The sequence below is a fragment of the Streptacidiphilus anmyonensis genome (assembly GCF_000787855.1).
Taxonomy (GTDB): domain Bacteria; phylum Actinomycetota; class Actinomycetes; order Streptomycetales; family Streptomycetaceae; genus Streptacidiphilus; species Streptacidiphilus anmyonensis.
Genome location: NZ_BBPQ01000020.1, coordinates 1 through 57568, shown reverse-complemented (window position 1 = coordinate 57568; position 57568 = coordinate 1). Strand labels below are relative to the sequence as shown.

Annotated in this window: 9 protein-coding genes; 6 read left to right on the top strand and 3 right to left on the bottom strand. The window is 74.7% G+C overall.

Annotated elements, in window-relative coordinates; all coding sequences use genetic code 11:
- Positions 1–13420 (top strand): type I polyketide synthase (locus TR50_RS19255; RefSeq protein WP_236654483.1); only part of this gene is annotated, 13420 nt, incomplete at its 5' end.
- A gap of 398 nt (positions 13421–13818) precedes the next feature.
- Here TR50_RS19255 and TR50_RS19245 read toward each other — a convergent pair.
- The 3 genes from TR50_RS19245 to TR50_RS19235 are packed head-to-tail and all read right to left on the bottom strand — an operon-like array spanning position 13819 to position 17303.
- A complete protein-coding gene (locus TR50_RS19245; RefSeq protein WP_201776844.1) occupies positions 13819–15384 on the bottom strand; it encodes an ArnT family glycosyltransferase in 1566 nt (521 codons plus the stop codon).
- Positions 15385–15408: 24 nt separating this feature from the next.
- Positions 15409–16251, bottom strand: coding sequence for an ABC transporter permease (locus TR50_RS19240; protein WP_236654482.1), 843 nt, complete (start codon positions 16249–16251; stop codon positions 15409–15411).
- Positions 16248–17303, bottom strand: a complete 1056-nt coding sequence (locus TR50_RS19235) for an ABC transporter ATP-binding protein (RefSeq protein ID WP_201776843.1) — start codon at positions 17301–17303, stop codon at positions 16248–16250. The genes TR50_RS19240 and TR50_RS19235 overlap by 4 nt, the downstream gene beginning before the upstream one ends.
- Before the next feature lie 429 nt (positions 17304–17732).
- On the opposite strand from TR50_RS19235, the gene TR50_RS19230 reads away from it, so the two are divergent.
- The 5 genes from TR50_RS19230 to TR50_RS19210 form a co-directional block, all read left to right on the top strand.
- Complete coding sequence (locus tag TR50_RS19230; RefSeq protein WP_042422617.1) at positions 17733–28394, top strand: type I polyketide synthase; 10662 nt, start codon at positions 17733–17735, stop codon at positions 28392–28394.
- 59 nt (positions 28395–28453) lie between these two features.
- Positions 28454–38089, top strand: coding sequence for a type I polyketide synthase (locus tag TR50_RS19225; RefSeq protein WP_042422615.1), 9636 nt, complete (start codon positions 28454–28456; stop codon positions 38087–38089).
- A 60-nt stretch (positions 38090–38149) separates the two neighbouring features.
- Positions 38150–49990, top strand: coding sequence for a type I polyketide synthase (locus TR50_RS19220; RefSeq protein ID WP_042422613.1), 11841 nt, complete (start codon positions 38150–38152; stop codon positions 49988–49990).
- A 217-nt stretch (positions 49991–50207) separates the two neighbouring features.
- The gene (locus TR50_RS19215) at positions 50208–53204 is read left to right on the top strand and encodes an amino acid adenylation domain-containing protein (RefSeq protein WP_042422611.1); all 2997 of its coding nucleotides are present in this window, start codon (positions 50208–50210) and stop codon (positions 53202–53204) included.
- A 313-nt stretch (positions 53205–53517) separates the two neighbouring features.
- Positions 53518–57568, top strand: a 4051-nt coding sequence (locus tag TR50_RS19210) for a type I polyketide synthase (RefSeq protein WP_042422608.1), incomplete at its 3' end; no start/stop codon positions are given.

The window sequence follows — 57568 nt, the reverse complement described above, 5'->3', positions numbered from 1 at the left end:
TGGTCGGTTGATGCAGGCGTTGCCGTCGGGTGGTGCGATGGTGGCGGTGCAGGCGTCCGAGGACGAGGTGCTGCCGCTGCTCACCGACGAGGTGGGGATCGCGGCGGTCAACGGCCCGACGTCCGTGGTGGTTTCGGGTGCCGAGCAGGCCGTGCTGGAGGTCACGGACCGACTGGCCGCCGAGGGACGCAAGACGAAGCGGCTGACGGTCAGTCACGCGTTCCATTCGCCGCTGATGGACCCGATGCTGGACGAGTTCCGTGCGGTGGTCGAGGGGCTGGAGTTCCACGAGCCCCAGGTTCCGATCGTCTCGACGCTGGACCGGTCCGCCGACCTGACCTCGCCCGCGTACTGGGTGCGCCACGTCCGCGAGGCGGTGCGCTTCGCCGACGCCGTGCAGACCCTGGAGCGCGAGGGCGTCCGCACCTTCCTGGAGCTCGGCCCGGACGGCACGCTCTCCGCGCTCGGCCAGGCGTGCGTGACCGAGGACGCGGTGTTCGCGCCCGTGCTGCGCCGTGACCGTCCCGAGGCCCGTACGGTCACCACCGCCCTCGCCCAGGCCCAGGTGCGCGGCGTGGCCGTCGACTGGCGGGCGTTCTACGCAGGTCGTGGCGCCCGCCGGGTGGACCTGCCCAGCTACGCGTTCCAGCATCGCCGCTACTGGCCGACCGCTGCCGCCTGGGCCGAGACGGCGGCAGCCGGTCCGGCCGGCGCCGACGCGGTGGACGCGCAGTTCTGGGCGGCCGTCGAGAGCGGCGACTTGCAGGCCCTCACCGCCACCCTGGACCTGGACGGCGACCAGCCGCTGAGCTCGGTGCTGCCGGCACTGACCGCCTGGCGTCGGCAGAGCCGCGACCGCTCCACCGTGGACGGCTGGCGCTACCGCATCGGCTGGCGGCCGACCACGGAGGCACCTCGCGCAGCGGTCAGTGGCCACTGGCTGCTGGTGGTTCCGGCCGGACAGCTGGACCACGAGTGGTCCACTGCCGCCGACCGGGCCCTGTTGCAGCGAGGCGTGACCGTCCACCGGGTCGAGTTCGACGCGCCGACGACCGCCGACCGTGCCGTGCTGGCCGAACGGCTGCGCGCCGCGCTGCCCGAGGGCGGCGAGCCGGTCGACGGAGTGCTCTCGCTGATCGCGCTGGACGACCGCCCGCACCCCGGGCTTCCGTCGGTGCCCGCCGCCCTCTCCGGAACCCTCGCGCTGGTCCAGGCGCTCGGGGACGCGGGCGTCGAGGCGCCGCTGTGGTGCGCGACGCGTGGGGCGGTCTCGACCGGCCGCTCCGACCGGCTGGAGCATCCGAGTCAGGCCCAGGTCTGGGGCCTCGGCCGGGTCGTGGCGCAGGAGTACCCGGAGCGCTGGGGCGGTCTGGTCGACCTGCCCGAGACGGCCGACGAGCGCGCGCTCGCCCGGCTGGCCGCCGTGCTCGGCGGTCTCGGCGACGAGGACCACCTGGCGATCCGTCCCTCCGGCGTGCTGGCCCGCCGCCTGCTGCGCGCACAGGGCGGCGAGACCCCGGCGGCGGGCTGGACCCCGCGCGGTAGCGCCCTGGTCACCGGTGGCACCGGCGCGCTCGGCGCGCACGTCGCCCGGTGGCTGGCCCGAGCCGGCGCGGAGCACCTGGTGCTGACCAGCCGGCGCGGCCGGAACGCCGCGGGTGTGGCCGAGCTCGAAGCCGAACTGACCGCGCTGGGCGCACGGGTGACCGTCGCCGCCTGTGACGTCTCCGACCGGGCGGCGCTGGCCGAGCTGCTGGCGGCGCTGCCCGCCGAGTACCCGCTGAGCACGGTCGTGCACGCGGCCGGTGTGCTGGACGACGGCGTGCTGGACGCGCTGACCCCGGAGCGGCTGGCCGGTGTGCTGCGGCCCAAGGTCGACGCGGCCGTCAACCTGGACGAGCTGACGCGCGGGCTTGACCTGTCGGCGTTCGTGATGTTCTCCTCCTTCGCCGGCACCTTCGGCGGCCCCGGCCAGGCCAACTACGCAGCCGCCAACGCGTTCCTGGACGCGCTCGCCGAGCAGCGCCGGGCCGCCGGTCTGCCCGCCACCACGATGGCGTGGGGCGCCTGGGCCGAGGGCGGCATGGCGGTGGACGACGTGGTCACCGAGCGCCTGCGCCGTGGCGGCGTGCCGGCGCTGGCACCGGACCTGGCCGTCGCCGCGATGCAGCACGCGCTGGACCACGACGAGACCTTCTCGCTGGTGGTGGACATCCTGTGGGACCGCTTCGCGCCCCAGTACACCGCGATCAGGCCCAGCACCCTCTTCGCCGAACTGCCCGAGGCGGTCAAGGCGTTGGCCGACGCGGAGGCGGAGTACGGCGAGGAGGCCGACAGCTCCTCGCTGCGGCAGCGCCTGGCCGCCGCCACCGAGGGCGAACGCGGCCGCCTCGCCCTGGACTTCGTGCGCGCCCAGGTGGCCGCCGTGCTCGGCTACCCGGACTCGGACGCCGTCGAACCGGCCCGCGCCTTCCGCGAGTTGGGCTTCGACTCGCTGACCGCCGTCGAGCTGCGCAACCTGCTCGCCGCGCTCACCGGTCTGCGCCTGCCCGCGACCCTGGTCTTCGACTACCCCAACGCCACCGCGCTCGCCGAGCTGCTCTGCGGCGAACTCCTCGGGTCCGCACCTGAGATCACCCCGGCCGCGGCGGCCCCCGCCCGCGCGGACGACGACGACCCGATCGCCATCGTCGGCATGGCCTGCCGCTTCCCCGGCGGGGTCTCCTCGCCCGAGGAGCTCTGGCGGCTGCTGGCCGCCGGTGCCGACGCCCTTGCCGGATTCCCGGACGACCGCGGCTGGGACCTGGACGCCCTGTACGACCCCGACCCCGAGCACCCCGGCACCTCGTACGTCCGCGAGGGCGGCTTCCTGGCCGAAGCCGGCGCCTTCGACCCCGGCTTCTTCGGGATCTCGCCGCGCGAGGCGCTGGCGATGGACCCGCAGCAGCGACTGCTGCTGGAGACGTCCTGGGAGGCGTTCGAGCGGGCCGGTATCGACCCGGCCGGCCTGCGCGGCAGCCGGACGGGCGTCTTCACCGGCACGAACGGCCAGGACTACCTGCCGCTCATCCTGAGCGCGCCGGACGGTTCCGAGGGATTCCTCGGCACCGGCAACGCGGCGAGCGTGATGTCCGGACGCGTCGCGTACTGCCTGGGCCTGGAGGGCCCGGCGGTGACGGTGGACACCGCGTGCTCGTCGTCGCTGGTCGCGCTGCACTGGGCGATCCAGGCGCTGCGGGCCGGTGAGTGCTCGCTGGCTCTGGCCGGCGGTGTCACCGTGATGTCCACGCCGGGCGCGTTCGTCGACTTCAGTCGTCAGCGCGGCCTCGCCGCCGACGGCCGGTGCAAGGCGTTCGCCGAGGCGGCGGACGGCACCGGCTGGGGTGAGGGCGTCGGTATGCTGCTCGTCGAGCGGCTCTCCGACGCGCGGCGCAACGGGCACCCGGTGCTGGCGGTCGTGCGCGGCAGTGCCGTGAACCAGGACGGCGCCAGCAACGGTCTGACCGCGCCGAACGGTCCGTCGCAGCAGCGGGTGATCCGGCAGGCGCTGGCCTCGGCCGGGCTGACGGCCGCCGAGGTCGACGCGGTCGAGGCGCACGGCACGGGCACCTCGCTGGGCGACCCGATCGAGGCCCAGGCGCTGCTGGCCACCTACGGCCAGGACCGTGAACACCCCCTGTGGCTGGGGTCGGTGAAGTCCAACATCGGGCACACCCAGGCCGCGGCCGGTGTCGCGGGCGTCATCAAGATGGTGCTGGCGATGCAGCACGGCGTGCTGCCGCAGACCCTGCACGTGGACCAGCCGTCGACGCACATCGACTGGTCGGCGGGCGCGGTCGAGCTGCTGACCGAGGCACGCGAGTGGCCCGCGACCGGGCGTCCGCGCCGGGCGGCGGTGTCGTCGTTCGGCGTCAGCGGGACCAACGCGCACGTGATCGTCGAGCAGCAGCCGGAGGCCGCCGAAGAACCGGTCGTCGAGGCCACCGTGACGGCGCCCGTCGTGCCGTGGCCGCTCTCCGCGCGTGACGCGGCAGCGCTCCGGGCACAGGCGCAGCGGCTGCGTGACCGGCTGGCGGAGCAGCCCGAGGCGCGCCCCGTCGACGTCGGTTTCTCGCTGGCGACCACCCGCGCCGCGCTGGAGCACCGGGCCGTCGTGGTGGCCGACGACCTCGCGGGCCACCTGCGGGCGCTGACCGCGCTGGCCGCGGGGGAGGAGGCGCCGGAGCTGGTCGAGGGCGCCGCCGGGCTGGGTCGGACGGCTTTCCTCTTCACCGGCCAGGGCAGCCAGCGTCTCGGCATGGGCGCGGAGCTCTACGGGATCCACCCCGTTTTCGCGGACGCGCTGGACGAGGTCCTCGCGCACCTGGACCAGCACCTGGACCGCCCGCTGCGGGACGTCGTCTTCGCGTCCGAGGGCGATCTGATCCACCGGACGGGCTACGCGCAGCCCGCGCTGTTCGCGGTCGAGGTGGCGCTGTTCCGTCTGGTCGAGTCGTGGGGCCTGCGTCCGGACGTGCTGGCCGGGCACTCGATCGGCGAGCTGGCCGCCGCGCATGTCGCGGGTGTGCTGTCGCTCGCCGATGCGGCGAAGCTGGTGGCGGCGCGTGGTCGGTTGATGCAGCAACTGCCCTCGGGCGGTGTGATGGTGGCGGTGCAGGCGTCCGAGGACGAGGTGCTGCCGCTGCTCACCGACCAGGTGGGGATCGCGGCCGTCAACGGGCCGTCGTCGGTGGTGCTCTCGGGCGCCGAGGCGGCGGTGCTGGAGGTGACCGCGCAGCTCGCCGAGCAGGGACGGAAGACCAAGCGGCTGACCGTCAGCCACGCCTTCCACTCGCCGCTGATGGACCCGATGCTGGCCGAGTTCCGCGCGGTCGCGCAGGAGCTGGAGTTCCACCCGCCGCGGATTCCGATCGTCTCGACGCTGGACCAGGCGGCGGCCCCGACCGACCCCGAGTACTGGGTGCGACACGTCAGGGAAGCCGTGCGCTTCCTCGACGCCGTGCGCACGATGGAGCGCCAAGGCGTCACCACCTTCCTGGAGTTGGGACCGGACGGGGTGCTGTCGGCGCTCGGGCCGGAGTGCGTGGCCGAGCCGGGGGCGGTGTTCGCGGCGGCGCTGCGCGCGGGTCGTCCCGAGGCGCGGACGCTGACCGGCGCGCTCGCCCAGGCGTACGTCCAGGGCGTGCCCGTGGACTGGCGCGCGGTCTTCGCCGGTCAGGGCGCCCGCCGGGTCGACCTGCCCACCTACGCCTTCCAGCGGGAGCACTACTGGCCCGACGTCCCGGCGCTCGGCGCCGGAGACGTCACCATGGCCGGCCTCGGCACCACCGACCACCCGCTGCTCGGCGCTGCGGCCGAACTGCCGGACTCCGGCGGCTACGTGTTCACCGGCCGACTCGCCCTCTCCACTCATCCGTGGCTGGCCGACCACGCCGTGATGGGCTCGGTGCTGCTGCCGGGGACGGCCTTCGTCGAGCTGGCCGTGCGCGCGGGCGAGCAGGTCGGCTGCGACCTGCTGGAGGAGCTCACGCTCGCCGCGCCGCTGGTCCTGCCCGAGCAGGGTGGGGTGCAGCTGCGCCTCACCGTCGCGGCGGCGGACCCGAGCGGTCGCCGTGCGCTCAGCCTGCACTCGCGTCGGGAGGACGTCCCGGCCGAAGAGCTGTGGACCCGGCACGCGACCGGTCTGCTCGCCTCCGGTGCGCGACCGGCCGGGTTCGACCTCGGCTCGGAGCTGTGGCCGCCGTCCGGCGCGACGGAGGTCGACCTCAACGGCCGCTATCAGGAGCTGATCGAGCTCGGCTTCGACTACGGCCCCGTCTTCCAGGGCCTGCGCCGGGCCTGGCGGCGCGACGGCGAGGTCTTCGCCGAGGTGCGCCTGCCGCAGCAGGCCGAGGCCGACGCGGGCCAGTTCGGGCTGCACCCGGCGCTGCTCGACTCCGCCCTGCACGCGCTCGGCCTGGCCGGCGCCGGCGACACCGACTGGCAGGGCAGGCTGCCGTTCTCCTGGACGGGCGTGTCGCTGTACGCGGTCGGCGCGTCGGCCCTTCGGGTGCGGTTGACGCCGGCGGGAGCGGACGGTGTCTCGCTGGAGCTGGCGGACGAGGCCGGTCGTCCGGTCGCGTCCGTGGACGCGCTGGTGCTGCGGGCGGTCTCGGCCGAGCAGGTGCGCGCCGCGCGGGCCGCGTTCCACGAGTCGCTGTTCCGTCCGGAGTGGGTGGCCCTGCCCACCGCCGTCGCGGCGGCGACCGGACGTTGGGCGGTGCTGGGCGGCGACGCCGAGGTCCTGGGCGCGTTCGGCGGCGAGGTCGTGGCGTACCCCGACCTCGACGCGCTGCTGGCGGACGGGGCGCTGCCCGAGGCGGTCGTCGTTCCCTGCTTCGCGGAGGACCTCGGGCCGGACGTGCCCGACGCGGTGCGCGCGACGGTGAACCGGGTGCTCGCACTCGCCCAGGCATGGCTGGCCGAGGACCGGCTCGCCGACACCCCGCTCGTGGTGCTCACCCGCGGCGCGGTGGCCACCGCCGCGGACGCGGACGTCACCGACCTGCCCCACGCCGCGGCCTGGGGGCTGCTGCGCTCGGCGCAGACCGAGAACCCGGGGCGGATCGTCCTGGTCGACGCCGATGCGGATGCGGACTCGCAGCGGGCCCTGACCGTCGCCCTGACGGCGGAGGAGCCGCAGCTGGCGGTCCGTGAGGGCGTGGCGTACGCGCTGCGACTGGCCAGGGTGGAGGACACGGCGGCCGAGGCCCCCGTCCTCGATCCGGAAGGGACGGTCCTGGTCACCGGCGGCACCGGCGCGCTCGGCGCGCTGCTCGCCCGGCACCTGGTGACCGAGCACGGCGTCCGGCACCTGCTGCTCACCAGCCGGCGCGGCGTCGACGCCCCCGGCGCGGCCGAACTCCGCACCGAGCTGGCCGCGCTGGGCGCCGAGGTGGAGATCGCGGCCTGCGACGCGGCCGACCGCGAGGCGCTGGCCGGGCTGCTGGGCTCGCTGCGGCGTCCGCTGACGGCCGTGGTGCACACCGCGGGCGTCACCGACGACGGCGTGCTCTCCGCGCTCACCCCCGAGCGGGTCGAAGGGGTGCTCCGGCCCAAGGCCGACGGCGCCTGGAACCTGCACGAGCTGACCGCCGGGCTGGACCTGTCGGCGTTCGTGCTCTTCTCCTCGGCCGCCGGTCTCTTCGGCGGTCCCGGGCAGGGCAACTACGCCGCGGCCAACGCCTTCCTGGACGCGCTCGCCCGGCACCGCCGCGCCGCGGGCCAGGCGGCCACGTCGCTGGACTGGGGCCTCTGGGCCCAGAGCAGCGGAGTCAGCGGTCACCTGGACGACAACGACCGCGCCCGGATGGAGCGTTCGGGCCTCGGCGCACTCAGCTCGGCCGAGGGCCTGGCCCTCTTCGACGCCGCCCTGCGAGACGGCGGCGAGGACGCCGTCCTGGTGCCGATGCACGTGCGGACCGCCACCCTGCGGGAGCAGGCGGCAGCCGGATCGGGGGTTCCCCCGCTGTTGCGGGGCCTGGTCCGCGTCCCGCTGCGCCGGGCCGTGGAGTCGGCGGGCGCCGGCGCTGCCTCCGGCGAGTCCGAGCTCGTCGCCCGCGTGGCCCCGCTGGCCGTCGGCGAGCAGCGGCAGGCGCTGCTCGACCTGGTCCGCCGGCAGATCGCCGCGGTCCTCGGCTACGCCGGAGCCGAAGCCGTCGACGCCGAACGCGCCTTCAAGGAGCTGGGCTTCGACTCGCTGACCGCGGTCGAACTGCGCAACCGGCTGGCCACCGCCACCGGTCTGCGGCTGCCCGCCACGCTGGTCTTCGACTACCCCAACCCGACCGCGCTCAGCAGCCATCTGCGCGACGAACTGCTCGGCGCGCCGGCCGAGACCGCCCGGGCGCAGACCACCGCACGGGCGGCCGGTGAGGCCGACGACCCGATCGCCATCGTCGCGATGGCCTGCCGCTACCCGGGCGGGGTGAGCTCGCCCGAGGAGCTGTGGCGGCTGATCGCCGAGGAACGCGACGGGATCTCGACCTTCCCCACCGACCGCGGCTGGGACCTGGACGCGCTGTACGACCCGGACCCGGACCACCCCGGCACCTCGTACACCCGCGAGGGCGGCTTCCTGCACGACTCCAGCTACTTCGACCCGGCCTTCTTCGGCATCAGCCCGCGCGAGGCGCTGGCCATGGACCCGCAGCAGCGGCTGCTGCTGGAGACCACCTGGGAGGCCTTCGAGCGGGCCGGCATCGACCCGGCCGCCATGCGCGGCAGCTCCGTCGGCGTCTTCGCGGGCGTGATGTACCACGACTACGGCACCCGGCTGCGGGCTGCTCCCGACGAGGTCGAGGGCTACCTCGGCACCGGCAGCTCCAGCAGCGTCGTCTCCGGACGCGTCGCCTACACCTTCGGCCTCGAAGGCCCGGCGGTGACCGTGGACACGGCCTGTTCGTCCTCGCTGGTGGCCCTGCACCTGGCGGTCCAGGCGCTGCGCAGCGGCGAGTGCACGATGGCGCTGGCCGGTGGCGTCACCGTGATGTTCACCCCCGGCACGTTCGTCGAGTTCAGCCGCCAGCGCGGCCTGGCCCGCGACGGCCGCTGCAAGTCCTTCGCGGCCGCGGCGGACGGCACCGGCTGGGGCGAGGGCGCGGGCATGCTGCTGGTGGAGCGGCTGTCGGACGCGCGCCGCAACGGTCACCCGGTGCTGGCGGTCGTGCGTGGCTCGGCCGTGAACCAGGACGGCGCGAGCAACGGCCTGACGGCTCCCAACGGTCCGTCGCAGCAGCGGGTGATCCGCGCCGCGCTGGCCAACGCGGGCGTGACGGCCGACGAGGTCGACGCGGTCGAGGCGCACGGCACGGGCACCTCGCTGGGCGACCCGATCGAGGCGCAGGCGCTGCTGGCCACCTACGGGCGCGAGCACGCCGCCGACCGGCCGCTGTGGCTGGGCTCGGTGAAGTCGAACCTGGGCCACACCCAGGCGGCCTCGGGCGTCGCCGGTGTGATCAAGATGGTCATGGCGATGCGCCACGGCGTGCTGCCGAAGACGCTGCACGTGGACGAGCCGTCGGCGCAGGTGGACTGGGCGGCCGGTGCGGTGGAGCTGCTCACCGAGGCGCGGAGCTGGCCGGAGACCGGGCGGCCGCGCCGGGTCGCGGTCTCCTCCTTCGGGATCAGCGGCACCAACGCGCACACGGTGCTGGAACAGGCGCCGGAAGTCGCGGACCCTGTCGCCGCACCGACCGGGCCGGCCGCACCGGCGGCGCTGGTTCCCTGGGTGCTGTCGGCGAAGGGGGAGCCCGCGCTGCGGGCGCAGGCGGCGCGGCTGCACGCGCTGGTCGCGGACCGGCCCGAGCTGCGGCCGGCCGACGTCGGCTACTCGCTGGCGACCACGCGTGCCGCGCTGGAGCAGCGGGCGGTCCTGGTGGCCGCCGACCGGGAGGAGTTCCTGCTCCGACTGGAGGCGCTGGCGGCCGGCGACGCGCCCGGGGCCGGCCTGGTCCAGGGGTCCGTCACCGGTGGGCGGACAGCGTTCCTGTTCACCGGTCAGGGGAGCCAGCGGGCCGGGATGGGCCGTGAGCTGTACGAGGCGTTCCCGGTGTTCGCGGCGGCGTTCGACGCGGTGGGCGAGGCGCTGGACGGGCAGCTGGGCCTGCCGCTGCGGGAGGTCGTCTTCGGCGGGGAGCGGATCGACGAGACGGCGGGCACGCAGCCGGCGTTGTTCGCTCTTGAGGTGGCGCTGTTCCGGCTCGTGGAGTCGTGGGGCGTGCGGCCGGACTTCCTCGCGGGTCATTCGATCGGTGAGATCGCGGCCGCCCATGTGGCCGGGGTGTTGTCGCTCGCGGACGCTGCCAAGTTGGTGGCGGCGCGCGGTCGGTTGATGCAGGCGCTGCCCGACGGTGGCGTGATGGTGGCGGTCCAAGCCGCCGAGGGCGAGGTGCTGCCGCTGCTCACCGACGAGGTCGGGATCGCCGCTGTCAACGGCCCGACCTCGGTGGTGATCTCGGGCGCCGAGGCGGCAGTGCTGGCTGTGGCCGAGCGGTTGGCGGCCGACGGGCGGAAGACCAAGCAGCTGACGGTCAGTCATGCCTTCCACTCGCCCTTGATGGACCCGATGCTGGACGAGTTCCGTGCGGTGGTCGAGGGCCTGGCCTTCCACGAGCCCCAGGTGCCGATCGTCTCGACGCTGGACCGGTCCGCCGACCTGACCTCGCCCGCGTACTGGGTGCGCCACGTGCGCGAGGCCGTCCGCTTCCGCGACGCCGTCGAGGCACTGGAGCGCGAGGGCGTCCGCACCTTCCTGGAGCTCGGCCCGGACGGCACGCTCTCCGCGCTCGGCCAGGACTGCGTGACCGAGGACGGCACCGCGTTCGCGCCGGTGCTGCGCCGCGACCGCGCCGAGGCGGAGACCTTCACCACCGCCCTCGCCCACCTGCACACCCGCGGTGCCAAGCTGGACTGGGAGGCGGTCTTCGCGGGGGCGGACGCCCGGCGCGTCGACCTGCCCACCTACGCCTTCCAGAAGGACCGCTACTGGCTGGACATGGGCATCTCCGTCGGCGACCTGGCCACGGTCGGCGTCGAGCCGACCGGCCACCCGCTGCTCGGTGCGGCGGTCGAGCTGCCGGACGCCTCCGGGTTCGTGTTCACCGGTCGGCTCGCGCTCTCCACGCAGCCGTGGCTGGCCGACCACGCCGTCATGGGCTCGGTGCTGCTGCCGGGGACGGCCTTCGTCGAGCTGGCCGTGCGGGCCGGTGAGCAGGTCGGTTGCGACCTGCTGGAGGAGCTGACCCTGGCCGCGCCGCTGGTCCTGCCCGAGCGCGGTGGCGTCCAGCTGCGGGTGACGGTCGGTGCGCCGGACGCGTCGGGCTGCCGTCCGCTGAGCCTGTACTCGCGGCTGGAGGACGCGCCGGACGCGGAACCGTGGATCCGGCACGCGACCGGCCTGCTCGCCTCCGGGGCGCAGCCCGCCGGTTTCGACTTCGCCGAGTGGCCGCCGGCCGACGCCGAGCCGGTCGACACCAGCGGTCTCTACGAGGGTGCGGCAGCGGCCGGACTGGAGTACGGCCCGCTCTTCCGAGGGCTCCGCCGGGCCTGGCGACGCGACGGCGAGGTCTTCGTCGAGATCCAGCCCGCGCCGACAGGGCCGGGCCGTGGCGCGCAGGAGCTGGACGGGCAGCGGCTGGACGGTTCGGCGTTCGGTCTGCATCCGGCGCTGCTCGACGCCGCCCTGCACGGCGTGGGCCTGGGTGGCGTCGTGGCTCAGGCCGACCAGGACGCCGGGCGGGCCAGGCTGCCGTTCTCCTGGAACGGGGTCCGGCTGCACGCGGTCGGCGCTTCGGCGCTGCGCGTGAGGTTGACCTCCGCAGGGGCGGACGGGGTGTCGCTGGAGCTGGCGGACGAGACTGGTCGTCCGGTGGCGTCGGTGGACGCTCTGGTGCTGCGCGCGGTGTCGGCGGAGCAGCTCCAGGCCGCACAGGCCGCGTTCCACGAGTCGCTGTTCCGCCCCGAGTGGGTGACGCTGCCGGCTGTTGCCGGTGCGCCGACCGGGCATTGGGCGGTGCTGGGCGAGCACCCCGAGGCCGTGGGCATTCCGATGCACCGCGATCTCGACGCGTTGTTGGCGGCGGGGGACCTGCCCGAGGCGGTGGTCGTCCCGTGTCTCGCACCGGAGGTCGCCGCGACGGATGTGCCCGAGGCGACGAGGGCGGCCGTCCGGGGCGTCCTGGAACTCGCCCAGGCCTGGCTGGCCGAGGACCGGCTCGCCGACACGCCGCTGGTGGTCGTCACCCGGGGTGCGGTCGCGACCGACGAGGGCGCGGACGTCACCGACCTGGTGCACGCCGCGGCCTGGGGGTTGCTGCGTTCGGCGCAGAGCGAGAACCCCGGCCGGATCGTCCTGGTCGACCTGGACGCCGACGCCGACCCCTGGCGTGTCCTGCCGGCGGCCCTCGCCTCCGGCGAGCCGCAGGTCGCCGTCCGGGCGGGTGAGCTGTACGGCTTCCGGCTGGGCCGGGTGCCGGCCGCGCCGACCGAGCGGGCGACGCTGCTCGACCCGTTCGGCACCGTCCTGATCACCGGCGGCACCGGCGCGCTGGGCGCGCTGGTGGCCCGGCACCTGGTGGTCGAGCACGGTGCCCGGCACCTGCTGCTCACCAGCCGGCGCGGCGCCGACGCACCCGGTGTGGCGGAACTGCTGTCCGAGCTCGCCGAGTCGGGCGCCGGGGTCGAGGTCGAGGTCGCCGCGTGCGACGCGGCCGACCGGGAGGCGCTCGCGGCGCTGCTGGCCACGGTGCCGGCCGACCGTCCGCTGACCGCCGTGGTCCACACCGCGGGCGTGCTCGACGACGGAGTGCTCTCCGCGCTGTCTCCGGAGCGCCTGGAAGCCGTCCTGCGTCCCAAGGTGGACGCGGCCTGGAACCTCCACGAGCTGACCCAGCACCAGGAACTCTCCTCCTTCGTCCTGTTCTCCTCGTCCGCAGGAGTCTTCGGCGGGTCGGGGCAGGCCAACTACGCCGCCGCCAACGCCTTCCTGGACGCACTGGCCCAGCACCGCACGGCGCGGGGCCTGGCGGCCGGTTCGCTTGCCTGGGGCCTGTGGGAGACGAGCGGCGGCATGGCCGGAGGCCTGGGCGAGGCGGACGTGGCCCGGCTGGTCCGGGCCGGGTTCGCTCCGCTGCCGCCGAAGGAGGGGCTGGAACTCTTCGACCTGGCCGTCGGGTCGGCGGATCCGGTGCTGGTCCCGATGCGCCTGGACGCGGCGGTGCTGCGCGCCCACGGCGATCCCGACCTGGTGCCGCACCTGCTGCGCGGCCTGGTCCGGATCCCGGCCCGCCGCCCGGCCGCCACGGCCGGTGCCGGTTCACGCGGTGCGGCGACGGCCGAAGAGCGTTCCCTGGTCGAGCAGTTGCGCGGCCTGCCGGACGCCGAGCGGGACCGCCTGCTGCTGGACCTGGTGCGCGGGCAGGTGGCCGCGGTGCTGGGCTACGGCAACGCGGGGGCGATCGAGCCGGAACGCGGCTTCGTCGAGCTGGGCTTCGACTCGCTGACCGCCGTCGACCTTCGCAACCGCCTGGGCACGCTGGCCGGGCTGAGGCTGCCGGTCACGCTGATCTTCGACTACCCGACACCGGTGGCCCTGGCCGGCTACCTGCGCGAGGAGACCCGCCAGGACGAGCCGACCAGCGCTCCGGCCCTCCCGATCGGGGCGGAGCTGGACCGCCTCGAGTCGATCCTCTCCACCCTCGACGCCGACGACGAGGAGCGCCGGACCGTCACCACCCGCCTGCGCACCCTGCTGTCGATGTGGACCGAATCCGGCAGCCAGCAGTCCGCGTCGGCCTCCGACCCGGCGGCTGAGGCCGAGCTCGAGTCGGCCACGGCCGACGAGCTCTTCAGCCTGCTGGACGAGGAGCTGGGCCTGTCCTGACCCTCCCGGGTCGGGGCGTCCAGGCGCCCGAAAGACCGACCGTCCCCTTGGACCGAAGCACCGTCCCGGTCCAAGGGGACGGTTGTTTCTCCGCTGCGGCCGACTGGTGAAGTGTCGGTGTGGCACCACGGGGCGATCGACTTCCCCGAGGGGAGGGTTGACCCCGACGGGGCGACGTACCTGTTCGAGCTCCTGGTCGACCGCTCGCTGGAAGCGTTCCAACGGTTCGCCGAGGACTACTACGAGGTCTCGGTAGACCCGGGGCGGTGGCCTACGTGTACGCCCCGCGCCCGCTGAGCCATCCTTCTGAAGCGAAGCCGCCCCTGTCGCACCCGTCCCCGGAACGCACTGCGGCCCGCCGGCGGGTGCCGGCGGGCCGCAGTGAGGAGGGGCTGGGGTCAGGCGAGTTCGCGTAGGGAGGGCCAGAGCTTGGACCACGGCGTGTGCGGTCCCTGGCAGAGCCAGAGCGGCTTGCCCTGCTGGCTGTTCTTCACCCCGTAGCCGTTGTCGACGGTGCCCACCCGGCGCACGGAGGTGAACTCGGCGCGCAGTTTGGACTCGTCGCCGCCGACGTACAGCACGACGCCGGCGGTGTCCGGCGGGGGCCCGAAGTACCAGGCGCCGCGCTGCGGGCTGTAGGCCTTCGGCAGGCGGAGGGTCGGACCGTAGTGTTCCAGCGCGCCCTCGGCCCAGAACGTGTCGGTGACGACGACGGCCTGTCGCCGCTCGTCAGCGGGAAGCGCGCGGTACGCGGCGGCGACCGTGCGGGACAGCTGCGGCCAGCCGATGGTGTCGGCGGCGGCGAAGTTGACGGCCTGCAGGGCGCCGGTGGCCGAGCCGAGCGGGTAGAGCGGCAACTCGGCCACGGCGACCAGCGCGGAGATCACGAAGGCGACCCGGCTGAACGCCCAGCGCCAGCCGCGCGCGGCCGGCCGGTACTGGAGCGAGACCGCGCCCGCGGCCCAGAGGACCGGGAACAGCCCCGCGACGTAGTACTGCCGGCCATCGGTCACGAGGAAGAACGCCGTCGTGCCGACGGCGGCCCAGCCGAGGAAGCGGTAGGCGCGCAGTTCCTCCATCCGCAGCAGCCGCCACAGACCCGCGCACAGCAGAATCAGCAGCGGGAAGCCGGCGAAGGCCAACGCGAGCGGCAGGAAGAGCGCCTGGCCGCCGAAGAGGCGGTCGTCCTCGGCGGCGATCACGCTGGTCATCTGCGACTGCGGCCAGCCGTGCTGGGCCTGCCACAGAAGGCTCGGCGTCGTCGCCAGCACCGTGAAAGCGCCGGCCACCCACAGCGCGGGCCGGGTGAGCAGCTCACGCGGGCCCACGGCGGCCACCGCGACCAGCAGGGCCAGCAGGAAGACGCCGACCAGGTACTTGTTCTGCAGGCCCAGCGCCGCGGCGAGGCCGAGCCAGAGCAGCAGCCTGTCGTCGCGCAGCCGGATCCAGCGCACCAGCAGCCAGCTGATCAGCGTCCAGAAGAAGACGTCCAGGGTCGGGGTGATCAGCAGGTGGCCGAAGACCACCACGATCGGCGACACGGCGAACGCGCCCGCGGCGAGCAGTTGGGCGCGCCGCTGTCCGCCCAACTCCCGGGCTGTCAGGGCGCAGAGCACCACGCCCAGCCCGCTCAGCAGGGTGGCGGGCAGTCGCAGGACGACCAGGTTGCCCGGGGCGAGCCCGTCCAGGGCGTGCGAGAGCAGCGGCACCAGCGGCGGCTGGTCGACGTATCCCCAGGACAGGTGCTTTCCGGCGGCGAGGAAGTACAACTCGTCGCCGTAGTAGCCGTATCGGGCGCTGGTCGCCAGCAGGGCCAGGGTCAGGACGCCGGCGATGATCGCCACCGGCCGCAGGGCGAACGGTTCGCAGCCGTTCGGCGGCCGTCCGGACGCCGACGACTCCGGACCAGGCGCGGGCCCTGTCGCCTGGGCCGCGGTCGCGGCGGGGTCAGTTGCTTGGGTCACGGTTTCTCCACTCCTCCACGGTGGTCAGTCCAGTGCTCGCTTGCGGAAGCCGCGGATGCCGAGCAGCCCGTACAGCAGGCAGGCCGCCGTGAGCGCGACGGCGTCGGCCCAGAGCGGGATCGAGTGCAGCTGCGAGCGCGGGATCAGGGCGGCCCGCATCCCCTCGCTGACGTAGGTCAGCGGGTTGAGCGCGCAGATCACCTGGAACGGCCGCATGCTCGCGAGGCCGAACCACGGGAACTGGGTGGCACCGGTGAACATCAGCGGGGTCAGCACCACCGTGATGATGATGCTGATGTGCCGCGACTCGACGGCCGTGCCGATGGTCATGCCGAGCGTGGCGCCGGCCAGCGAGCCGAGCACGAGCACACCGGTGACCGGCAGCAGACTCGACAGCGGCCAGGACACGTCGTCCAGCAGCAGGAAGCCGATCGGGACCATCACCGCGGCGGCGATCATGCCGCGGAGCGCGCCGAAGACCAGCTTCTCGACGGCGACCAGGGCGAGCGGGATCGGGGAGAGCAGCCGGTCCTCGATCTCCTTGGTGAACGAGAAGTCCACGATGAGCGGGAAGGCCGTGTTCTGCAGGGCCACCAGGAAGGCGCTCAGCGCCACCACGCCCGGCAGCAGCACCTGCTGGAAGCCGTGGCCCGCGTAGCCGAGACCGGTCAGGACCTTGCCGAAGACGAACAGCATGAAGAACGGCTCCACCACGACCTGGGCCAGGAACGGCACCAGTTCACGGCCTGTCACGAAGACGTCCCGCCAGAGGATGAAGAAGAACGCGCGGGCCGCGGAGGCACCGGGGCGGGCGGCGCCGTGGCGGTCGCCGCCGCTGAGGGGCAGGGTGGGTGCGGTGCTGCTCAACGGAGTTCTCTCCCGGTCAGTTCGATGAAGACGTCCTCCAGGGTCAGCTTGCCGAGGGACACGTCGTCGAGGTCGCAGTGCAGGTCGGTGAGCACGCCGACGACGGCCGGCAGCGCGGCCGTCGGTCGCCCGGCGGTGTAGATCCTCAGCCGCACGGCGTTCGGGGCGGGTTCGGCGGCTGCGGCATCGTCCTGGTCGGTGCCGGTGCCGGTGCCGGCGTCGGCGGGCCCGACGGGCTCGACCCGTTCGATTCCGGCGATCTTCTCCAGCGCGCGGACCACGTCGTTGCGCCCCTCAGGGTCGGGGGTGCGCAGCGAGACCGTCAGGCTGCCGGTGCCGCGCAGCGACTCGGTCAGCGCCCGGGGTGAGTCGAGCGCCAGCAGCTTGCCGTGGTCGACGATGCCGACCCGGTCGCAGAGCTTGGCGGCCTCCTCCATGTCGTGCGTGGTGATCACCACGGTGACTCCGCCGGCGCTCAGTTCGGCGACCCGCTCGTGGATGAAGAGACGGGACTGCGGGTCCAGGCCGGTGGCCGGCTCGTCCAGGAAGAGCACCCGAGGTCGGTGCATCAGCGCGCGGGCGATCATCACCCGCTGGGCCTGGCCGCCGGACAGCTCGTCCACCCGGGCCTTGCCGTGGTCGGTGAGGCCGACCCACTCCAGGCTCCCGTCCGCGAGCCGGGCGCGTTCGGCCCGGCGCATGCCGTGGTAGCCGGCATGGAAGAGGAGGTTCTGGCGGATCGTCAGGGAGCGGTCGAGGTTGATGCGCTGCGGGACGACCGCGAACGTGCGGTGGGCGGTGGCCGGGTCGGCCGCCACGTCGACCCCGAGGATGGTGACCCGCCCCGAGGTCGGGGCCACCCGCGTCGTCATGACGCCGATCGTGGTCGACTTGCCGGCGCCGTTCGGGCCGAGCAGGCCGAAGACCTCTCCGGGACTGACCCGGAAGCTGAGGTCGTCCACCGCGGGGTGTTCGCGATTGCGATATCTCTTGACCAGCCGGTCGACGACGACGGCGGAATCCACGTCGTGTGGTGCGCGTGCTGTATTCATTGATGCCTGCGAATCGGCCGGGACGCGACAACGGCGGCATGAGAGCTGCGCGGCGATGAGTTCACGCGCATCCTGATACGACGTCATGCGCCGGATGAAATGGGACACGGAATTGCGTGGACCATGTATAGCATGGGCGCCGCTCGGGCATGCCTCCCCTGATTCGCCGCCCCCTGGAACAGGGGGGCTAGGGGGAGGGTAGGGGATGCTTCCGGCCCTGAGCCGCTGCTAGCGTGGCGGAGCAGCAATGATGCGGAAATGTCGGAGAATTCTCCCGGGCGGCGGACGGCTGCGGGCGCGCGCTATTCATCACGAATCAATTGGTGGTCGATCAATTGATGGTCCTGCCCGGTCCGCTCGCGACGTGTTCAGACGTCGCGCGGTGACCGGCAGGACCCTCACGGCCGGTTCAGGGGTGTGACGGAAAACGTGGAGAACGAAGAGAAGCTCCTCGACTACCTCAAGCGGGCGACCGCCGATCTGCGTGAGACCCGTCGGCGGCTGCGCGAGCTGGAGGAACAGGAGCCCGAGCCGATCGCCGTCGTCGGCATGGCCTGCCGCTACCCGGGCGGCGTCCGCTCGCCCGAGGACCTCTGGCAGCTCGTCGCGACCGGCTCCGACGGCGTCTCCGACTTCCCCCTCGACCGTGGCTGGGACCTCAGCGCCCTGTCGGCCGAGGATCCCGAGCAGCCCGGCAGCTCGTACACCCGCGAGGGCGGCTTCCTGCACGACGCGGCGGAGTTCGACCCCGACTTCTTCAACATCTCGCCGCGCGAGGCCCTCGCGATGGACCCGCAGCAGCGGCTGCTGCTGGAGACGTCCTGGGAGGCCTTCGAGCGGGCCGGCATCGACCCCGACTCGCTGCGCGGCAGCGCCACCGGCGTCTTCGCCGGCGTGATGTACCACGACTACGCCTCCCGGCTGTGGGACGTGCCCGAGGGCGTCGCCGGCTACCTGGGCAACGGCAACTCCGGCAGCGTCGCCTCGGGCCGGGTCGCGTACGCGCTGGGCCTGGAGGGCCCGGCCGTGACCGTCGACACGGCCTGTTCCTCGTCGCTGGTCGCGCTGCACTGGGCGATCCAGGCGCTGCGCGCGGGCGAGTGCTCGCTGGCGCTGGCCGGCGGCGTCGCGGTGATGTCCACCCCCAACGCCTTCATCGACTTCAGCCGTCAGCGCGGACTCGCGGCCGACGGCCGCTGCAAGTCCTTCGCGGCGGCGGCGGACGGCACCGGCTGGGGCGAGGGCGTCGGCATGCTGCTCGTCGAGAGGCTCTCCGACGCCCAGCGCAACGGGCACCCGGTGCTCGCGATCGTGCGCGGCAGCGCCGTCAACCAGGACGGCGCCAGCAGCGGGCTGACCGCTCCCAACGGGCCGGCCCAGCAGCGGGTGATCCGCCAGGCGCTGGCGTCCGCGCGGCTGACCGCTCACCAGATCGACGCCGTCGAGGCCCACGGCACGGGAACCCGGCTGGGTGACCCGATCGAAGCCCAGGCGCTGCTGGCGACGTACGGACAGGACCGCCAGCGCCCCTTGTGGCTGGGTTCGTTGAAGTCGAACATCGGGCACACCCAGGCGGCTGCCGGCGTCGGCGGCGTCATCAAGATGGTGATGGCGATGCGGCACGGCGTGCTGCCGCAGACGCTGCACGTGGACGAGCCGACCCCCCACGTGGACTGGTCGGCGGGCGCGGTGGAGCTGCTCACCGAGGCGCGGGACTGGCCCGAGACCGGGCGGCCGCGCCGCGCGGCGGTGTCGTCGTTCGGCGTCAGCGGCACCAACGCGCACGTCATCGTCGAGCAGGGCCCGGTGGTCGAGCCCGCCGCGCGAACGGTCGGTCCGACGGGCCCTGGTCGCCCGGTGCCGCTGGTCCTTTCCGGGCGGGACGAGGCGTCCCTGCGCGCCCAGGCGGCGCGCCTGCGCGAGCACCTGGCCGACGACGCCGACCACCTCGACGTGGCGGACCTGGGCTTCTCGCTGGCCACGTCCCGAGCGGCGCTCAAGCAACGGGCGGCGCTGCTGGTCCGTGACCGCGACGAGGCGCTGGCCGCGGTCGAGGCGCTGGCGGGCGGCGCGCCGTCGGCGCGTGCGGTGCTGGGCAGCGCCGACACGGCGGGCCGGATGGCGTTCCTGTTCACCGGTCAGGGCAGTCAGCGGGCCGGGATGGGCCGCGAGCTGTACGAGGCGTTCCCGGTGTTCGCGGTGGCGTTCGACGCGGTGTGCGCAGAGTTCGATGGGGAGTTGGGCCTGCCGTTGCGGGAGGTCGTCTTCGCGGGTGAGCGGATCGACGAGACGGCGTGCACGCAGCCGGCGTTGTTCGCGCTTGAGGTGGCGCTGTTCCGGCTCGTGGAGTCGTGGGGCGTGCGGCCGGACTTCCTCGCGGGTCATTCGATCGGTGAGATCGCAGCCGCGCACGTGGCGGGTGTGTTGTCGCTGGCGGACGCTGCCAAGTTGGTGGCGGCGCGCGGTCGGTTGATGCAGGCCCTCCCTGCCGGTGGCGCGATGGTGGCGGTGCAGGCGTCCGAGGACGAGGTGCTGCCGCTGCTCACCGACGAGGCGGGGATCGCCGCCGTCAACGGGCCCACCTCGGTGGTGATCTCCGGCGCCGAGCAGGCCGTCCTGGAGGTTGCGGACCAACTGTCCGCCGAGGGTCGCAAGGTGAAGCGGCTGACGGTCAGTCACGCGTTCCACTCGCCGCTGATGGACCCGATGCTGGACGAGTTCCGCACAGTCGTCGCCAGTCTGACCTTTCAGGCTCCGCAGACTCCGATCGTCTCCACCCTCGACCAGGACGCGGACCTGACCGACCCCGAGTACTGGGTGCGCCACGTCCGCGAGGCCGTCCGCTTCCGCGACGCCGTGGAGACCCTGGAGCGCGAGGGCGTGCGCACCTTCCTGGAGTTGGGTCCGGACGGCACGCTGTCCGCGCTCGGCCAGGCGTGCGTGGCCGAGGACGCGGTGTTCGCGCCGGTCCTGCGCGGCGACCGTTCCGAGGTGGAGACGTTCACAGCCGGGCTGGCCCAGCTGTCCGTGCGCGGGGTCAAGCTCGACTGGTCGGCGGTCTTCGCAGGGACGGAGGCCCGGCGGATCGACCTGCCGACCTACGCCTTCCAGCGGGAGCGCTACTGGCTCGACAGCGGTGCCGCCCCCAGCGGCGATGTCACCGCGTCCGGCCTCGAGCCCGTCGATCACCCGCTGCTGGGCGCCGTCGTCGCGCTGCCTGACGCGGACGGTCTCCTGCTCTTCGGTCGGCTGTCGCTCGACGCGCAGCCGTGGTTGGCCGACCACGCGGTGGCGGGCAGCGCGCTGCTGCCGGGAACGGCGTTCGTGGAGCTGGCGGTCGTGGCGGGCGACCAGGCGGGCTGCGGGCGGCTGGAGGAGCTGACGCTGGAGGCACCGCTCGTCGTGCCGGCTGAGGGCGCACTTCGTCTCTGCCTGGCCGTGGGCGAGCCCGACGGCTCGGGGCGTCGGTCGCTGAGCGTGTACTCGCGCTCGGAAGATGCCGAGCTGGACGGGTCCTGGACGCGGCATGCTTCCGGTCTGCTGGCGGAGGGTCAGCGCTCGGCGGGCTTCGAGTTGGTGCAGTGGCCGCCGTCCGGGGCTGAGCGGGTCCCGATCGAGTCGGTGTACGACGGGCTCGCCGCGGCCGGGTTCGGCTACGGCCCCGTGTTCCAGGGCCTACGGAAGGCCTGGCGGCAGGGCGGGGAGATCTTCGCTGAGGTCTCGCTGCCGGAGGAGCATCGCGGGGAGGCGGGCCTGTTCGGTCTGCATCCGGCGCTGTTGGACGCCTCGCTGCACGCGATCGGGCTCGGGGGCCTGCTGGAGGACACGGGACAGGGCCGGCTGCCGTTCGCGTGGTCGGGTGTGTCCCTGTACGCGGCGGGCGCGGGCGAGCTGCGGGTGCGGATCGCCCCGGCCGGTGCGGACGCGGTCTCGCTGGCGGTCGCTGACGGGACCGGTGCGCCGGTCGCAACCGTCGACTCGCTGGTGCTGCGGGCTTTCGCGCCCGAGCAGGTGGCGGGTTCCGGCGAGGGTGGTCATGAGGCGCTGTTCCGCCAGGAGTGGACGGAGGTGCCGCTGCCGGCCACGGGATCCTTCGGTGCCATGGCGGTGCTGGGCGACGACGACCTCGGGCTCGCGGACGCGGTGTTGTTCGACGATCTGAGCGAGCTGGCGGATTCCGTGCCGGGCACGGTCGTGCTGCCGGTGCGACCGGAGCCCGGTGATGTCGCCGCTGCCGCCCACGCCTCCGTGCAGCGGGTGCTCGCCCTCGTCCAGCGCTGGTTGGCGGAGGAGGCGTTCGGCGGGTCCCGCCTGGTGGTGGTGACGCGCGGTGCGACCGCTGGTGATCTCCCGTCGGCTGCCGTCCGGGGTCTGCTGCGCTCGGCGCAGTCGGAGGACCCGGGCCGGATCGTGCTGGTGGACCTGGACGAGGATCCGTCGTCCTTGTCGGCGCTGTCCCGGGCGGTGGATGCCGGGGAGCCGCAGCTGGCCCTGCGGGCCGGGGAGGCGTTCGCGCCCCGTCTGGCACGGGTGCCTGCGAGCGTCGAGGCGACGCCCGTGGAGCTGGACCCCGAAGGCGTCGTGCTGCTTACGGGCGCGACCGGTGCGTTGGGTGCTCTGTTCGCCCGGCACCTGGTGACCGAGTACGGGGCGCGCCGTCTGCTGCTGGTCTCCCGACGCGGCGCTGCGGCGCAGGGCGCACCGGAGTTGGCGGCCGAGCTGGCGGCTTTGGGCGCCGAGGCGCAGTTCGCGGCCTGCGATGTGGCGGACCGCGCCGCTCTGGCTGAGCTGCTGGGCTCGCTGGAGCACCCGCTGACCGCCGTGGTGCACACGGCCGGTGTGCTGGACGACGGGCTGATCCCCTCGCTCACTCCCGACCGGGTCGACGCGGTGCTGCGTCCGAAGGTGGACGCGGCCTGGCACCTGCACGAGCTGACCCAGGGACAGAACCTCTCCGCCTTCGTGCTGTTCTCCTCGGCGGCCGGGGTGTTCGGTCCCGCCGGTCAGGGAAACTACGCGGCGGCCAACAGCTTCCTGGACGCCCTCGCCGAGCACCGCCGCTCGGCGGGCCTGCCGGCGACCTCCCTCGCGTGGGGCCTGTGGGCCGAGGACGGCGGCATGGCGGCCGACGTCGAGCGGATGGGCCGTGGCGGCGTGCTGCCGCTCTCGCCCACCGAGGGACTGGCCCTGTTCGACGCGTCGCTGCGGTCGGACGAGGCCGTGGTGGTGCCGGTCCGGCTGGACCGCGCCGGTCTGCGGGCCCAGGCCGGGGCCGGGACGCTGCCGCCCCTGCTGCGCGGCCTGGTCCGGGCGCCGATGCGTCGCGTCGCCGCCGCCTCGACCGCAACGGAGGACTCCGCGTTCGGTGCGCGGCTCGTCGGCCTGCTCCCGGCCGAGCAGGACGCGCTGCTCCTCGACCTGGTCCGGACCCACGTCGCCGCCGTGTTGGGCCACGGGGGTCCGGAGGCCGTCGACCCGACCCGGGCCTTCCGTGATCTGGGCTTCGACTCGCTGAGCGCCCTCGATCTGCGCAACAGCCTCAACGCGGCGACCGCGCTGCGCCTGCCGGCCACGGTGGTCTTCGACCACCCCAACCCGCACGCCCTCGCCCGGCAGCTGCACGCCGAGCTCGTCGGTGGAGCCGCGCTCGACCAGCGGGACGGCGCCGCCGCCGTGGTCGCGTCGGCCGACGACCCGATCGCGATCGTCGCCATGAGCTGCCGCTTCCCCGGCGGTGTCTCCTCGCCCGAGGAGCTGTGGGACCTGGTCGCCGGCGGACGGGATGCGATATCCGGCTTCCCCGAGGACCGTGGTTGGGACATCGAGCGCCTCTACCACCCGGACCCGGAGCACCCCGGCACCTCGTACACCCGCGAGGGCGGCTTCCTGCACGACGCGGCCGAGTTCGACCCCACCTTCTTCGGCATCTCGCCGCGTGAGGCGGTGGCCACCGATCCGCAGCAGCGGCTGCTGCTGGAGACGTCCTGGGAGGCGTTCGAGCGGGCCGGCATCGACCCGGCCGCCCTGCGGGGCAGCCGGACCGGTGTCTTCGTCGGCGTGATGTACCACGACTACGCCACCCGCCTCCAGGACGACCCGGCCGCCGGCGACGGCTACCTGGGGGGCGGCGACACGGGCAGTGTCGCCTCGGGCCGGGTCTCCTACACCTTCGGGCTGGAGGGCCCGGCGGTGACGGTGGACACCGCGTGCTCGTCCTCGCTGGTCGCGCTGCACTGGGCGGTCCAGGCGCTGCGCAGCGGCGAGTGCACGATGGCGCTGGCCGGCGGTGTGACCGTGATGGCGACCCCGGCGACGTTCGTGGGCTTCAGTCGTCAGCGCGGCCTGTCCGTGGACGGCCGGTGCAAGGCGTTCTCGGACGGCGCGGACGGCACCGGCTGGGGTGAGGGCGTCGGCATGCTGCTCGTCGAGCGGCTCTCCGACGCGCGGCGCAACGGGCACCCGGTGCTGGCGGTCGTGCGTGGCTCGGCCGTGAACCAGGACGGCGCCAGCAACGGTCTGACCGCGCCGAACGGTCCGTCGCAGCAGCGGGTGATCCGGCAGGCGCTGGCCTCGGCGGGGCTGACGGCGGACCAGGTCGACGCGGTCGAGGCGCACGGCACGGGCACCTCCCTGGGCGACCCGATCGAGGCCCAGGCGCTGCTGGCCACCTACGGCCAGGACCGTGAACACCCCCTGTGGCTGGGGTCGGTGAAGTCGAACCTGGGCCACACGCAGGCCGCGGCGGGTGTCGCGGGTGTGATCAAGATGGTCATGGCGTTGCGGCACGGCGTGCTGCCGAAGACCCTGCACGTCACCGAGCCGTCCACGCACGTGGACTGGTCGGCGGGCGCGGTCGAGCTGCTGACCGAGGCACGCGAGTGGCCGCAGACCGGGCGTCCGCGTCGAGCCGCCGTGTCCTCCTTCGGGATCAGCGGCACCAACGCGCACACCGTGATCGAGCAGCCTCCGTCCGTCGAGGTGCCGCAGGCGGAGACCGCTTCGACGGGTCAGGCGCCCCTGGTGCCGCTGGTGCTGTCGGGTCGGACGCCGGACGCGCTGCGCGGGCAGGCGGCCCGACTGCGGCGGCACCTCGTCGCCCGTCCGGACCTGGACACCGTCGACGTCGCCTACTCGCTGGCCACCGCACGAGCGGCCTTCGACCACCGTGCCGCGCTGGTGTCGCACGACCGCGCGGAGCTGCTGCGCGGCCTGGAGCTGCTGGCGGGCGGCGAGGTCGCGAGCGAGGCGGCCGTCAGTGTCGGGACGGTCGGCGGCGGCAGGACGGCTTTCCTGTTCACCGGACAGGGCAGCCAGCGGGCCGGCATGGCCCGAGAGCTGTACGGCGCGTTCCCGGTGTTCGCGACGGCGTACGACGCGGTCTGCGCGGAGCTCGACCGGCACCTGGATCAGCCCCTGAAGGACGCCGAGGCGCTGATCGACCAGACCGCCTACACGCAGCCCGCCCTCTTCGCCGTCGAGGTGGCGCTGTTCCGTCTCGTGGAGTCCTGGGGTCTCCGGCCGGACTTCCTGGCGGGCCATTCGATCGGTGAGATCGCGGCCGCGCATGTGGCGGGCGTGCTGTCGCTGGCGGACGCGGCCGAACTGGTCGTCGCGCGCGGCCGGTTGATGCAGGCACTGCCGGCCGGTGGCGCGATGGTGGCCGTGCAGGCCGCCGAGGAGGACGTGCTGCCGCTGCTGGAGGGCCGGGAGCACGAGATCGGCCTCGCCGCCGTCAACGGCCCCGCTGCCGTGGTGCTCTCCGGCGTCGAGCAGGCCGTCCTCGAAGTCGCCGAGAAGCTGGCGGCCGACGGGCGCAGGACGAAGCGGCTGACGGTCAGTCATGCGTTCCACTCGCCGCTGATGGACCCGATGCTGGAGGAGTTCCGCGCGGTGGTGGAGGGTCTGGCCTTCCACGAGCCCCGGATCCCGATGGTCTCCACTCTCGACCAGGACGCCGACCTCACCTCGCCCGAGTACTGGGTGCGGCATGTCCGCGAGGCGGTCCGCTTCCGCGACGCCGTCGCGGCGCTGGAGCGCGAAGGCGTGCGCACCTACCTGGAGTTGGGCCCGGACGGCACGCTCACCGCGATGGCGCAGGACTGTCTGCTCGACGAGAGCGCGGCACTGCTGACGCCGCTGCTGCGGCGCGACCGCCCGGAGACCGAGACGGTCGCCTCGGCGCTGGGACGTCTGCACGTGCGCGGGGTCCGGGTCGACTGGGCCGCGCTGTACGCCGGGACCGGAGCGCGATTCGTCGAGCTGCCGACCTACGCCTTCCAGCGCGAGCGGTACTGGCCCCGGCCGGTGACCGGCTGGGCGGGCGACGTCGCGTCCGCCGGTCTCGGTGCGGCCGACCACCCGCTGCTGGGTGCGTCCCTCGTCCTGGCGGACGCCGACGGTCACGTGTTCACGGGTCGGCTCGCGCTGGACACCCACGCATGGCTGGCCGACCACGCGGTGGCTGAGCGGGTGCTGCTGCCGGGGACGGCGTTCGTGGAGCTGGCGATCCGTGCGGGTGACCAGGTCGGCTGCTCGCTGGTGGAGGAGTTGACGCTGGAGGCGCCGCTGGTCCTGCCGGAGCGTGGCGGGGTGCAGGTGCAGGTGTCGGTCGGTGCGTCCGACGGTGACGGTCGGCGCGGCATCAGCGTGTACTCGCGGTCGGAGGATGCCGGGCTGGACGAGCCGTGGACGCGGCATGCGGCCGGTCTGCTCGCGGAGGGCGAGCGGGTACCGGACTTCGAGCTCGCGACGTGGCCACCGGTGGGTGCGGAGTCGGCCTCGGTCGCGTCGGTCTATGACGCCTTCGCGGCGGCAGGCTTCGGTTACGGTCCGGTCTTCCAGGGGCTGCGGAGGGCATGGCGTCTGGGTGGTGAGGTGTTCGCCGAGGTGTCGCTGCCCGAGGAGAACCGCTCGGAGGCGGGCCTGTTCGGTCTGCATCCGGCCCTGCTGGATGCGTCGCTGCACGCGATCGGGCTGGGCGGACTGCTGGAGGACACCGGGCAGGGTCGACTGCCGTTCGCGTGGTCGGGTGTGTCGTTGCATGCGGCCGGCGCGGCCGAGCTGCGGGTGCGGCTGTCGGTCGTCGGTTCGGACGCGGTCTCGCTCGCGGTGGCGGACGGCACCGGCGCGCCGGTGGCCTCCATTGACTCGCTGACGCTTCGGTCCTTCTCGCCGGAGCAGTTGAGCGGTGGCGGAGGTCGGCACGAGGCGCTGTTCCGCCAGGAATGGACGGCCGTGACGCTGCCCTCGTCCATGTCGCTCGGCGCGGTGGCCGTGCTCGGCGGCGACGACCTCGGGTTGCCGGATGCCGAGTGCTTCGACGACCTGGCGACGCTGAGCTTCGCTCTCGCCGACACGGTCGTGGTGCCGCTGGCGGATCCGGCCTCCCCGGACGTGGCGGCGGCCACCCATGCGGCTGTGCACGATGCCCTGGAGCTGCTGCAGACGTGGCTTGCGGAGGAGGCGTTCGCCGACTCCCGGCTGGTCCTGGTGACGCGCGGCGCGGTGGCCACCTCCCAGGGCGACGAAGTCCACGACCTGGCCTCGGCCGCCGTCTGGGGCCTGGTGCGCTCCGCGCAGGCGGAGAACCCGGGCCGCATCGTGCTGGTCGACCTCGACCAGGACGCGGCGTCCCAGGCCCTGCTCGCTGCCGCCGCCGACTCCGGCGAGCCGCAGTTGGCGCTGCGCGCCGGGGCGGCCCTCGCCCCGCGCCTGGCGGCGGTGGCCACCGACGAACCCGAGGCGACCCCGGAGTTCGACGCCGCAGGAACCGTCCTGGTGACCGGCGCGACGGGTTCGCTCGGTCGGGCGGTGGCCAGGCACCTGGTGGTCCGGCACCACGCGCGGCACCTGCTGCTGGTCTCGCGGCGCGGTGAGGCAGCGCCGGGCGCTGCGGAGTTGGCCGCCGAGCTGGCGGAGCTGGGCGCGTCGGTCCGGTTCGCGGCCTGTGACGTGGCCGACCGCGCCGCCCTCGCCGAGCTGTTGGAGACCGGGCCTGCGCACCCACTGACCGCCGTGGTGCACACGGCCGGTGTGCTGGACGACGGCGTGATCGCCTCGCTCACCCCGGACCGGGTCGACGCGGTGCTGCGTCCGAAGGTGGACGCGGCCTGGCACCTGCACGAGCTGACGCGAGACCAGAACCTCTCCGCCTTCGTGCTGTTCTCCTCTGCCGCCGGGGTCTTCGGCAACGCCGGCCAGGCCAACTACGCGGCGGCCAACAGCTTCCTGGACACGCTCGCGCAGCAGCGGCACGCCGCCGGTCTGCCCGCGAACTCCCTCGCCTGGGGCCTGTGGGCCGAGGACGGCGGAGGCATGGCGGGCGAGCTGGCCGACGCCGACTCGCGTCGGATGACGCGGGCCGTGGCGGCGCTGTCGGAGGCGGAGGGGCTGGCGCTGCTCGACACGGCGCTCGGCCTGCCGGACCCGGTGCTGCTGCCGGCCCGCCTGGACCTGGGACAACTGCGCTCCCAGGCGGCGGAGTCGGGCGAGGTGCCCGCGCTGCTGCGGGGCCTGATCCGGCAGCCGGCCCGGCGCGCGGTCGGGACCGCGGAGGCCGACCCGGGCGCCGCGCTGGTGCGGCAGCTGACCGGTCTGGTCGCCGACGAGCAGGAGCGCATCCTCCTCGACGTCGTGCGCGGGCAGGTCGCCGCGGTGCTGGGCTACGCCGGCGCAGCCGCGGTCCAGGCGACCGCCGGATTCCGCGAGTTGGGCTTCGACTCGCTGACCGCCGTCGAGCTGCGCAACCGGCTGAACGCGGTGACCGGCCTGCGACTGCCCGCGACGCTGGTCTTCGACTACCCGAGCCCGGCCGAGCTCGCCGGACAGCTGCGCACCGCGCTTCCGCTGGACGGGCAGGCCGCCGGGGCGGGCGTCTTCGCCGAGCTGGATCGGCTCTCTGAGGCCCTGGCGGCCACTCCCACCGACCAGGAGACCGGGACGCGGGTCACCCTGCGCCTCCAGGCCCTGCTGGCGCAGTGGCGGGACCTCGTCGGAACCGACGGGCGACCGGCCGAGGACGACAGCGACATCGAGTCGGCCTCCGACGACGAGCTGTTCGACCTGCTCGACGACGAGCTCGAGACCTCCTGACCCGGGCTCCCGCCCCCCATGACGCAGGCGCGACTGAGATGCCGCGAGGAACGGACGAGATGGTGAACGAGGACAAGCTGCGCGATTACCTCAAGCGCGCCACCGCTGATCTGCGCAACGCTCGTCGGCGGGTGCGGGAGCTGGAGGAGCGCGACCAGGAGCCGATCGCGATCGTCGGCATGAGCTGCCGCTACCCCGGTGGTGTGTCCTCGCCGGAGGAGCTGTGGCAGCTGGTGTCGGACGGAGGCGACGCCATCGGGGGCTTCCCGACCGACCGGGGCTGGGAGGTCGAGTCGCTGATCGACGACGACCCGGACCGGCAGGGCACCAGCTACGTCAGCCAGGGCGGCTTCCTGCACGACGCGTGCCAGTTCGACCCGGCGTTCTTCGGGATCTCGCCGCGTGAGGCGCTCGCCATGGACCCGCAGCAGCGGCTGCTGCTGGAGGCGTCCTGGGAGGCGTTCGAGCGGGCCGGGATCGACCCGACGGGGCTCAAGGGCAGCAGGACCGGCATCTTCGCCGGTCTCATGTACCACGAGTACGCCAGCCGGCTCGGCGCGGTGCCGGAGGGCGTCGAGGGGCACCTCGGCACCGGCAGCTTCGGCAGCGTCGCCTCGGGGCGGGTCTCCTACACGCTGGGCCTGGAGGGCCCGGCGGTGACCGTGGACACCGCCTGCTCGTCCTCGCTGGTGGCCCTGCACCTGGCCGTGCAGGCGTTGCGCAGCGGTGAGTGCACGCTCGCGCTGGCCGGTGGCGTGACCGTGATGGCCACGCCCGGCACGTTCGTGGAGTTCAGCCGCCAGCGCGGCCTGGCCACCGACGGGCGCTGCAAGGCGTTCTCCGACGACGCCGACGGCACCGGCTGGGGCGAGGGCGTCGGGATGCTCCTGGTCGAGCGGCTCAGCGACGCCCGGCGCAACGGGCACCCGGTGCTCGCCGTGGTTCGTGGTTCGGCGATCAACCAGGACGGCGCCAGTAACGGCCTCACCGCCCCCAACGGCCCGTCGCAGCAGCGCGTGATCCGCCAGGCGCTGGCGTCGGCAGGTCTGACGCCGTCCCAGGTCGACGCCGTCGAGGCGCACGGCACCGGCACCACGCTGGGCGACCCGATCGAGGCGCAGGCGCTGCTGGCCACGTACGGCCAGGAGCGGGCGGACGGACGGCCGCTCCTCCTCGGGTCGCTCAAGTCCAACATCGGCCACACCCAGGCGGCGGCCGGGGTCGGCGGCATCATCAAGATGGTGATGGCGATGCGTCACGGCGTGCTGCCGCAGACGCTGCACGTCACCGAGCCGTCCACGCATGTGGACTGGTCGGCCGGCGCGGTGGAGCTGGTGACCGAACAGCGGGAGTGGCCCGAGACCGGGCAGCCGCGCCGGGCCGCCGTCTCCTCCTTCGGCTTCAGCGGCACCAACGCGCACGTGATCGTCGAGCAGGCGCCGACGGCGGAGGAGCAGGCGCCGGCCGAGGAGCCCGCCGAGTCGCCGGTGGCGGCGATCGCCGCCACCGTGCTGCCGTGGCCGGTGTCGGCCCGGGGCGCGGCAGGGCTGCGCGGGCAGGCGTCCCGCCTGCACGCCTTCGTCGACGGCGAGTCGACGCCGGACGCGCTGGACGTCGGGCTCTCGCTGGCCGTCGGCCGGGCCCGACTGGAGCAGCGGGCCGTGGTGCTGGGGGCCGACAAGGCCGAACTGGGCCGGGGACTTCTGACGCTGGCCACTGGCGGTGTCGCGGCCGACGTGGTCGAAGGGACCGCCCAGGCGGTCGGCAAGGTGGCGTTCGTCTTCCCCGGGCAGGGCTCGCAGTGGGCCGAGATGGGCGCCCGGCTGTGGGACGAGTCGCCGGTGTTCCGCGCCGCGATCCAGGACTGCGCCGCCGCTCTCGCGCCGTTCACCGACTGGTCGCTGGAGGACGTGCTGCTCGGCCGAGCCGGAACGGAGTGGCTGGACCGGGTCGAGGTCGTGCAGCCGGTGCTGTGGGCCGTGATGGTGTCGCTCGCCGAGGTCTGGCGGGCCTGCGGCGTCGAGCCCGCGCTCGTCGTCGGCCACTCGCAGGGCGAGATCGCCGCCGCCGTCCTGGCCGGAGCGCTCTCGCTGGAGGACGGCGCGAAGGTCGTCGCGCTGCGCAGCCAGGCCATCGCCGCCGGACTCGAAGGCCATGGCGGCATGGTCTCGCTCGCCCTGCCGGTCGACGCCGCGCGCGAGCGGCTGGCCGCCTGGGGCGAGCAGCGGATCTCCGTGGCGGCCGTCAACGGCCCGACCTCGGTGGTCGTCTCGGGCGAGCCGGCCGCGCTGGACGAACTGCTCGCCGCCTGCGAGGCGGACGGGATCCGGGCGCGCCGGGTGCAGGTCAGCTACGCCTCGCACTCCGCCCAGGTCGAGTCCCTGCGCGACGAGCTGCGCACGGCCCTGGCCGGGATCACCCCACGCGCCGGGCGCATCCCCCTGCTGTCCACCGTGACCGGCGAGCTGCTCGACGGCGCGGCGATGGACGCCGAGTACTGGTACACCAACCTCCGTTCGACCGTGCGGTTCGGCGAGGCCGTCCAGGCGGCCGTGACCGCGCACGGCATCGACGGCTTCGTCGAGGTCAGCGCGCACCCGGTGCTGCTGACGGGACTTCAGGAGTGCCTGGAGGAGGCCGACGCGTCGGCGGTGACCGTCGGCACGCTGCGACGCGGCGAGGGCGGGGCACGCCGGATCGCGGCCTCCCTGGCCGAGGCGTGGGTGCGCGGCGTCGCGGTGGACTGGCAGGCCGCCGTCTACGCGGGCACCGGCGCGCAGCGCGTCGAGCTGCCCACCTATGCCTTCCAGCGCAGCCGCTACTGGCTGGACGCGCCCGCCGCCCTTGCCGCCGAGCCCCGGGAGGCGGCCCTCGACCCGGTCGAGGCCGAGTTCTGGGCCGCTGTCGAGGGCGAGGACCTGGCCGCGGTGGCCGGTTCGCTGGACCTCGCCGACGACGCTCCGCTCAGCGCGGTGCTGCCGGCCCTGTCGACCTGGCGACGACAGCGCCGCGAGCAGTCCACCGTCGACGGCTGGCGCTACCGGATCGTCTGGCAGCCGCTGACCGAGCTGCCCGCGCCGGTGCTCTCCGGCACCTGGGCGCTCGTGGTGCCCGAGGCGCTCGCCGGTGACGCGTGGGTGGACGACACCGCCGAGGCACTGGCCCGCCACGGCGCCGACGTGCGGCGTCTGGTGGTCGGTCCGGCGGACCTGGACCGCGAGGCGCTGGCCGGGCGGCTGCGCGCCGAACTCCCCGAGGACGCCGCACCCGCCGGGGTGCTGTCCCTACTCGGCCTGGTCGAGCAGGGATGCCCGGACCACCCGGCCGTGCCGTTCGGTCTGGCCGGATCGGTGATCCTGCTCCAAGCGCTGGGCGACGCCGAGATCGAGGCGCCGGTGTGGACCGCCACGCGCGGCGCGGTCGCGGTGAACGCCGCCGAGCGGCTGAACGGGCCCGCCCAGGCGCTGGTCTGGGGCCTGGGCCGGGTGGCCGCGCTGGAGGACGCGGCGCGCTGGGGCGGTCTGCTGGACCTGCCCGAGCAGCCGGACGAGCGCGCCCTGAAGCGCCTCGTCGGCGTGCTGGCCGGTACCGGCGGCGAGGACCAGCTCGCGCTGCGCGGCACCGGCGTGTACGCCCGCCGACTGGTCCACGCCCCCGCCGGACCGACGCCGGCCGGATCCACTGCGGCCGAGCCGTGGCGGCCGAGCGGCACCGTCCTGGTCACCGGCGGCACCGGCGCGCTCGGCGCGCACGTGGCCCGCTGGCTGGCGGAGAACGGCGCCCCGCACCTGCTGCTCACCAGCCGCCGCGGACCGGACGCCGAGGGCGCCGCCGAACTGCGCGAGGAACTCACCGCGCTGGGCGCCGAGGTGACGATCACCTCGTGCGACGTGTCGGACCGCGCGGCGCTGGCCGGTCTGCTGGCGTCCGTCCCGGCCGAGCGGCCGCTCACCGCCGTGATGCACACCGCCGCCGTGCTCGACGACGCCGTGATCCGGGCGCTGACCGCCGACCAGCTGGAGCGGGTGCTGCGGGTCAAGGTCGACTCCGCCCTGCACCTGCACGAGCTGACCCGCGACCTCGACCTGTCCGCGTTCGTGCTCTTCTCCTCCTTCGCCGCCACCTTCGGCGCGCCGGGCCAGGGCAACTACGCGCCAGGGAACGCGTTCCTGGACGCGCTGGCCGAGCAGCGCCGTGCCGACGGCCTGCCCGCCACCTCGGTGGCCTGGGGGCCGTGGGGCGAGGGCGGCATGGCGGCCGAGGGCGGCGTCGGCGACCGGATGCGCCGCCACGGCATCCTGGAGATGGCGCCGCACCTGGCCGTGACCGCCCTCCAGCAGGCGCTGGACCGGGGCGAGACCGTGCTGACCGTCACCGACATCGACTGGAAGCGCTTCGCGCTCGCCTTCACCTCCGGACGGGTCCGCCCGCTGCTGTTCGAGGTGCCCGAGGCCGTGCGCGCCCTGGAGAGCGGCGCGGGCGGCGACGGCGGTGTCGAGAGCGCCGACGGCGGCTTCGCCGCCCGGCTCACGGGTCTGCCGGCCGCCGAGCGCGAGCGGCTCCTGCTGGAGCTGGTGACCTCGCACGTCGCTGCCGCGCTGGGCTACCCCGGCCCGGAGGCGGTGGACACCGGCCGTGCGTTCAAGGAGCTGGGCTTCGACTCGCTGACCGCCGTCGAGCTGCGCAACCGGCTGGGCGCGGCAGCGGGGATCAAGCTGCCCGCCACCCTGATCTACGACCACCCCAACACCGTCGCGCTGGTCCGCCACCTCGACGAGGAGCTCTCGGGCGCCGTGAGCGCCGCCGTCGCCCCGGTCGTGGTCCGGGCCGCCGACGACGAGCCGATCGCGATCGTCGGCATGAGCTGCCGCTTCCCCGGCGGGGTGTCCTCGCCCGAGGACCTGTGGCAGCTGCTGGTCAACGCCGGTGACGGGCTGTCGGAGTTCCCCGCTGACCGCGGCTGGGACCTCGACTCCGTCTTCCACGCGGACCGCGACCACCAGGGCACCTCCTACATCAGCCAGGGCGGGTTCCTGCACGACGCGAGCCGTTTCGACGCCGCCTTCTTCGGGATCTCGCCGCGTGAGGCGCTGGCGATGGACCCGCAGCAGCGGCTGCTGCTGGAGACCTCCTGGGAGGCCTTCGAGCGCGCCGGCATCGACCCGGCCGCCCTGCGCGGCAGCCGGACCGGCGTCTTCGCGGGCACCAACGGCTCCGACTACCTCGGCCTGCTGGCCGGCGCGGCGCAGTCGGCGGAGGGCCACGTCGCCACCGGCACGGCGGCCAGCGTGGTGTCGGGCCGCGTCTCGTACCTGTTCGGCCTCGAAGGCCCCGCGATGACGGTGGATACCGCGTGCTCGGCCTCGCTGGTGGCCCTGCACCTGGCAGTGCAGTCGCTGCGCAACGGCGAGTGCGAGCTGGCGCTGGCCGGTGGCGTCACGGTGATGTCCACGCCGGGCACCTTCGTCGAGTTCAGCCGTCAGCAGGGCCTGGCCTCCGACGGACGCTGCAAGCCGTTCTCGGCCGCCGCGGACGGCTTCACCCCGTCCGAGGGCGTGGGCATGCTGCTGGTCGAGCGGCTCAGCGACGCCCGCCGCAACGGGCACCCGGTGCTGGCCGTCGTCCGTGGATCGGCGATCAACCAGGACGGCGCGAGCAACGGGCTGACCGCGCCGAACGGCCCCTCGCAGCAGCGGGTCATCCGTCAGGCGCTCGCGAACGCGGGCCTGACGGCCGACCAGGTCGACGCGGTCGAGGCGCACGGCACGGGCACCTCGCTGGGCGACCCGATCGAGGCGCAGGCGCTGCTGGCCACCTACGGCAAGGACCGTCCCGAGGACCGGCCGCTGTGGCTGGGTTCGGTGAAGTCCAACATCGGCCACGCCCAGGCGGCGGCCGGTCTGGCCGGCGTCATCAAGATGGTGCTGGCGATGCGCCACGGGGTGCTGCCGGAGAGCATCCACATCGACGAGCCCACCCCGCAGGTGGACTGGTCGACGGGCGCGGTGGCGCTGCTGACCGAACAGCGGCAGTGGCCCGAGACCGGGCAGCCGCGTCGGGCGGGCGTGTCCTCCTTCGGGTTCAGCGGCACCAACGCGCACGTGATCATCGAGCAGGAGCCCGTCGCGGAGCAGTCGGACGGGCAGTCGGACGAGGTTCCGGCGGTCGCCGCCCCGGTCGTGCCGTGGGTGCTGTCGGGCCGGGGCGAGGACGCCCTGCGCGGTCAGGCGGCACGGCTGCGGGCCTTCGCCGCGGATCAGCCGGAGCCGGACGCGCTGGGTCTCGGCCTCAGCCTGGCGGTGGGTCGTACGGTGCTGGAGCACCGGGCCGTGGTGCTCGGCGAGGACACCGCCGAACTCGGGCGCGGCCTGGCCGCGCTGGCCGCCGGCGGACCCGACGCGCGCGTGGTGCACGGCGTGGCGGGCACTCCGGGGAAGGTGGCGTTCGTCTTCCCGGGGCAGGGTTCGCAGTGGGCCGCGATGGCGGTCGAGTTGCTGGAGTGCTCGGCGGTGTTCGCGCAGCGGATGGCCGCGTGCGCTGCCGCGCTGGCACCCTTTGCGGAGGACTGGTCGCTGCTGGACGTCGTCCGTGGCCAGGCCGGTGACGGTTGGCTGGACCGGGTGGACGTGGTGCAGCCGGTGCTGTGGGCGGTGATGGTCTCGCTCGCCGAGGTCTGGCGCGGGGCGGGCGTGGAGCCCTCCGTGGTGGTCGGGCATTCGCAGGGTGAGATCGCTGCTGCGGTGGTCGCGGGTGCGCTGTCGCTGGACGACGGTGCGCGCGTGGTGGCGCTGCGCAGTCGGGCGATCGCCGGTGGCCTGGCCGGCCTCGGCGGCATGGTGTCGGTGGCGCTGCCCGTCGAGCAGGTGCGCGAGCGCCTGACAGTGTGGGGTGAGGACCGCATCTCGGTCGCGGCCGTCAACGGCCCGACCTCTGTGGTGGTCTCGGGCGAACCGGCCGCCCTGGACGAGCTGCTGGCCTCGTGCGAGGCCGACGGCATCCGGGCGCGCCGCGTTCCCGTGGACTACGCGTCGCACTCGGCGCAGGTCGAGGCGATCCGCGAGGAGCTCCTCACGGTCCTGGCGGACATCGAACCGCGCCCCGGCCAGGTGCCGCTGCTGTCCACGGTGACCGCCGAGCTCGTCGACGGCTCCGGGATGGACGCCGAGTACTGGTACACCAACCTCCGCACGACGGTCCGGCTGCAGGAGGCGACCGAGTCGCTTCTCACCAGCGGTTGCGGGACCTTCATCGAGGTCAGCCCGCATCCGGTGCTGGTGATGGCGCTTCAGGAGAGCATCGAGGCGGCCGACCGCGACGCGGTGGCCTTCGGCACGCTGCGGCGCGGTGAGGGGGACGCCCGCCGGGTGCTGGCCTCTTTCGCCGAGGCGTGGGTGCGCGGCGTCGCGGTGGACTGGCAGGCCGCCGTCTTCGCGGGCACCGGCGCCCGCCGCGCCGAGCTGCCCACGTACGCCTTCCAACGCCGCCGCTACTGGCCCGAGGCGGCCGGGTTCGAGGAGCAGTCCGCAGGCGTCGCAGGCGACCCCATGGACGCGGCCTTCTGGGAGGTCGTCGAGAACGAGGACCTGGCGACCCTCGCCGGTTCGCTGGACCTCACCGACGACGCCCCGCTCAGCGCCGTGCTGCCCGCGTTGTCGTCCTGGCGGAGGCACCGCCGCGAGCAGTCCACCGTCGACGGCTGGCGCTACCGCGTCAGCTGGCAGCCGCTCGGAGACCTGCCCACGGCGAGCCTCTCCGGCACCTGGGCGGTCGTCGTCCCCGAGGCGCTGGTCGAGGAGGAGTGGGTCGCCGACACTGCCCGGGCGCTGGTCCGACGCGGCGCGGAGGTCCGCACGTTCGGCCTCGACGGGCGCGACGTGGGCCGTGAGGCGCTGGTCGACGTGCTGCGCAAGCAGCTGGGCGACGTCGTGGAGCTGACGGGTGTGCTGTCGCTGCTCGCGCTGGACGAGCGGCCGCACCAGGACCACCCGGGTCTGCCGCTCGGCCTGGCCGGGACCGTCGGGCTGGTGCAGGCGCTGGGTGACGCCGGGATCGAGGCGCCGCTGTGGTGCGCGACCCGGGGCGCGGTCGCGGTCAACCGCGCCGAGCGGCCGACGGGCCCCGCGCAGTCGCTGGTGTGGGGTCTGGGCCGGGTCGCGGCGCTCGAACAGCCGCAGCGCTGGGGCGGCCTGGTGGACCTTCCCGCGACCCTGGGCGAGCGCTCCGACGAGCGCGCGCTGGACCGGCTGGTGAGCGTGCTGGCCGGCGCCGGGGTCGAGGACCAGCTCGCGGTGCGGGCCTCCGGCGTCTTCGTCCGCCGACTGGTGCACGCCCCCGCGGGCCTGACGCCGGCCGAGGGCTGGCGCCCGAGCGGGACCGTCCTGGTCACCGGCGGCACCGGCGCGCTCGGCGCGCACGTGGCACGCTGGCTGGCCCGCAGCGGCGCCGCGCACCTGCTGCTCACCAGCCGCCGCGGCCCGGATGCCGAGGGCGCCGCCGAGCTGCGCGAGGAACTCCTCGCCCTCGGCGCGCAGGTGACGATCGCGTCCTGCGACGCGGCCGACCGTGCGGCGCTGGCCGGACTGCTGGCCGCCGTGCCGGCGGAACACCCGCTGACCGCCGTGGTCCACACCGCGGGCGTCCTGGACGACGGCGTGCTCGACTCGCTGACGCCCGACCGGATCGCGGGCGTGCTGCGTCCGAAGGTGGACGCCGTGCTCAACCTGCACGAGCTGACCCGGGAGTCGGAGCTGACGGCGTTCGTCCTGTTCTCCGGCATCGCGGGCACCCTCGGCGACCCCGGCCAGGGCAACTACGCGGCCGCCAACGCCTTCCTGGATGCCTTCGCCGAGCAGCGCCGGACCGAGGGCCTGCCCGCCACCTCGGTGGCCTGGGGCCGTTGGGGCGAGACGGGCATGGCGGCGGACGGCATGATCGGCGACCGCCTGGACCGGGCCGGGCTCCCGGGCATGCAGCCGGAGGCGGCGATCGCCGCCCTCCAGCGGGCCCTGGACCTGGACGAGACGGTGGTCACGGTCGCCGACATCGTCTGGGAGCGCTTCGCGCCCGGCTTCACGGCCGTCCGTGCGTCCGCCCTGCTGGACGAACTGCCTGCGGCGCGGCGCACCACCGACGGCGGCGGGTCCACCGCTCAGGCGGTGCCCGCCGACGCCACCGACCTGCGCCGGCGTCTGGCGGAGATGGCCGAACTCGAGCGCGAGCAGGCCGTCCTCGACCTGGTGCGGGCCCACGCGGCAGCCGCGCTCGGACACGAGACGGCGGACGAGGTGGTCGGCAGCCGGGCCTTCAAGGAGCTCGGCATCGACTCGCTGACAGCCCTGGAGCTGCGCAACCGGCTCAGCGCCGCCACCGGGCTCCGGCTTCCGGCGACGCTGGTGTTCGACTTCCCGACCCCGGCCGCGCTGGCCACCCGCCTGCGGGCGGACCTGCTGCCGGACGCCGGCACGGGCGGCCCGGCGTCGCTGGCCGACCTCGACCGGCTGGAAGCCGCGCTGGCGGCGGTCTCCGAGGACGAGGACACCCGGGCGGACGTCGCCGCCCGCCTCCAGGCCCTGCTGACCCGGTGGAGCGGAGCTCCGCGCGAGCGGGAGGCCGAGGCCCAGGTGACCGAGAAGCTCCAGTCGGCCTCCGCCGACGAGCTCTTCGCCTTCATCGACAACGAGCTGGGCATGGCCTGACGGGCCCGCACCGTCCCGCAACTACCTTCAGCAGTGAACGAATTGGGTGAGGTTCCAACAGTGGATCAGGACCAGGACAAGCTCCTCGACTATCTGAAGCGCGTGACGGCGGATCTGCACCAGACCCGCCAGCGGCTGCGTGACGCCGAGTCGGGCGACTCCGAGCCGATCGCCCTGGTCTCGATGAGCTGCCGGTTCGCCGGCGGGGTGAACTCGCCCGAGGACCTGTGGCAGTTGGTGGCGGAGGGCCGCGACGCGATCGGCGACTTCCCGTCCGACCGCGGCTGGGACGTGGCCTCGCTCTTCGACGACGACCCCGACCAGCAGGGCACCAGCTACACCAGAAGCGGCGGCTTCCTCTACGACGCCACGGAGTTCGACGCCGCGTTCTTCGGCATCAGCCCCCGTGAGACGCTCGGCATGGACCCGCAGCAGCGGCTGCTTCTGGAGGCGTCCTGGCAGGTGCTGGAGCGGGCGGGCATCGATCCGACCTCGCTCAAGGGCAGCCGGACCGGCGTCTTCGCCGGGACCAACGGCCAGGACTACGGCGACCTGCTGTACCAGGTGCCCGAGGGCGTCGAGGGCTACACGCTCACCGGCAACGCGGCGAGCGTCCTGTCCGGCCGCCTCTCCTACACCTTCGGCCTGGAGGGCCCGGCCGTCACCGTCGACACCGCCTGCTCCTCCTCGTTGGTCGCCCTGCACCTCGCGGTGCAGGCGCTGCGCCAGAAGGAGTGCTCGCTGGCGCTCGCCGGCGGCGTCACGGTGATGTCCAGCCCGCGGGCCTTCATCCAGTTCAGCCGCCAGCGCGGACTCGCCCCCGACGGCCGCTGCAAGTCCTTCGCGGCGGCGGCCGACGGCACCGGCTGGGGCGAGGGCGTCGGCATGCTGCTGCTGGAGCGGCTCAGTGACGCCCAGCGCAACGGCCACCCGGTGCTCGCGGTGATCCGCGGCTCGGCGGTCAACCAGGACGGCGCCAGCAACGGGCTCACCGCGCCCAACGGCCCGTCGCAGCAGCGGGTCATCCGGCAGGCCCTGGCCGGGGCCGGACTGACGCCGAGCCAGGTCGACGTCGTCGAGGCCCACGGCACGGGCACGGTGCTCGGGGACCCGATCGAGGCGCAGGCTCTCCTTGCCACCTACGGCCTGGAGCGCCCCGAGGACCGGCCGCTGTGGCTGGGTTCGGTCAAGTCGAACCTCGGTCACACCCAGGCGGCGGCCGGTGTCGCGGGCGTCATCAAGATGGTGCTCGCGATGCAGCACGGCGTCCTGCCGAAGACCCTGCACGTGGACGAGCCCTCGCCGCACGTCGACTGGTCCTCGGGCGGGGTCGCCCTGCTGGACGAGGCCCGGCCGTGGCCGGAGACCGGCGAGCCGCGCCGCGCGGGCGTGTCCTCCTTCGGCGTCAGCGGCACCAACGCCCACACCATCATCGAGCAGGCGCCCGAGCCCGAGGCCGGGCAGCCTGCCGCCGAGGACGTGCCGGTGGCCGCCCCCGCGCTGCTGCCGTACCTGGTCTCGGGGCGGACCGCCGAGGCCCTGAGCGCCCAGGCCGCACGACTCCGCGCCCACCTGGACGCCGTTCCCGACCTCGCCCCCGCCGACCTCGCCCACTCGCTGGCCACCACCCGCGCCGCCCTGGACCACCGCGCGGCGGTTCTGGCCGCCGACCGCGCCGAACTGCTGGCGGGCCTGGACGCGCTCACCGCCGGCGACAGCGCGCCGCACCTGGTGCGGGACGTCGCGGCGGCCGAGGGCCGCACCGCGTTCCTGTTCACCGGCCAGGGCAGCCAGCGCGCCGGGATGGGTGCGGAGACGTACGCGGCGTTCCCGGTGTTCGCCGAGGCGTTCGACGCGGTCTGTGAGGAGCTGGACGAGCATCTGGACCGCCCGCTGAAGGACGTGGTCCTCGGCGTCGTCGGCGCCGAGGACGGCCTGCTCGACGAGACCCGCTACACGCAGCCGGCGCTCTTCGCCATCGAGGTGGCGCTGTTCCGGCTGGTGGAGTCGTGGGGCCTTGCGCCTGACTTCCTGGCCGGGCACTCCATCGGCGAACTGGCCGCCGCCCACGTCGCGGGCGTGCTCTCGCTCGCCGACGCCTGCGCGCTGGTCGCGGCGCGCGGCCGGTTGATGCAGGCGCTGCCCGCCGGTGGCGCGATGGTGTCCGTGCAGGCGTCGGAGCAGGAGGTGCTGCCGCTGCTGGCCGCCCGTGCGGCCACGGTGGGCGTCGCCGCCGTCAACGGTCCGGCCGCCGTGGTGGTCTCCGGCGCCGAGGACGACGTCCTGGAGGTCGCACGGCACTTCGAGGAGCTCGGTCGCAAGACCAAGCGCCTGACCGTGAGCCACGCCTTCCACTCGCCGCTGATGGACGCCATGCTGGCGGACTTCCGCCGGATCGCCGAGGGCCTGGACTACCAGCCGCCGCGCATCCCGATCGTCTCCACCGTGACCGGCGCCTCGCTGACCGCCGAGGAGGTCTGCTCGCCCGAGTACTGGGTGCGCCACGTCCGCGAGGCCGTCCGCTTCCTCGACGCCGTCCGCAGGCTCGACGCCAACGGCGTCACCACCTACCTGGAGCTCGGCCCCGACGGCGTCCTGACCGCCATGGCCCAGCACTGCCTGGGTGACGACGCCGATGCCGTCGCCCTGGTGCCCACCCTGCGCGCCGGCCGTCCCGAGACCCGGACCCTGCTGACCGCGCTCGCCCAGGCACACGCCCACGGGGCCACGCCCGACTGGCGTGCCGTGTCCGCGAGCTGGGGCGGGACGCGGGTGGACCTGCCCACCTACGCCTTCCAGCGCCGCCGTCACTGGCCCGAGCCTCCGACCGGGTGGCTCGGCGACGTCGCGTCCGTCGGTCTGGGCGCGGCCGACCATCCGCTGCTCGGCGCGGCGGTCGCGCTCGCCGACGCCGACGGCGTGCTCTTCACCGGTCTGCTGTCGCTGCAGACCCACCCCTGGCTCGCCGACCACGCCGTGATGGGCGCCGTCCTGCTGCCCGGGACCGCCTTCGTCGAGCTCGCGATCCGCGCCGGCGACCACGTGGGCTGCCACCAGCTCGCCGAACTGACCCTGGAAGCGCCGCTGGTCCTGCCCGAGCGCGGGGCCGTCCAGCTCCAGCTCGCGGTGGGGGAGGCGGACGCCAGCGGCAGCCGCAGCTTCACCCTGCACTCCCGTCCGGAGCCCGAGGACGCCGTCGGCGGCGCGGCGCTGACCACCGAGCACGCGTGGACCAGGCACGCCACCGGCATCCTCGCGCCCGCGGCCGCTGAACTCCGGGCCGAGCCGCTCGGCCTGGACAGCTGGCCCCCCGCCGACGCCACCCCGGTCGAGACCGAGGGACTGTACCCGTACCTGGCCGAGGCCGGTTTCGGCTACGGCCCGGTCTTCCAGGGCCTGCGCGCCGCCTGGCAGTCGGGCGACGAGATCTTCGCGGACGTCCGGCTGCCCGAGCAGGCCAAGGCCGACGCCCGCCTCTTCGGCCTGCACCCCGCGCTGCTCGACGCCGCCCTGCACGGCGTCGGCATGGGCACCCTGCTGAGCCCCAGCGAGTCCGGCCGGCTCCCGTTCGCCTGGAGCGGCGTCACCCTGCACGCCTCCGGCGCGGACAGCCTGCGGGTGCGGCTCTCCCCGGCGGGCGAGGACTGCGTCTCGGTCACCGTCGCCGACGGCACCGGCGCTCCCGTCGCGCGGGTCGAGTCGCTGCTGCTGCGGCCGGTCTCGGCTGCCCAGGTGCAGGCCGCGCGCGGCAGCCACCACGAGTCGCTGTTCGCCGTGGAGTGGCAGCCCGCCGCGCTCGGCGCCGCCGACACCACGGGGTGGGCGCTGCTCGGCGCGGAGCCCCTCGGCCTCGACCTGCCCGGCCACGCCGACCTGTCCGCGCTGGACAGCGCCGTCGCGTCCGGCGCGGCGCTGCCCGACACGGTGCTGACGGCCCTGCGGGCCGAGCCCGGCGAGCTGCCGCAGGCCGCGCACGCGACGGCCCGCCGCGCCCTCGCCCTGGTCCAGGAGTGGCTGGCCGCCGACCGGTTCGCCGACGCCCGCCTGGTGCTGGTCACCCGCGGCGCGCTGGCCGTCGCGCCCGGCGAGGACGTCGCCGATCTGGCCGCCGCCACGGTCTGGGGTCTGGTCCGCTCGGCCCAGATGGAGAACCCTGGCCGGCTGGTCCTGCTCGACCTCGAGGCCGACCTCGACGCCGATGACGCCGACGACGCCTCGCTGCGGGCGCTGCCCGCCGCGCTGGCCACCGAGGAGCCGCAGCTCGCGCTGCGCGCGGGCACCGCCCGGGTGCCCCGCCTGGCCCGGGTCACCGCCGCCGTGGCCGACGCCCCGCAGGGCCTCGACGTGGACGCCGACCGCACCGTGCTGGTCACCGGCGCGACCGGCACCCTGGGCGCGCTGGTCGCCCGTCACCTGGTCGCCGAGCACGGCGTGCGACGTCTGCTGCTGGTCTCCCGTCGCGGCGCGGACGCCGCCGGCGCGACCGAGCTCGTCGCCGAGCTGACCGCGGCGGGCGCCGAGGTGACGCTGGCGGCCTGCGACGTCGCGGACCGCGACGCGCTGGCCGCGCTGCTCGGCTCGCTGGAGCACCCGCTCGGCGCCGTGGTGCACACCGCGGGCGTCCTGGACGACGGCATCGTCTCCGCGCTCACCCCCGAGCGGCTGACGCCGGTGCTGCGCCCGAAGGTCGACGCGGCCTGGCACCTGCACGAACTGACGAAGGACCAGAACCTCTCCGCCTTCGTGCTCTTCTCCGCGGCCGCCGCCACGCTCGGCGGTCCCGGTCAGGCCAACTACGCCGCCGCCAACGCCTTCCTGGACGCGCTCGCGCAGCACCGCCAGGCGTCCGGGCTGCCCGCCACCGCGCTGGCCTGGGGCCTGTGGGCCGAACGCAGCGGCATGACCGGCACGTTGGAGGAGGCCGATCTCCAGCGGATGGCCCGCGGCGGGGTCGCCGCGCTCTCCAGCGAGGAGGGCCTGTCGCTGCTGGACGCCGCCACCGCGCTGGGCGGCGCGACCTACGTCCCGATCCGCCTGGACCTGGCCGGGCTGCGGGCCCAGGCCGCGAGCCCCGCGCTGCCCGCGCTGCTGCGTGGCCTGGTCCGGGCCCCGGCCCGGCGAGCCGCCCAGGCCGAGCAGGCCGGCGACTCGTTCGCCCGGCAGCTGGCCGCACTGTCCGAGGCCGAGCAGCGCAAGGCGCTGCTGACCCTGGTCACCGGCCAGGTCGCCGCCGTGCTCGGGCACGCCGACGCCCACGCCGTCGAGGCCCACCTCGCCTTCAAGGAGCTCGGCTTCGACTCGCTGACCGCCGTCGAGCTGCGCAACCGCCTGAACGCGGCCACCGGTCTGCGGTTGCCCGCCACCCTGGTCTTCGACTACCCGAACCCGGCCGCCCTGGCCGAGCAGTTGGGCACCGGGCTCCGCGGCTCCGCGCCGCAGGCCGACGCCACCCGGGCCGGCCTCCCCGCCAGCGGGGGAGCCTCCGACGAGGCGATCGCCATCATCGGGATGGCCTGCCGCTACCCCGGCGGGGTGACCACGCCGGAGGAGCTGTGGCAGCTGGTCACCGACGGCCGCGACGGCATCTCCGGCTTCCCCGCCGACCGAGGCTGGCTGGTGGACGCGCTGCACAGCGCCGACAGCGAGCGGGCGAGCGCCGCGCTCCAGGGCGGCTTCCTGCACGACGCCAGCGCCTTCGACCCGACCTTCTTCGGCATCAACCCGCGCGAGGCGCTGGCGATGGACCCGCAGCAGCGGCTGCTGCTGGAGGCGTCCTGGGAGGCGTTCGAGCGGGCCGGCATCGACCCGGCCTCGGTCAAGGGCAGCAGGACCGGCGTCTTCGCGGGCGTGATGTACCACGACTACGTCACCCGTCTGCCCGCCGTCCCCGAGGAGGTCGCGGGCTACCTCGGCACCGGCGGAGCGGGCAGCGTCGCCTCGGGCCGGGTCTCCTACACCTTCGGCCTGGAGGGACCGGCGGTCACCGTGGACACCGCCTGCTCCTCCTCGCTGGTCGCGCTGCACCTGGCCGCCCAGGCGCTGCGCAGCGGTGAGTGCACGCTCGCGCTGGCCGGTGGTGTGACCGTGATGGCCACGCCCGACACCTTCGTCGACTTCGCCCGCCAGGGCGGTCTGTCGTCCAGCGGCCGCTGCAAGTCCTTCTCCGCCGACGCGGACGGGACCAGCTGGGCCGAGGGCGTCGGCATGCTGCTGGTCGAGCGCCTCTCCGACGCCCGCCGCAACGGTCATCCGGTGCTGGCGATCGTGCGCGGCACGGCCGTCAACCAGGACGGCGCCAGCAACGGCCTGACCGCCCCCAACGGCCCGTCGCAGCAACGGGTGATCCGCGCCGCGCTGGCCAACGCCGGCCTGACGGCGGACCAGGTCGACGCCGTGGAGGCGCACGGCACCGGCACCTCGCTGGGCGACCCGATCGAGGCGCAGGCCCTGCTCGCCACCTACGGCGAGGAGCACACCGACGAGCGGCCGCTCTGGCTCGGCTCGATCAAGTCGAACCTCGGTCACACGCAGGCCGCCGCAGGCGCCGCCGGGATCATCAAGATGGTCATGGCGATGCGTCACGGCGTGCTGCCGCAGACCCTGCATGTGGACGAGCCCACGCCGCACGTCGACTGGTCGGCCGGAGCGGTGGAGCTGCTGACCGAGGCGCGTGCGTGGCCGGAGACGGGCCGGCCGCGTCGCGCGGGTGTCTCGTCCTTCGGCGTCAGCGGCACCAACGCGCACGCCATCATCGAGCAGGCCCCCGAGCCCGCCGTCCAGGCAGAACCGGTCGCCCCGGCGGCGCTGCCCTGGGTGCTCTCCGCTAGGACCCGCGAGGCGCTGCGCGGCCAGGCGGCCAAGCTGCACGAGCGGTTGACCGCCGATCCCGAGGCGCATCCGGTCGACGTCGCCTTCTCGCTGGCCGTCACGCGCGGCGCACTCGAGCAGCGCGCCGCCGTGGTCGGCGCCGAGCGCGAGGAGCTGCTGCGCGGCCTGGCGGCGCTGGCCGCCGGGGAGACGTCCGGCAACCTGGTCGAGGGTGCGGCCGGCAGCACGCCGCGCACCGCGTTCCTGTTCGCGGGGCAGGGCAGCCAGCGGGTCGGCATGGGCGCCGGACTGTACGGCGCGTTCCCGGTGTTCGCCGCCGCCTACGACGCGGTCCGCGCGGAGCTGGACCGGCACCTGGAGACGCCGCTCGCTGAGGCGGACGAACTGATCGACCGGACCGGGTACACCCAGCCGGCGCTGTTCGCGCTGGAGGTGGCGCTCTTCCGCCTGGTCGAGTCCTGGGGCGTCCGCCCGGACTTCCTGGCCGGGCACTCCATCGGCGAGCTGGCCGCCGCGCACGTCGCGGGCGTCCTCTCGCTCGCCGACGCGGCCCGACTGGTCGCCGCGCGCGGCCGCCTCATGCAGGCGCTGCCCGCCGGTGGCGCGATGGTCGCCGTCCAGGCCGCCGAGGACGAGGTGCTGCCGCTGCTCACCGACGAGGTGGGGATCGCGGCCGTCAACGGGCCCACGTCCGTGGTGCTGTCGGGCACCGAAGGGGCTGTCGCGGATGTCGCCGGGCAGCTGGCGGCGCAGGGTCGCAAGACCAAGCGGCTGACGGTCAGTCACGCGTTCCACTCGCCGCTGATGGAGCCGATGCTCGACGAGTTCCGCGCGGTGGCGGAGCAGATGACCTACCACGCCCCGCAGCTCCCGATCGTCTCCACTCTGGACCGGTCCGCCGACCTGACCTCGCCCGAGTACTGGGTGCGGCACGTCCGCGAGGCTGTCCGCTTCGCCGACGCCGTCCAGGCCCTGGAGGGCGAAGGCGTCCGCACCTACCTGGAGTTGGGCCCGGACGGCACCCTCGCCGCGCTCGCCCAGGAGTGCGTGACCGAGGACGCGGTCTTCACGCCCGTGCTGCGTCGCGACCGCGACGAGGCGCGGACGTTCACCACCGCGCTCGCCCAGCTGCACGTGCGCGGCGTCGCGCTGGACTGGCCGGCGGTCTTCGCCGGCACCGAGGCGCGCCGGGTGGACCTGCCGACCTACGCCTTCCAGCGCGAGCGGTACTGGCTGGAGGCCCCGGCGCTGTGGGCGGCCGACGTCGCGTCGGCGGGCCTGGTGACCCCGGAGCACCCGCTGCTCGGGGCCGCCGCCCCGCTGGCCGAGTCGGACGGCTTCCTGTTCACCGGGCGGCTCGCCCTGGACACCCACCCCTGGCTGGCCGACCACGCGGTCTCCGGGACGGTCCTGCTGCCGGGCACGGCCTTCGTCGAGCTCGCGGTCCGCGCGGGCGACCAGGCGGGCTGCGACCGCCTGGAGGAGCTGACCCTGATGGCCCCCCTGGTGCTGCCCCCGAGCGGCGCGCTCCAGGTCCAGCTCTGGCTCGGCCCCGCCGACGAGTCGGGCCGCCGGGCGCTCTCCGTGCACTCCCGTCCCGAGGACGCGGCGGCCGACGAGCCGTGGACCAAGCACGCCGACGGCGCGCTGGGCACGGGCCCGGCCGGTGATCCGGCCGGCGCCGCCGACCTGACCGTGTGGCCCCCCGCCGAGGCCGTGCCGCTGGAGACCACCGGCTTCTACGAGCGCCTGGCGGTCGGCGGGTTCGCCTACGGGCCCGCCTTCCAGGGCCTGACCGCCGCCTGGCAGCGCGGCGAGGAGATCTTCGCCGAGGTCCGGCTGCCCGAGGGCACCGAGCCGGACGGGAGCCTGTTCGGGCTGCACCCCGCGCTGCTCGACGCCGCGCTGCACGGCACCTTCCTCCAGGGGAGCGGCGCCGAGGGCGGCCGACTGCCGTTCGCCTGGAGCGGCGTCACCCTGCACGCCGCTGGTGCGTCCGCCCTGCGGGTGCGGATCAGCCCCCAGGGCACGGACGCGGTCGCCCTGGCGGTCGCCGACGCCACCGGCGCGCCGGTGGCCACCGTGGAGTCGCTGGTGCTGCGCCCGGTCGCCGCCGACCAGTTGCGCGGTGCCGCCCGGGGCGCGCACCACGAGTCGCTGTTCCGGGTGGAGTGGACGGCGCTGCCGACGGCGTCCGAGGGCGTGGAGCGCGGTCGTTGGGCTGCGCTCGGTGGTGCGCTGGAGGGTCCCGCCGTCGAGGGCTTCGCCGATCTGGGGGGGTTGGCGGCGGCCGAGGTCGTGCCGGATGTGGTGTTCGCGTCCTGCGGTTCGGCGGCGGGTGAGCTGTCGGCGGGCGCGGTGCGGGAGGTCTCCCACCGGGCCCTGGGGCTGGTGCAGGGCTGGCTGGCCGAGGAGCGCTTCGCTGACGCGCGGCTGGTGGTGGTGACGCGTGGCGCGGTCGCGCCGCTGTCGGGTGAGGCGTTGGCCGATCCGGCGGGTGCGGCGGTGTGGGGTCTGGTGCGTTCCGCGCAGGCGGAGAACCCGGACCGGTTCGTGCTGCTCGACCTGGACGCGGCCGACTCCCCGGCGGACCTGGATGGCGTGCTGGCGGCGGCGCTGGCCGGTGGCGAGCCGGAACTGGCGATCCGCCAGGGTGCCTGCTCCGTGCCCCGACTGGCCCGGATCGCCGTGGACGAGGCGCTGACCCCGCCGCAGGACTCCGCCGCCTGGCGACTGGGCATCCCCGTCAAGGGCGCCCTGGACAACCTGGCCCTGGTGGAGCACCCGCCGGCGCTCGCGCCGCTGGAGCCCGGCAGTGTGCGGATCGGGGTGCGGGCCGCCGGCCTGAACTTCCGCGACGTGCTGAACGCGCTGGGCATGTACCCGGGCAACGCCGGTCTGCTGGGCCTGGAAGGCGCCGGCGTGGTGCTGGAGCTCGGCCCTGGCGTCACCGACCTGGAGGTCGGGGACCGGGTGTTCGGCATGCTCTCGGGCGGCTTCGGCCCGGTCGCCGTGGTCGACCGCCGGATGATCGCCCGGATGCCCGACAGCTGGACCTTCGCCGAGGCCGCGTCCGTGCCCGTGGTCTACCTGACGGCCTACTACGCGCTGGTCGACCTCGCCGGGCTGAAGTCCGGCGAGTCGGTCCTGATCCACGCCGCCGCCGGCGGGGTGGGCATGGCCGCCGTCCAGTTGGCCCGCCACCTGGGCGCCGAGGTCTACGGAACGGCCAGCGCGGGCAAGTGGGACGCGCTGCGCTCGCTGGGTCTCGACGAGGCGCACATCGCCTCCTCGCGCGACCTGGAGTTCGAGGACCGCTTCCGGGCCGCCAGCGGCGGCCGGGGCGTGGACGTGGTCCTGGATTCCCTCGCCCGGGAGTTCGTGGACGCCTCGCTGCGGCTGCTGCCGCGCGGCGGCCGGTTCGTCGAGATGGGCAAGACGGACGTCCGTGACCCCGAGCAGGTCGCGGCCGACCACCCGGGCGTGCACTACCAGGGCTTCGACCTGATCGAGGCCGGCCCCGAGCGGACCGGCGAGATGCTCGCCGCCGTCCTCGCCCTGTTCGACCAGGGAGCCCTGGCCCACCTGCCGATCGCCACCTGGGACGTCCACCGGGCGCCGGAGGCGTTCCGCTTCGTCTCGCAGGCCAAGCACACCGGCAAGGTCGTCCTCACCGTCCCGGCCCCGCTGGACCCGGACGGCACGGTCCTCGTCACCGGCGCCACCGGCACCCTCGGGTCCCTCGTGGCCCGGCGGATGGTGACCGAGCACGGCGCCCGGCACCTGCTGCTCACCAGCCGGCGCGGCGCCGACGCCCCTGGCGCCGCCGAACTCGCGGCCGAGCTGGAGGGGTTGGGAGCCTCGGTGCAGCTCGCGGCCTGCGACGTGGCCGACCGCGAGGCGCTGGCCAAGCTGCTGACCGGGCTGCCCCGCCCGCTCACCGCCGTCGTCCACACCGCCGGCGTGATCGACGACGGCGTGGTCTCCTCGCTCACCGGGGAGCGGCTGGACACCGTGCTGCGTCCCAAGGTGGACGCCGCGCTCAACCTGCACGAGCTGACCGCCGGGCTGGACCTGTCGGCGTTCGTGCTCTTCTCCTCCGTCGCCGGCACCTTCTCCAGCGCCGGGCAGGGCAACTACGCGGCGGCCAACGCCTTCCTGGACGCGCTGGCCACCCGTCGCGGCCGACTCGGCCTGCCCGCGCTCTCGCTGGCCTGGGGCCTGTGGGCCGAGAGCAGCGGGATGACCGGCAACCTGGCGCAGGCGGATCTGGAGCGGATGTCGCGCGGCGGCATCACGCCGCTGTCCTCCGCCCAGGGCCTGGAACTGCTCGACACCGCGGCCGGGCTGGGCCGCGCCACCGTCGCCCCGATGGGCCTGGACGTCGCCGGGCTGCGGGCCCACGCCGACCCGGCCGCCGTCCCGCCGCTGCTGCGCGGCCTGGTGCGGGCCCCCGCACGCCGCGCCGCCCGCGCCGCCGTCGGGGTCGTCGAGGGGCCGACGTTGGAGCAGCGGCTGGCCGGTCTCGACCAGGAGGAGCGCCGCAAGCTCCTGCTGGAACTGGTCTGCACGCAGGTCGCGGCGGTCCTCGGGCACGCCGGGCCGGAGTCCGTGGAGGCCGAACGGGCCTTCAAGGAACTCGGGTTCGACTCGCTGACCGGCATCGAGCTGCGGAACCGGATGAACGCGGTCTCCGGCCTGCGCCTGTCCGCGACGCTGGTCTTCGACCACCCGACGCCGGCCGCGCTCGCCGAGCTGCTGCTGGCCGAGATCGTCCCGGCCCCGTCCGCCTCCGCCCAGCCGCTGCTGGCCGAACTCGACCGGCTGGAAGCTGCGTTCGGGGCGGGCCCGGACCTGGACGCCGAGGTGCGCGGCACCCTGGCAGCCCGGCTTCAGGCGCTGCTGGGCACGCTCGCCGTCGCCCCGGCGTCGGCCGGCGGCGCGGTGGGAACCGGCGGCGCGGTGCCGACCGAGCAGCTCAAGGCGGCCTCCGACGACGAGCTCTTCGCCTTCATCAACGACCAGCTCGGCCGGTCCCACGGGTCCCAGGAGTCCCAGGGGGACGGCAACTGACCGCCTGAGCACGAAGCCGATGCGGCCCGGGCTCGGACGCCGAGCGCGTCCGGGCCCGGGCCGCCTCCTGTTCCGCCGGATGCCGTCGCTGCGGCATCCGCTTTCCGACCGTCAGAAAAGACCACGAGCACCGGTGACAACCGAACACGAAGACGAACGTCCTTCCCTCCCGCCGCGGGTGGGAGCCGCGCCCGGTCCCGGGCGTTACGGCCGGGACATGACGGCCATGGAGTGGGCCTTCCTGGGCCTGCGCCCGGCGCTGTGCCTGGTCCAGCACGTGGTGGAGGGCGCGGGCGAACTCGCGCCCGGCGAGCTGGCCGAGGCGATGGCGATCGCCGCCGAGACGTCCCCGGGCATGCGCCTGGTCCGCGAGGGCCGCCGGTGGGTGGACAGCGGCGTCGCGCCCGAGCTGCACGTCCTTCCGCCCGGCGCCTTCGACCGCGGGCGTCTCGACAGCCCCGCGCTGCACCGGGGACTGGACGGCGCCGGCGCCACCTGCGAGGCGGTGCTGGTCCCCGGAACGCCGACCACGCCGACCACGCTGGTCTTCCGCGCCTTCCACGGCGTCACCGACGCCCGCGGCCTGCTGCTGTGGATGGGCGACGTCTTCCGGGTCCTGCGCGGGGAGCCGCCGCTGGGCCACGACTCGCCACTGAACCACCACGACCTGGCCCGGAGCGTCGCCGCGTCCGCCACCGGGCTGCGGACTGCGCCCGCCGCACCACTCGAATGGCCCGCCCTGGCCGGCAGCCCGGCGCAGCAGACCTCGCGTCTGCTCTGGCGCCGCCGCTCGGTCGACGGCCGCCACCCGGCGTCGGTGGCCAAGGTCGCCGCCGCGCTCGCCGCGAGCACCGAGACCGGCGACGGTCGCTTCTTCGTCCCCGTCGACCTGCGCCGCCACGCCCCCGAGCTGCGCTCCACCGCCATGCTGGTCCACGCGCTGCGGGTGGACGTCGCGGCCGGGGAGGACTGGCAGGAGGTGCAGCGGCGGCTGCTCGGCTCGCTCGCCGAGCGTGAGGAGTTAACCCTGCCGTTCGCCTCCTGGCTGCTCAGGATGCCGGTGCCGGCGATGAGGGCCGTCAACGCCGGGATCGACCGGGCCGCCCGGCGCCGGGGCCGCTACCAGGCCGGCGCCTACCTCTCGCAGCTCGGCGGCGTCGACCACGACGAGCTGTCCACCGACCGCTTCCGGACCACCGCCGTCTACTCGCTCGGCGGAGTCAGCCCCGGCGGCCCGCCGGAGATCGACCTGCTGGAGAGCCCCGGCCGTACCGAGATCACCGTCGCCTGGCACGACGCGCCGGGGCTGGCCGAGCGCGCCGAGGCGCTGCTGGAGACCGCGGCCGAGGCGCTCTCCCCGGCGGCGAACCGCCGGTGGGCCGGCAACCGCACCGACCGCCCGCTGCCGTCCGAGCGCTCGGTGGTCGAGCTCTTCCGCGAGCAGGTCGACCGGACCCCGGACCGCGTCGCGCTGAGCGGCCCGGAGGGCAAGGTGACCTACGCGGAGCTCAGCCGCCGGGCGGACGCCGTCGCCACCGAACTGCGCCGCCAGGGCGTCGGACCGGGCACGGTGGTCGGCCTGCTGGCGGACCGCACGGTGGCGGCGATGGCCGGGCTCTGGGGCGTGCTGCGGGTGGGCGCCGCCTACCTGCCGCTGGACACCCGCCACCCCGACGCGCGGATCGCCGACCTGCTCACCGACTCCGGCAGCACCTTCTGCCTGACGCAACGCCCCTACGACGAGCGCGCCTGCGTCCCGCCCGGCTGCCGCCCGCTGATCCTGGACGACCTGGCCCTGGACGGCGTCCCGCCGGGGGAGTTCCAGGACGCCGTGATCGATCCGGCGGACCTCTGCTACGTCATCTACACCTCCGGATCGACCGGCCGGCCCAAGGGCGTGCAGATCGAGCACCGCGCCCTGCTCAACTACGTGCACTGGGGCACCCGCGCGTTCGGGGTGGACGCCGACACCCGCCTGCCGCTGGTCACCTCGCTCTCCTTCGACGTCACAGGCACCTCGGTCTTCCTGCCGCTGCTGGCGGGCGGCGAGGTGGTGCTGATGCGCGCGGAGCCCAACCACCTCTCGCTGCGCGAGCTGCTGGTGGACTCGGGCGCCACCATGCTGAACCTGACCCCCTCCCACCTGGACCTGATCGGCCGCCTCGACCTCGCGCCCAGCGGCTACCGCGCGGTGATCGTGATCGGCGAGCAGCTGCGGGTGGAGGTCGCCGCCCGGGCGCAGCAGATGTTCGGCCCCGGCTGCCGGATCATCAACGAGTACGGGCCGACCGAGGCGACGATCGGCTGCACCGCGCACACCTTCGACCCGGTGCGGGACGCCCGCGGCGCGGTCGTGCCGATCGGCCTCCCGGCCGACAACACCACCGTCCACCTGCTGGACGAGGACCGGCGGTACGTCGCCCCGGGCGAGATCGGTGAGCTCCACCTGGGCGGCGCCCAGCTCGCCCGCGGCTACCTCGGGCGGCCCGACCTCAACCGGGAGCGTTTCGTCGAACTGGCCGACGGCACCCGGGTCTACCGGACCGGCGACCTGGTCCGCATCCTGCCCTCCGGCGAGCTGGAGTGCGTCGGGCGGATCGACGACCAGGTCAAGATCCGCGGCCACCGGGTGGAGCCCGCGGAGGTGGCCCAGGCCCTGGAGGAGCACCCGGCCGTGGACCGCGCGGTGGTGATCGCCCGGACCCGCCCGGGCAGCCAGGGCGGCCACGGCAAGAGCCTGTACGGCTACGTGCTGACGAACGCGCCGGTCACCGAGGACGAGCTGGCCGAGCACCTGGTGGGCCGCCTGCCCGCGTACATGCTGCCCGCGGCCGTCATGGCGCTCCCCGAACTGCCCTACACCGTGAGCGGTAAGGTCGACGCACGGGCGTTGCCCGACCCGTTCGCCGAGGCCGAGGCGGCCGACGCCCGCGACGCCCCCGACCGCGGAGTACCGGTGGACCCGGTGGAGGAGGCGGTGGCCGGCATCTGGGCCCGTACCCTCGGCGTGCCACGCTCGCGCCTCGACGGGACGGCCGACTTCCACCGCCTGGGCGGTGACTCGGTGGCACTGCTGGCCATGCTCGCCGGCGTCTGCGCCGAGGTACTGACGCCCGGCCAGGAGAAGGCGTTCATGGCGCACCTGGGCTCGATCCTGCGCGAGCCCACCCTCGGCCGGGTGGCCGAGCTCGCCCGCGCCGAACGGCGGGCCTGACCGCCCTCGCGGCGCCGTGCCCGCGCACTGCCCGCCGCCGCGCTGCCCGCCGCCTCACCGCAGGTCGGCGGGCAGCCCCGACTCCAGGGCCTAGGGGACGGATAGGGGTTGAGGGGCGGTCGGGCCGCCGCCCATCATCTCGGATAGCGAAATGCGTAGGCGACCTGGGAGAAGCTCCCGTCGCCCGAGGTCGCCGAGGACTCCGATCGGCGGCCCTGCATGCCGTCGGGGTCGTTGCTGCGAACTCCGGCCGGTGAGAACCGTCGAAGCCCGACGTGCGCCGACCGGATGCGCTGAAGAGGTGGGCAATTAGATGGCGAATGAAGAGACGCTGCGTGACTACCTCAAGTGGGTGACCGCCGATCTGGCGCAGACCCGCCAGCGCCTCCAGGAGGTGGAGGACACCGACCACGAGCCGATCGCGATCGTCGGCATGGCCTGCCGCCTGCCGGGCGACGTCGGCTCGCCGGAGGAGCTGTGGCAGCTGGTCAGCGAGGGGCGGGACGCCGTCGACGGGTTCCCCGTCAACCGCGGCTGGGACCTGGACAACCTCTACCACCCGGACCCCGACCACCCGGGCACCTCGTACGTCGACGTGGGCGGCTTCCTGCACCGGGCCACCGACTTCGACCCGGCGTTCTTCGGCATCTCGCCGCGCGAGGCGACGGCGATGGACCCGCAGCAGCGGCTGCTGCTGGAGACCTCCTGGGAGGCCTTCGAGCGCGCCGGCATCGACCCGACCACCCTGCGCGGCAGCCGGACCGGCGTGTTCGCCGGTGTCATCTACCACAACTACGCCGCCCGCCTGCACGCCGTGCCGGAGGGCGTCGAGGCGTTCCTGGGCACCGGCAGCTCGGCCAGCATCGCGTCCGGCCGGGTCGCCTACGCGCTCGGTCTGGAAGGCCCGGCGCTCACCATCGACACCGCCTGCTCCTCGTCGCTGGTCGCCCTCCACTTGGCCGTGCAGTCGCTGCGGCGCGGCGAGTCCACGCTGGCCCTGGCCGGCGGCGTGACCGTCATGTCCACCCCCGACGCCTTCGTCGACTTCAGCCGCCAGCGCGGCCTGGCCGCCGACGGGCGCTGCAAGGCGTTCTCCGCCGAGGCCGACGGCACCGGCTGGGGCGAGGGCGTCGGCATGCTGCTGCTGGAGCGGCTCAGCGACGCCCGGCGCAACAACCACCGGGTGCTGGCCGTCGTGCGCGGCACGGCCGTCAACCAGGACGGCGCCAGCAACGGCCTGACCGCCCCCAGCGGTCCCGCACAGCAGCGGGTGATCCGCCAGGCGCTGGAGAACGCCCGGCTGACGGCCCAGCAGGTCGACGTGGTCGAGGCGCACGGCACCGGTACCTCCCTCGGCGACCCGATCGAGGCCCAGGCGCTGCTGGCCACCTACGGCAAGGACCGCCCCGAGGACCACCCGCTGTGGCTGGGCTCGGTGAAGTCCAACATCGCCCACACCCAGGCGGCGGCCGGCGTGGCCGGTGTCATCAAGATGGTGATGGCGATGCGGCACGGGCTGCTGCCGCGCACCCTGCACGCCGACACGGCCTCACCGGTCGTCGACTGGAGCGCCGGCGCGGTCCGGCTGCTCTCCACCGAGCAGGACTGGCCCGAGCGCGAGGAGCCGCGCCGCGCCGGTGTCTCCTCCTTCGGCTTCAGCGGCACCAACGCGCACGCCATCATCGAGCAGGCCCCGGCCCCGGCTCCTGCTGTCCCGGCGGCGGAGTCCCAGGAGCCCGAGCAGGGCACTGACGCGCCGAGCACCGACACGCAGGGCGCTGACGCGCCGAGCACCGACACGCGGGTCGCCGGCACGCCGCGTACGCCGGTGGTGCCGTGGGTGCTGTCGGGCCGCACCGCCCAGGCGCTCACCGACCAGGCCGAGCGGCTGCTCGCGCGCCTGGACGCCGAGCCCGCGCCGACCGTCGCCGACGTCGCCTACTCGCTGGCCACCTCCCGCGCCGCCTTCGAGCACCGCGCCGTCCTGGTCGGCGCCGACCGCGCCGAACTGCGCGAGACACTCGCCGCGTTCACGCGCGGCGAGGCCGACGCGGCGCAGGGCGTCACCGGTTCGGCCGGCAAGGTGGCCTACCTGCTGGCCGGGCAGGGCAGCCAGCGTCTCGCCATGGGCGCCGAACTGTACGAGGCGTTCCCCGCGTTCGCCGAGGCCTACGACACGGTCTGCGCCGAGCTCGACCGCTACCTGGACCGTCCGCTCAAGGACGCCGTCGCCGACCCCGAGCTGATCCACCAGACCGGCTACACCCAGCCCGCGCTGTTCGCCCTCGAAGTGGCGCTGTTCCGGCTGACCGAGTCCTGGGGCGTCCGTCCGGACTTCCTGGCCGGGCACTCGATCGGTGAACTGGCCGCCGCCCACGTCTCCGGCGTGCTCTCCCTCGGTCACGCCGCCGCCCTGGTCGCGGCGCGCGGACGGCTGATGCAGCAACTGCCCGCCGGCGGCGCGATGACCGCCGTGCGGGCGAGTGAGGACGAGGTGCTGCCGCTGCTGGCCGGCCGTGCCGACGAGATCGGCATCGCCGCCGTCAACGGGCCCGCCTCCGTGGTGATCTCCGGCACCGAGCAGGCCGTCCAGGAGGTGGCCGAGCTGCTCGAGGCCCAGGGGCGCAGGACCAAGCGGCTGACGGTCAGTCACGCGTTCCACTCGCCGCTGATGGACGGCATGCTGGACACCTTCCGCGCGGTCGCCGAGCGGCTGACCTATGCCGCGCCGCGCATCCCGATCGTCTCCACCCTCACGGGTCGGCTCGCCACCGCCGAGGAGCTGTGCTCGCCGGACTACTGGGTCCGGCACGTCCGCGAGGCCGTCCGCTTCCAGGACGCGGTGCTGGCCCTGGAGACCGAGGGCGCGCGCACCTTCCTGGAGCTCGGTCCGGACGGCACCCTCACCGCCCTGGCCCAGGAGTGCGCGACCCGCGAGGCCGCCTTCACCCCCGTGCTGCGGCCCGGCCGCCCCGAGGCGCGGACCTTCACCGCCGCTCTCGGCCGGCTCTTCTCCCGCGGCGTCAAGCTCGACTGGCCCGCGGTCTTCGCCGGACTCGACGCCCACCGCGTCGACCTGCCCACCTACGCCTTCCAACACGAGGCCTACTGGATCGACCGGTCGGCCGCGCTGCCCGCCGACGCCCGCGCGATCGGCCTCGGCTCCGCCGACCACCCGCTGCTGGGCGCCGCTGTGGCACTGGCCGACAGCGACGGCTTCTTCTTCTCCGGCCGGCTCGCGCTTGCCACCCACCCCTGGCTGGCCGACCACGCGGTGGCCGGCTCGGTGCTGCTCCCCGGCACCGCCTTCGTCGAGCTGGCGATCCGCGCCGGCGACCACGTCGGCTGCGACCGGCTGGAGGAGCTGACCCTGGAAGCGCCCCTGGTGCTGCCGGAAGCGGGCGGTGTCCAGGTGCAGTTGTGGGTCGGCCAGGCCGACGCGTCGGGCCTGCGTCCGCTGACCGTCTACTCCCGCCCCGAGGACGGCGCCGACGACGAGCCGTGGACCCGGCATGCCGACGGTCTGCTCGGCACCACGGCCGCCGCGGCCCCCGAGGTCGGCTTCGACCCGGCCGTCTGGCCGCCCGCCGACGCCCGCCCGGTCGACCTGGCCGACTTCTATCCGGCCCTCACCGAGGCCCAGTTCGGCTACGGCCCGACCTTCCGGGGTCTGCGCGCGGCCTGGGTGCGCGGTCAGGAGGTCTTCGCCGAGGTCGCCCTTCCCGAGGAGAGCGCCGCTGACGCCGCCGGCTTCGGCCTGCACCCGGCGCTGCTCGACGCCGCCCTGCACGCCACCGCGCTGCAGAGCGCCGCGCTGCCCGGCGCCGGGACCGCCGAGAGCGGCCGGCCCGCCCAGGGCCGCCTGCCGTTCTCCTGGAGCGGGGTGACGCTGCACGCGGTGGGCGCCGCCGCCCTGCGGGTGCGGATCGCGCCCGCAGGCCCCGACGCGGTGACGCTGGCCGCCGTGGACGTCACCGGCACGCCGGTCTCCACGGTGGAGAGCCTGATGCTGCGGCCGCTCGCCCCCGAGCAGCTGACCGGCGGCGACACCCGTACCGCCGCGGTCGCCGACGCCCTCTTCGCCCAGGCCTGGACCGCGCTCACCCTGCCCGACGGCGCCGAGACCCCGACCGAGCGGCACACCGTGGCCGGCCCCGACCAGCTGGGCCTGGCCTCCGGACTGCTGGCCGCCGGCCACGGCGTCGACACCCCGCTCGACCTGGCCGCGCTGGCCGCCCGCCTGGACGCCGAGGACCACGCGCCCGGCATCCTCTACCTGCCGATCGGGGACGGTAGCGCTGCGGACTCCCCGCAGCAGGTGCGCGAGGCGGTGCACCGCGCGCTGGAGCTGCTTCAGTTCTGGC

Excerpts from the sequence above, each read along its gene's own strand:
- TR50_RS19235 (WP_201776843.1), bottom strand. The coding sequence starts at position 17,303 with ATGAATACAGCACGCGCACCACACGACGTGGATTCCGCCGTCGTCGTC.
- TR50_RS19225 (WP_042422615.1), top strand. The coding sequence starts at position 28,454 with ATGGTGAACGAGGACAAGCTGCGCGATTACCTCAAGCGCGCCACCGCT.
- TR50_RS19215 (WP_042422611.1), top strand. The coding sequence starts at position 50,208 with ATGACGGCCATGGAGTGGGCCTTCCTGGGCCTGCGCCCGGCGCTGTGC.